The following is a 47414-nucleotide window of genomic DNA, read 5'->3' as shown; positions in this document are numbered from 1 at the left end:
TCGGGCCTCAGCGCAGCCGAAGTGCTCGCCATCAACAACGCTCTCAAGAGCGGCGACAGCAACAGCGAAAAGCAGGCCTTCATCCGCGCTTTCCTGAACTGATCGCCCCTTGGGCAACCACGACAACAACCGTCAACAGAAAGGATACTGACATGAAAACCCTGATCGCATCCGCCCTCGTCGCAACCGCAGCCCTGACCGGTGCCGCGAACGCCATGACCGCCCCCCAGTTGGACAGCGAAGCCAAGTACGTCCTGCCCGGCGCCGATTTCTCGGGCCTCAGCGCAGCCGAAGTGCTCGCCATCAACAACGCTCTCAAGAGCGGCGACAGCAACAGCGAAAAGCAGGCTCTCATCCGCGCTTTCCTGAACTGATGCGCAAGGATGCCCGGCTCTGCCAAGCGCCTCACTCCCGGGCGACTGGCAGAGCCGCTCCACGCGAAAAAGCCGCCCGGACCCCGGGCGGCTTTTAAATTTTGCGGGTTCTGCTTGATCGCGAGTGCCGCCCCACACAAGGACAACACGCAAGGAAAAAGGGCGCCCCGGTCGGGGCGCCCTTCCAATGCTTTCAGCCGAGTGGCGGCGGGCGCCTTACTCGATGATCTTGGAGACGACGCCCGAACCGACGGTGCGGCCGCCTTCGCGGATGGCGAAGCGCAGGCCGTCTTCCATCGCGATCGGCGCGATCAGCTCGACGTTGAACTTCAGGTTGTCGCCCGGCATCACCATCTCGGTGCCCTCGGGCAGTTCAACCGTGCCGGTCACGTCGGTGGTGCGGAAGTAGAACTGCGGACGGTAGTTCTTGAAGAACGGCGTGTGACGGCCGCCTTCTTCCTTGGTCAGGATGTAGACCTCGCACTCGAACTTGGTGTGCGGCTTGACCGAGCCCGGCTTGCAGAGAACCTGGCCACGCTCGACGCCGTCACGGTCGACACCGCGCAGCAGCGCGCCGATGTTGTCGCCGGCTTCGCCGCGGTCCAGCAGCTTGCGGAACATCTCGACACCGGTGCAGGTCGTCTTCGAGGTGTCGCGGATGCCCACGATCTCGATTTCGTCACCGACGTTGATCACGCCACGCTCGACACGGCCGGTCACAACGGTACCGCGGCCCGAGATCGAGAACACGTCTTCGATCGGCATCAGGAAGGGCTGGTCGACGGCACGCTCCGGCTGCGGGATGTACTCGTCCACGGCGGCCATCAGTTCCTTGATCTTCTCTTCGCCGATTTCCGGGTCACGGCCTTCGAGAGCGGCCAGCGCCGAACCGGCGATGATCGGAACGTCGTCGCCCGGGAAGTCGTACTCGGACAGCAGTTCGCGGACTTCCATTTCCACGAGCTCCAGCAGCTCCTCGTCGTCCACCTGGTCGACCTTGTTCAGGAACACGACCATCGCCGGGATGCCGACCTGGCGGCCCAGCAGGATGTGCTCGCGCGTCTGCGGCATCGGGCCGTCAGCGGCGTTCACCACCAGGATCGCGCCGTCCATCTGCGCGGCACCGGTGATCATGTTCTTGACGTAGTCGGCGTGGCCGGGGCAGTCGACGTGCGCGTAGTGGCGGGCGTCGGTCTCGTATTCCACGTGCGCCGTCGAGATGGTGATCCCGCGGGCCTTCTCTTCGGGCGCGCCGTCGATCTGGTCGTAGGCCTTGAAGTCACCAAAGTACTTGGTGATCGCCGCCGTCAGCGTCGTCTTGCCGTGGTCAACGTGACCAATGGTGCCGATGTTGCAGTGCGGCTTGCCGCGTTCAAACTTTTCCTTTGCCATCTCTCAGACGCCTCACGTTAGAGGGGGCCGCCGACGCGCCCCGAGTTTCATCGCGCGCCGTTTATTGAGTCGGGCAGCGAAAATCAAGCACCTAGTGGGCCCTGGCCCGTGTCGGGCCAAGGCCGGGACCTGTCTCAGCAGGCCCCCTGCACGCGCTTTGCATTGGCGGGCGGCGTATAGTCCTCGGTGAACCAGTCGTCGCTCTCCTGCATCTCGCGCAGCCATTTCTCCATGTCCAGCGCGGCGGCTTCGGCCAGCTTCTGCATCTGCTCTTCACGGGTCAGCTGCAGGCGCGATTCGAAGACCTGGATGACCATGATGTCATGCGCCTTGTTGTTCATCTTGACGCAGTTGCCATCGTCAAAGACCGTCACCGCGACATGCAGGGCCGATTTGCCCGGCACCACCGGCGGCGGCAGCGAATAGGCGATGACCTTGATGCCGAGGTGATAAAGACGCTCGCCCTCGAACCGGGTAAAGCGCTGTTGCATCGCACCGTCCACGGTTTCGATCCATTCCTCCGGCGTCGCGTCGCGCGACACCAAGAGCTTGGCCGGCTCGGGTTTTTCGGTCACGACGGCAACATAGCCCAGCGAGAAATCCCCCAAAGGCTCTGTCGGGCCGGCGAGGTCCTTCGTGGCATCCGTGCAGGCGGCCAACCCCAGGGCCAGCAGCAATACGGCAGCGATCCGGATCATAGACATCCCTCCTTGTCGGCGCTTGCGATAACGCGCCACCCGTCTGCGTGCAATCGGACGGGGGTTTTGTCGACCCCCACGCGGCCCCTATCTTTGCAACAGCGACCGTGGAGCCACAGATGACCCGATCATCCCCAGCACAGGATCCGGACCGCCTGCCCGTCCGTGTCCCGCTTGTCACCCGCCCGCTGGGCCTGTGGGACAGCCTGCGGGCCACGCGCGAAAACGTGCTGTCGATCATCCCCGAGGTGGCGCTGCAACGCCGCATCGTTTCCGGCAGAACCGGTCGGCGCTGGCACATGGTGATGGATCCCGGGGCGATCCGACGGGTCCTTTTGGAGAACCTCGACACCTACCCCAAGTCCCTGGTGACAAAGAACCTTCTGCGTCCGGCCGTCGGCGACTCCCTGTTCATCGCCGAGGGCGCGCACTGGCGGTGGCAGCGGCGCACGGCCGCCCCCGCCTTTTCGCATCGCAACGTGCTCAACCTTGCCCCCGTGATGACCCGCGCCGCGGAGCGGTCCGTCGCAAGGATCGCGGGGGCCGGGCCGCGTGCCGTCGAGATGATGCAGGAAATGGTCACCACCACGTTTGACGTGATTTCGGATGTCACGTTTTCGTCAGGCGAAGGCTTTCAGCGCGATGCCGTCCATCAGGCCATCGACGCCTATATCTCAGAGGCTGGCAAGGTCTCGCTTTTCGACGTTCTGGGCTTTCCCGACTGGGTGCCGCGTCCGGGCCGCCTGCGGGCCGGCGGCGTGACCGAGATGCGCGATGTGGCCGACCGCGCCATCCAGCGCCGTATCGACGAAGGCCCGGGCGACGTGCCGGACCTGCTCGACCTGCTGCTCGCGGGTGAAGATCCGGAGAGCGGGCGCAAGATGAGCCTGCCAGAGCTGCGCGACAACCTGCTGACCTTCATCGTGGCCGGGCACGAAACAACAGCCCTGGCGCTTTCCTGGGCGCTCTACCTCATGGCTTTCGACCAGGAAGCGCAGGATCGCGCCCGGGCCGAGGCGCAGGCCGTGCTGTCGGATGGCCTGGCCCGGGGCGAGGATGTCCCGCGGCTGACCTTTACCCGGCAGGTGGTGGACGAGGCGTTGCGGCTATACCCGCCCGGCGGGCTGGTGTCGCGCACGGCACTGGCAGAGGACAGGCTGTGCGGCACGCGCATCCTGCCGGGCGACACGGTGATGCTGCCGATCTACGCGCTGCACCGGCACGACGCACTGTGGGAGGATCCGCAGGCCTTTCGGCCGGACCGTTGGGCCGGGGACAGGCCGGACCGCTATGCCTATCTGCCTTTCGGAGACGGCCCGCGCATCTGCATCGGGGCCAGTTTCGCCCTGCAGGAGGCCGTGATCATCCTGTCGACCCTGCTGGCCAATTTCCGGTTCACACCCGTGAAGGGGCGCGATCCGAAACCCGTGATGATCCTGACCCTGAGGCCTGAAGGCGGCGTCTGGCTGGAGGCAGAGCGGGTTCTCTAGACACACGCTCCACCAAGCTCGCAAAGGACACCGGTCTTACGACCGGTTCGCGCCCGGAACCCACAAGACATCCGCCTTGCCGTCGTCATTGGCGATCCGCGACGCAACAAAGAACCAGTCGGACAGGCGGTTGAGGTATTTGACCGCTTCCGGGTTCACCGTCTCCATAGTGGCCAGTTCCACCACGAAACGTTCCGCCCGGCGGGCCACCGTCCGACAATGGTGCAGATGCGCCGCAAGGGCCGTGCCGCCGGGCAGGATGAAGCTCCGCAGCGGCTCCAGCCGTCCGTTCATCCCGTCGATTTCGGTCTCAAGCCGCGTCACCTGGCTCGCGTCCATGCGCAGCGGCGGATATTCCCGCTCGGTGTCCTTTTCCATGTCGGGCGTGCACAGGTCTGCGCCCAGGTCGAACAGGTCGTTCTGGATGCGGCTCAGCTGGCCCTCAAGCTCACCTTCGGCCTGCAGACGTGCCAGCCCGACGACCGAATTCAGCTCGTCCACCGTGCCATAGGCCGTCACCCGCGTGGAAAACTTCGCCACGCGCGCGCCATTGCCCAGCGCGGTTTCCCCGGCATCGCCGGTCTTTGTGTAGATCTTGCTTAGAACAACCATGTCATTTCCCCCGGATCCAGACGAACGCCAGGATCAGAATCACCGCGATGAACTGCGCCGCGATCCGCCAGCGCATCACCTTGTTTGCGTGTTTCCTGTTGAATTCTCCACCCTTGGCAAAGGTCCCGATGCCGAAAAGCAGAATGCCGAGCACCACCAGAACGGCGACACCGACGACGATGAACAATGGATCCTTGGCCATGATATCTCCCGGGTTTTGCGTCTCACATAGCGGACATGTTCGAAAAGGCGACAGGGCGTAGAGTCACCCCTTGGCCACCAGCCAGTCCATCGCCCGGGTCGGCAACAGACGCCGCAAGCCACCCATCAACCAGGTCGCGGTGGTGATGTAGTAGCGCGGGCGCGGGCGCGGGCTTTCCAGAGCGTGGACCAGTTTCGCGGTCACCGCCGATGGCGGCAGTTCAAAGGTATCCGGCCCGCGATCCTCGTACAGGCGTTTCAGCAGCTTCGCTTCGTACTGGGCCCTGCGCGGGCTGGTCTGCCAGTCGATCCAGCGTTCGAAATGCGGGATCGCGTTGACCCGGATCCTTGACGTCACCGGCCCGGTGTTCAGCGTGACGACATGGATCGGCGTGTCGCGCATCTCGATTCTCAGGGTGTCGGTCAGGGCTTCGGTGGCGTGCTTGGTCGCGTTGTAGGCCGACCGCCAGGGCGCCACGACAAGGCCCAGAACCGAACTGTGATTGACGATCCGCCCATGCCCCTGCGCCCGCATGACGGGGATCACCCGCCGCGTCAAGTCGTGCCAGCCAAAGACATTCGCCTCGAAGATCTCGCGCAGCGCCTGGACCGGCAGATCCTCCGAGGCGCCCGGCATGGCATAGGCACCGTTGTTGAACAGCGCATCCAGCGTACCGCCCGTGGCGGCCAGGACCTTATCCAGAGCGGATGCGATGCTGGCGGGGTCAGTGTAGTCCAGCCGCGGACTTTCGAACCCCTCGGCGCGCAGCCTTTCGCAATCCGCCTCTTGCCGGCAGGCGGCAAAGACACGCCAGCCACGCGCCTTCAGCCCGTGCGCCGCGTCGTACCCGATGCCAGAGGAACAGCCGGTGATGAGAATGCTGCGTGTCGTCATGGGCGCGATTTAGGACAGGCCAACGGCAAATGAAAGCGCGTCCGACCAGCGCGCCCCAGCCCGCAACCTAGTCCGCCGCCTCGAGGAAATCGTCGGACATCCAGCCGGTCGCCTCGTCAAGCCCACTCAGCACCCGCAGCCTGACCCAGCCGTCGCCGGTGTCGTCCAGCACCTCGACCTCGTCGCCCTCGAACAGCTGGGTGATCACATCATAGCTGGTCGCCGGTCCATCGCGCAGGTTCACCCGCGTGCCGGTCACGATACGCAGGTCACGCTCGTCCGGCGCCACCACGGGCGCCGCGCCATCGCCCACCCGCGATCCCAGCGGCGCACCATCGCCCAGGCCCGCGATCTGCGGAATCGGGTCTTCCGGCCCAACGGACTCGGGGATCACGCCCGGCCCCAGCGCATCCGCTAGCGAACGCGCGAGTTCATCAGCCGGCTCCGCCGCATCGGGCGCTGGCGGCGGTGTGTTGTCCTTGACGATCGCATCGGCCAGTGCGGCGGCGATCTCGTCCTCTGGGTCGGGACTCGCGGCCTCCGGCGCGGGGGTCACGACCTGCGATGCGGGATCGGCAACCTCCGGCTCGGGCTCGGGCGCGCGGACGGTCTTGGACGGCAGCGGATCGCGCGGCGCAAGCGAGCTGACCCGCGGCTCTGCGGCGGGTTCCGGCGCGGGATCGGGGCGGCGCGCGGTCAGGGAATTGTCCAGCGGGCGTACCTGCGGCGTGCTCGGTCTCACGTCCGCCAGGATGGTAACGCCATGCTCTCCGGGTTCGAAATCGCTGCCCCCCGAGAGCTGCCACCAGGCCACGCCCAACAGCAGAAAGGTCATCAGCATCGTGCCGCGGACAATCATTCCCCAGGTCTCCATTCAGTCACCGCCCCACCGACCGGGCGGCATCGTCCGTTGATAGCCGATTTGACGCGCCCCTCGTAGGGTCTTCGGCGCTGTTTTTTCCCATCCGGCGGCTTGCCGCTGCGATGTGGCGCAGGTATCACCACATCTATGGACGAGGACGCCGATATCCCCAACATGCCCGAACGCGATCAAGCAGAGCCATTGCGGCGCGCCATCGGCGACCGTTACCTGACCTATGCGCTCAGCACGATCATGCACAGGGCGCTGCCCGATGCCCGCGACGGGTTGAAGCCGGTGCACCGGCGTATCCTGTATGCAATGCGCAGGCTGCGGTTGAGTTCCACCGGAGGCTTCCTGAAATCCGCCAAGATCAGCGGCGACACCATGGGGGATTTCCACCCGCACGGCGACGCGGCGATCTATGACGCGATGGCGCGCCTGGCGCAGGATTTCACCATTCGTTACCCGCTGGTCGACGGCCAGGGCAACTTTGGCAACATCGACGGCGACAACCCGGCTGCCTCGCGCTACACCGAGGCGCGCATGACCATCATGGCCGAGGCGCTGCTCGAAGGGCTGGACGAAAACTCCGTCGACTTCCGGCCCAACTACGACGGCCGCCTGATGGAACCCTCGGTCCTGCCGGCCTCCTACCCCAACCTGCTGGCCAATGGCTCTTCGGGCATCGCGGTGGGCATGGCGACCAATATCCCGCCGCACAACATCGTCGAGCTGATCAATGCCTCCCTGCACCTGATCAAGTCTCCGAACGCGGTGGACGACACGCTGCTGCAATATGTCCCCGGCCCCGATTTCCCGACGGGCGGCGTCATCGTGGAACCGCCCGAGAACATCGCAACGGCCTATCGCACCGGCCGCGGCAGCATCCGGCTGCGCGCCCGCTGGCACATCGAGGATCTTGGCCGCGGCACCTGGCAGGTTGTCGTGACGGAAATCCCGTACCAGGTGCAGAAGTCCAAGCTGGTCGAACGCATCGCGGAACTGATCCAGACCAAGAAGGTGCCGATCCTCGCCGACGTGCGCGACGAAAGCGCCGAGGACATCCGCATGATCCTGGAGCCGAAGTCCAAGAACGTGGACCCGGATGTCCTGATGAACATGCTGTTCCGCAACTCGGACCTCGAAATCCGGTTCTCGCTAAACATGAACGTGCTGATCGACGGCGTGACGCCCAAGGTCTGCTCGCTCAAGGAGGTGCTGCGCGCCTTCCTCGACTTCCGGCGCGAGGTGCTGATCCGCCGGTCGAAACACCGGATGGCCAAGATCGACAACCGGCTGGAGGTGCTGGAGGGGCTGATCGTCGCCTTCCTGAACCTCGACCGGGTGATCGACATCATCCGCTACGACGATGACCCCAAGGCCGCCCTGATGTACGAGGACTGGTCCAAGCCGCACCAGGACACCGTCGTCCGCGCCACCGATGAGCGCGACTATGTTTCGCCGCTGGCGGGCATCGACGTCAAATCGCTGGACCTGCGCGAAGACCCCGAGGCCATCGCGCGCGGCGTGCTGGCCGATGACGGTACGGACGGCAAGGTGCCCGCACGTTTCGTTGGCCGGTCCGAGGGGCTGTCGGACGTGCAGGCCGAGGCGATCCTCAACATGCGCCTGCGCAGCTTGCGCCGGCTGGAAGAGCTGGAACTGGTCAAGGAACGCGACGCCCTGATGGAAGAGCGCGCGGGCCTCGAGGATCTTCTGGACAGCGAGGACCTGCAATGGTCCCGCATCGGCGAAGAGCTGAAAGAGGTGAAGAAGAAGTTCGGCAAGGGGCTGGACCGCGGTGCGCGCCTGACCTCGCTGGCCGAGGCGGCAGAGGCCGAGGAGGTCCCGCTGGAGGCGATGATCGAGCGCGAGCCGATCACCGTGGTCTGCTCGCAGATGGGTTGGATCCGTGCGATGACCGGCCATATCGCGCTGGACCGCGAGCTGAAGTTCAAGGACGGCGACGGCCCTCGCTTCATCTTCCACGCGGAAACCACCGACCGCCTGCTGGTCTTTGCCTCGACGGGACGGTTCTACACGGTCTCGGCGGCCAACCTGCCCGGCGGGCGCGGCATGGGGGAACCTCTGCGCCTGATGGTTGATCTGCCGAACGAGGCCGAGATCATCGACATCTTCATACACAAGCCGGGGCGCAAGCTGCTGGTGGCCTCTTCTGCCGGGGACGGGTTCATCGTGCCCGAGGACGAGGTCATCGCCCAGACCCGCAGCGGCAAGCAGGTTCTGAACGTGCGTGCGCCGTCGCGCGCGATGGTCTGCAAACCCGTCGATGGCGATCACGTCGCGGTGGTCGGCGAGAACCGCAAGGTGCTGGTCTTTGCGCTGGAAGAACTGCCCGAGATGGGCCGCGGCAAGGGTGTGCGCCTGCAAAAGTACAAGGACGGCGGGCTGTCGGACGCGCGGACCTTTACCCTGGCCGATGGCCTGAGCTGGCAAGATCCGGCGGGGCGGACCCGGACCGAAACGGCGCTGGAGGAATGGACCGGCAAGCGCGCCGGGACGGGCCGCATGGCGCCGCGCGGCTTTCCGCGGGACAACAAGTTCACCTGACCCGTTTCGCGCGCGAAACATCACGCCTTAACAATAGGTTAACCAGACCGCACCTTTCCAGGTCCGTGGATTCCTGGGTGCAGGAACACCGTAAATGCGTCCTTTGGCCAAGCCTGCTCTGGCGGTACCAGGGCAGGCTCCTTCGCTCGCAAGCACACGCGCCGCAGCGTTCTGACGTCAATCAGCAACAGCGCCCAAAGGGCAGGCATTCCCGACTTTACGCCTCTTTGCACTGGCAGCATCCTAGCGCCATGTTCCGCGCATCCGCTCCTGCGTCCGTTTCCGCCAAAGAAAGACAAGCAAAATGCATACCGATCAAGATTTGATGGACATCCGCTATACCGGCGAAAAAGGCCCATTGTTCGGCCTCGCCCTGAAAACCGGCCTTCTGACCGTCGTCACTCTGGGCATCTACCGGTTCTGGCAAAAAACCCGTATCCGCAAGTACATCTGGTCCTCGGTCGACGCCGGGGGCGACACCTTCGAATACACCGGCACCGGGGTCGAGAAGTTCCTCGGCTTCCTCGTCGCCGTCGTCTTTCTGGCGATCTACGTCGGCATCATCCAGATGGTGCTGTTCTACGCCGGACTGAACATCATGGTCGATCCGGAAACCGCCTCGACACAGGAGGCCATCGCGCAGGTCGCGGCGATCTACATCACCTTCTTCGCGGTGCTGCCCTTTGTCCTGTACGCCATGTACCGCGCCCGCCGCTACAAGATGGCCCGCACTCGCTGGCGCGGCATCCGCTTCGGCATGGAAAAGGGCGCCTGGGGCTACGTCCTGCGCGCCATCGGCTATGGCCTGCTGGCCGCGATCACGCTGGGGATCCTGCTGCCGCTGCAGACCTTCAAGTTGGAAAAATACATGGCCGACCGCAGCTACTACGGCAGCGCGCGGTTCCACCAGGAAGGCAAGTGGAGCGACCTCTACAAGGCCATGACCCATATCCTGATCGCCATCGGCATCATGGTCGTCAGCGGCATCGCCCTGGCCGGCGCCGCCAGCGGCGAGACCGTCGGACTGGCCGTCATGGGCGGGATCGGCATCTTTGTCGGCTACATCTGGTTCTTTTTCGGCTCTGTCCACTACAGCGTGCAAAGCTTTGGCTACCTCAGCCGCAACAAGGTGCTGGGGGACGAGATCCGCTTTGACGCCCAGCCGCGCACCGGCTTTGTGATCAAGACCTACATCCTCGGCGGCCTGCTGCTCAGCCTCCTGGCTTCGGTGGCCTTCGGGATCGTCGGCGCCCTGGCGGCCGGGTTCATCCCGCTGATGCAGGACGGGTCCGGCGTGGCCATCGCGATGTTCGGCGTGGTCATGGCGATCGGCTATATCGTCGCGCTGGTCGTGGTACAGGCGCTGAGCATGATCCTGATCACCCAGCCGATCCTCGGCCACTATGTCGAGACGCTCAAGATCCGGAACGCAGGCGCGCTCAACCGCATCGCCCAGCGCGAGGCCGAAACCGGTGTCGATGCCGAAGGCTTTGCCGATGCGCTGGACGTGGGTGGCGCGATCTGATGCAAAAGACCGAGGCGCAGTTCTTCGATGGCCTCACGGCTGGGCGGCATGATGTTCATGTCGCCCTTTCCGACGACCGGCAGGCCATGATCATCACCGGCGACACCCTGCCCGAACCGCTGCACTGGAACCTGATGGACCTGCGCGCGCTCAGCGATACCGGCCACAAAGCCCGGCTGACCCTGACGCGCCACGCCCATACCGACGACGAGGCGCCGCGCGATCCCGCCCGGCTGATCCTGCTGGACCCAGAGCTGATCGCCTGGATGCACCGCACCCGCCCCGGCCTGTTCCGCGCCGACATGCACAAGGGCACTTGGCGCAAGATCGGCATCTACACCGGCGGGGCGGTGGCGGCCGCCGGCCTGATGCTCTTCGTGATCCTGCCCGCGATGGCCAATACGTTGGCCCAGATCATCCCGATCGAACGCGAGATCGCCTTTGGCAAGGTCGTCGTGCGCCAGATGGAGCGGGTTCTGGGCAGCGGCAGCGGATCGCTGCGTTGCACCGATCCGGCGGGCGTTGCCGCGCTGGACAAGATGATCACGCGGCTGACCGAAACCCGCGAGATGCAGTACCAGATCAGCAGCCAGGTCTTTGACCACGATATGGTCAACGCCTTCGCCGCTCCCGGCGGGCAGGTCGTCGTCCTGCGCGGGCTGCTGGAGACGGCGGAGAGCCCCGAGGAGGTCGCCGGGGTCCTGGCGCATGAGATCGGCCATGTCGAATCGCGGGATGCCACGCGGCACGCCCTGCGCACCGCGGGGTCGGCGGGCCTGCTGACCATGATCATCGGCGACTTCTCCGGCGGCGCGGCCATCGCGCTGGTGGGGGAAAAGCTGATGACCGCCGCCTATACCCGCGAGGCCGAGGCCGCCGCCGATCTCTTTGCGCTGGACATGCTGCAACAGGCGGATGTGAGCGCCGATGGTTTTGCCCGCTTCTTTGACGCGCTGGACGACATGCAGGGCATTGAAATCCCGGCTTACCTGTCGACTCACCCGATCACGTCGGAACGGGCCGACCAGGCGCGCGATTTCGCACGATCACAGAGCGGAACTCGCCCGATCCTCAGCGATGCAGAGTGGCACGCGCTGCAGAACATCTGCCGTTAGGGCATGAAACGGAGCACAAAAGGGTCTTTCGACACTCGAATGCCGGTCTAGCCACCTGAGGGAACGGCAAACCATATCCGGTCGGCCTCGATCCCAGGGAACGACGCTTCGCCTCGAATGTTTCGAACACAAGACCTGACATTGAACCGCCTACGGGCGCGAATCCGTGCCGTATAATGATGCAAACTTGGCCAAAGGTGTCGTAGCGGCACCTTGGCGTGCGCCCGGATTGCAATGGATTCGATTGTATACCGGAAAACGTCCCGTCATTGCGACGCGTATGGGCGCTAACGCGACGATTTTTCGCTGTTTCCCCAAGGCACGGCAGGCTACACAACCCGACGAGGAAGTCTCGCGGGTCCGCCCGCGGCAATGGTAGACCTGAGGAGAGACACGCAGATGAAGGTCCTTGTGCCCGTCAAGCGCGTGATCGACTACAACGTGAAAGTCCGCGTGAAGGCGGATGGCAGCGGTGTCGATCTGGCGAACGTGAAGATGTCGATGAACCCCTTCGACGAGATCGCCGTGGAAGAGGCGATCCGCCTGAAGGAAGCCGGCAAGGTCGACGAGGTCGTCGCCGTCTCGATCGGTGTCAAGCAGAGCCAGGAAACCCTGCGCACCGCGCTGGCCATGGGCGCCGACCGCGCCATCCTGGTCGTGGCCGCCGATGACGTGCACACCGACATCGAGCCGCTGGCCGTTGCCAAGATCCTGGCCGCCATCGTCAAGGAAGAAGAGCCGGGTCTCGTGCTCTGCGGCAAGCAGGCCATCGACAACGACCTGGGCGCCACCGGCCAGATGCTGTCGGCCCTGCTGGGTTGGTCGCAGGCCATGTATGCCAACAAGGTCGACGTCGAGGGCGACCACGCGGTTGTCACCCGAGAGGTCGACGGCGGCCTGCAGACCGTCAAGGTCAAGATGCCGACCATCATCTCGACCGACCTGCGCCTGAACGAACCGCGTTATGCCTCGCTGCCCAACATCATGAAGGCGAAGAAAAAGCCGCTGGATGAGAAGACCGCCGAGGACTACGGCGTCGACGTCAGCCCGCGCCTCGAGATCGTCTCGACCGGTGAACCGGCGGCACGTGCCGCAGGCGAGATCGTTCCGGACGTCGATACGCTTGTCGCCAAGCTGAAAGAAAAGGGGATCGTGTGATGGCCGTTCTGCTGATTGCCGAGATCAACGACGGCGCGCTGGCGATGGACGCCACCGCCAAGACCGTCTCCGCCGCCAAGACCCTGGGCGACGTGACCGTCCTGGCCGCCGGCGCCTCTGCCAAGGCTGCCGCCGACGAAGCCGCGACCATCGAGGGCGTTTCCAAGGTGCTGGTCGCCGAGGATGACCTCTACGGTCACCGCCTGGCAGAGCCGGTTGCCGCGCTGATCGCCTCGCTTGCCGGCGACTACAGCCACGTCGTGGCGCCCGCCACCACCGACGCCAAGAACATCCTGCCCCGCGTCGCAGCGCTCTTGGACGTGATGGTGCTGACCGACGTGACCGAGGTCGTGGACGCCGACACCTTTGTCCGCCCGATCTACGCCGGCAACGCGATGCAGACGGTCAAGTCCAAGGACGCGACCAAGGTCATCACCTTCCGCACCTCGACCTTCGACGCGGCCGCCACCGGCGGTTCGGCAGCTGTTGAGGAAATCGCAGCGGGCGACAACCCCGGCCTGTCCGAATGGGTCGAGGACAAGGTGGCCGAAAGCGACCGCCCCGAGCTGACCTCGGCCGGTGTCGTTGTCTCCGGCGGCCGTGGCGTTGGTTCGCAAGAGGACTTTGCCATCATCGAAAAGCTGGCGGACAAGCTGAACGCCGCTGTCGGCGCCTCGCGCGCCGCGGTCGACTCGGGCTTCGCGCCGAACGATTGGCAGGTGGGTCAGACCGGCAAGGTCGTCGCTCCGGACCTTTACGTTGCAGTCGGCATCTCGGGTGCGATCCAGCACCTTGCCGGCATGAAGGACTCGAAGGTCATCGTCGCCATCAACAAGGACGAAGAGGCCCCGATCTTCCAGGTGGCGGACTACGGTCTTGTCGCCGACCTCTTCGAGGCCGTCCCGGCCCTGACCGAAAAGCTGTAAGCAGGCGTTGGGTGCAAGGCACCCCCCGCAACATACATCAAGGCCCGCCGGACAGGCGGGCCTTGTTCATGTCAACGCCGAACCATTGCGCCCAGCACCGGGGTCAGCGCCTCACCGACTTCGTGGTGGGCAAGCGGGCCCATCAGTTCGGCCGCGGCGCAGGCCTCGAAGTCGCCAAAGACCATGCCGCGCGTACCTTCGGTGAGGGCCGCGCCCGAAGCCACGACCTCGACAACCTCGTTGACCCTGGGGCGCAGCGTCTCGATCATTTCGCGGTTCACGAACAGCGGATCGCCATCCAGCCGCCCGGGCAGTTCACAGGGCACGGGATGGTCCGCGAACCACAGCAGCACCGTATCCCCGTGCAGATGCGCAAGCAGTTGCTTCATGCGTGACGTCCAGGCCATCCGCAGTTCTTCCTGAACCTCGGCAAACCGGTCGCTGGAGACATCAGCAAGCCGCCCCAGCATGTGCCGGACAAAATGAAACTCCGTAAAATCGATCTCGGGATAGAGCACCTGAAGCTTTTCCGAGGCACGCAGGAAACGATCATTGCGGCGCGGATGCACGGTATAGAATCGGTTCGACAGGTTCTGCGCCCCCATCACCTGCACCACCTTGACGGCGGCCCCGGCCGCTAGGTCCAGCACGCCGGGATCGTTCAGGTACAGGTCCACGCCGGCGTTGATCACGCCGAAATTCGCGCAGGCCAGCCTGATCCGCTGTTCCAGCAGCGCCGGAAAGGGTTGCTCGATGAACCGACCGTATGTTTCCGTTCCCCCGAGGAACGCAAAGTAAAGCCCGTCGAGTTGCCGTCGCGGCCCGCGGAACAGCACGCGTGACGTGCCGTAGCGGCACGGATAGTATTCCAGGGTCGCATGGCCCCCGCCATGTACAGACATTTTCCCACCTCATTTTTCACCCAAAGGCGAGAATCGGGCAAAGCCCTTGCCATTTTGCTAATGTGACAATGCGAGACGAATCCGACACTCTTGCAGCCCCGCCAAAGCCGGTTCATGGTGGCCGCGGCAAAAGGGGATCGGGACATGGAAATCAAGTCTATCGGGGTCGTTGGCGCGGGGCAGATGGGAAACGGAATTGCCCATGTCATGGCGCTGGCAGGCTACGAGGTACGTCTCAACGACATCAGCCAGGAGGCACTGGACAAGGCCGTTGCCACCATCGGCAAGAACCTCGACCGCCAGGTCACCCGCGAGAAGATCTCTTCCGAGGAACGCGACCGGACAATGGCGCGCATCCGCACCACGCTGCACCTGCCCGAAATCGCCCAGACCGACCTGGTGATCGAGGCCGCGACCGAGCGCGAAGAGGTCAAGGACAAGATCTTTGCCGCGCTGCTGCCACACCTGAAGCCCGAGACGATCCTGACCTCGAACACCTCATCCATCTCGATCACGCGACTGGCCAGCCGGACCGACCGCCCCGAGAAGTTCCTGGGGTTCCATTTCATGAACCCGGTGCCGGTGATGAAGCTGGTCGAGCTGATCCGGGGCATCGCCACCGACCACGAAACCTATGAGAGCTGCCTCGCGGTGGTCGAGAAGCTCGACAAGACCGCCGCCAGCGCCGAGGATTTTCCCGCCTTCATCGTCAACCGCATCCTGATCCCGATGATCAACGAGGCCTGCTATACGCTGTACGAAGGCGTTGGCAACGTCCGCTCGATCGACATGGCGATGAAACTGGGCGCCAACCACCCGATGGGTCCGCTGGAACTGGCCGACTTCATCGGGTTGGACACCTGCCTTGCGATCATGAACGTGCTGCACGACGGGCTCGCCGATACCAAGTACCGCCCCTGCCCGCTGCTGACCAAATACGTCGAGGCCGGCTGGCTGGGCCGCAAGACCGGGCGCGGTTTCTACGATTATCGCGGTGATGAACCGGTTCCGACGCGCTGATCCCGACCGCCCTGTGCCCCGGGATGCGTGCAGAGGCACCTGAACGGGCACGGGCCGGCCACGGCGGCAGACTGTAACCTCAGCCTTCGCGCAGGGCCAGCGTCTGCTCGCGCAGCCAGGCGACGAACTCGCGCTGGCCGCCCGCAAAGGCCTTGACCTGTTCGGGAGTTATCGGCTCACCGACGACCGGCTTTTGCGGCCGCTTGCAGGCGTGCACGACCTCGTGGATCAAGAGCCCCTGGCGGATCGTAGCGGACAGCTTGTTGGCGATCTGGTAGGCACGGCTGTTCTGGCCCGGAAAGAAGATCGGCACCACGGTTGCACCGGATCTCTGGATCATCTTGGCGGTAAAGGGGTTCCAGCCCGCCTCTTGCGCCGTGCCGAACCAGGTATCGGACGACGCCACGACGCCGGAAGGAAACAGGACGATCACGCCCCCGGACTTGAGGTGATCCATCGCCCTTGCCCGCATTTCCAGGCTCTGCTCGCGCGCGTCTTCCTCATGCGGGAAGGGCACCGGGATCATGAAGGGTTCCACCTCCTTGACGCCGGTCAGAAGCGAACGTGTCAGGATCTTGTAGTCTGTGCGCACACGGCCAATGAGGTCCGCCAGCACCATCCCGTCGACCAGCCCGTGCGGGTGGTTGGCCACGATGATCACCGGGCCATCCTTGGGGATGCGGGCAATCTGTTCGGCCGGCGTCATCAGGTCGATGCCCATGATGCCCAGGGCCTGGCTCCAGAAGGCCTGCCCCTCGACCGGGCCCATGCGTTCGAACCGCCGCACCATGCGCAGCAGGGGGATCTTGCCGGTCAGCCATTCCAGCGTCCGGATCGTGTTGGCCTTCCACGGGTTGCTGAACGTGTTGGCGTAACTGACCTGACGCTTGTCATAGGGTGCAGGATTCCTGGACACGCTCCGCCCCCTCAGGGATGTCGATTGGGTGCTTTCGACCATGCGCCTGCTACAGTCCCGTTTTGCACGTCAGCGCCGGGCACCGGCGCTAACAGTCTTCCCCGAAACGGTCGGCCACCAAGGCCTCGACCGCATCGGCCAGCGCCTCGGCATCCGGCCCCGAGGTTTGGACTTCAATAGTGCTTCCTTTCGCGGCTGCCAACATCAAAAGCCCCATAATACTGTCTCCGCTGGCGGACATCCCGTCGCGGCTGACCTCGGCCATTGCGTCAAAGCCTTCGACCACCTCGACCAGTTTGGCAGAGGCGCGGGCATGCAGCCCCTTCTCGTTGATGATCTTCAGCGCGCGTTGAACGGAGTTGGTCATGGGAACCCGGCTTTCTCGTGGCAGATCAAGGCATTCAAGTTGGATCCGCCGGAATGTTCTGACTGTCAATGTACTTCCGCCCGGCCTCCAGGGCCTGGCGTACCGCTTCTGGAACGGTCAGGTTACGGCTTTTGGTCAGCTTGATCAGCATCGGCAGATTCGCGCCGTACAGAATACGGCGGTTTTCGGGGCGGCAGGCGTTCAGCGACAGGTTGGAAGGAGAGCCGCCGAACATGTCGGTGACGATCACCACCCCGCCGCCGCTATCGACCGCATCGGCCGCGGCACAGATCTCGTTCTGCTTGTCGGCGCGGTTGGCATCCGCCTCGATGGAAATCGCCTGCATCGCCGGCTGCGTGCCAACCACATGCTCGACCGCCGCGAGATACTCGCGGGCCAGTCCGCCATGCGCGACGATCACGATACCGATCACCCGGACACCTTTCCAACCAAGCCTACGCCGCGTTCGGAAACGGGCGTGCCGCCGCGACGTTCCAGTTCGCGGTGCCTAATTGACACCCGCCAGCCTTCCTGCGCAAGAGCGGCCGCGACGTTTTCCGTGACGGCAACCGACCGGTGCTGGCCACCGGTACAGCCAAAGCCGATGGCGAAATGGGCCTTGCCCTCGGCCACCACCGCCGGCAGCATCAACAGGACCAGGCCGGTCAACCGGTCCAGGAAATCCTCATAACGGGGATCTCCTGCCACGAAGGACGCCACCTGCGGGTCCAGCCCGGTAAAGGCGCGCAAGTCAGGTTCCCAATGGGGATTGCGCAGGAACCGGCAATCGAACACGACATCCAGTCCCTGTGGCAGCCCGCGCTTGTAGGAAAAGCTCTGCACCGAGACGGCGGTGCCCTGCCCCGTCACCTCGCCAAACCAGCCTTCCAATTCGGCCCGCAGGTCGTGCACGGAAAGTTCCGATGTGTCGATCAGGATATCGGCGCGCGACCGCACATCGGTCAGCAGGGCCTTTTCGCGCACCACCCCGTCCACCGGCATCTCGTCCGGGGCCATCGGGTGACGGCGTCGGGTTTCGGAATAACGCCGCACCAGCACCTCGTCGGTGCAATCGACATACAACAGGTCGACGGGGGCGCGCATCTGGTCCGTCAGGATCTCGTAGAGCTGCAACAAGCCCTCGGCACTGAAATCGCGGTTGCGCACGTCGATGCCCAGCGCAAGTGGCCGGGCCGGGGGCGTGTCGTGATCGACCAACCGCGGCACCAGGCTGAGCGGGATGTTGTCGATGCTCTCGAAACCCAGGTCCTCGAGCACATTGATCGCGCTCGACCGCCCGGCGCCCGAGGGGCCGGTGACAAAGACGATGCGCGCGCTGCCAGTTTCCTTGTGGTCCATCTCTACTCTCGCCGTCCCGACTTGAGATAGTGAACGAGTCCTGCGGGGAAATATTCAGACGCGGAATTGTGAAGCAATGGCACATCCACCCCCAGCAGCCGGGTGGACCTGTTAGGCGGCAAGCGATGCCTTTCGGCCACATCCATGTCCAGAATGGCGGCCAGTGGAATGTCGGTGACATGGGCTGCGTGCAATAGACCGAGGGCGCGCGCCTCGATCATGCCTGCCAGCGCGGCGGGGACCGTCAGGATCAGCTGCGTGTCTTTCCGCGTGACGATCGTGCGATCATCGGCGATCAGCTGCGCACCGCGCGCCATCATTTCCAGCGCCAGGCCCGATTTGCCGCTGCCCGAGGCGCCGCGGATCAACAGCCCGCGGCCACCCACGGCAACCGAGGTGGCATGCAGGACCTTCCGCATGGGATGAAATCAAACCGGCAGGCCGACGACGAAGCGTGCGCCCAGCGGCTCCGAGGTTACATCGGCCTCGGTCGGGCGGATGTTCTCGGCCCAGATGACGCCGCCATGCGCCTCGATGATCTGCTTGGATATGGCAAGACCGAGGCCCGAGTTGTTGCCGAAATCCTGTTGCGGGCGCGATGTGTAGAAGCGCTTGAAGATCTTTTGCAGCGATTCCTCGGGGATGCCCGGGCCGGTGTCCTCGACCACCACCAATACGCGATTGTCGCGACGCCGCGCCCAGACACGGATCGCGTCGCCATCCTCGCAAAAGGAGATCGCGTTTGTGATCAGATTGACGAAGACCTGTGCCAGGCGTGGCTCCAACCCCGTGATCGTGACCGGCTTTTTCGGCAGGTCGGTGATGAACTCGATGCCCTTCTTGCGCGCGTCCTCGCCCAGGAACTCGGTCAGATTTCCCAGCATCTCCAGCAGGTTGAATTCCTGCTCTTCTTCCTTGACCAGTTCGCTGTCCAGCCGCGAGGCGTTGGAAATGTCGCTGACCAGCCGGTCCAGCCGGCGCACGTCATGTTCGATCACGTCCAGCAGCTTGGCCCGGTGATCCTCTTTCTTGACCATGCGCAGGCTGCCCACGGCAGAGCGCAACGAGGCCAGCGGGTTCTTGATCTCATGCGCCACGTCGGCGGCAAATTGTTCGTTCTGGTCGATCCGGTCGTAAAGCGCACCAACCATGCCCCGCAGCGCGCCCGACAGGCGTCCGATCTCGTCCGGGCGGGCGGTCAGGTCGGGGATGCGGATACGGCCCGGGGTACGCGCCTTGCGATTGCGGTCGCGCCCGATCTCTGCCGCGTCGGCGAGGTCGGAAATCGGGTTGGAAATGGTCGAGGCCAGCACCAGGCTGAGACCGATCGAGACCAGAGTGGCGATCACGAACATCTGCAGCACGCGCTCCCGCTCGGCGCTGACGGCGGCGTCGATCTCGGTCGCAGGCGACACCAGCGCAATCGTCCCGACCAGCGCGTCGCCCTGCCGGATCGGGGTCAGCGCAAAGAAGACGGTGGCGCCGTCGGGACCACCAGCTTCGACACGGGTCAGGGCCGGATCGCCGGATTCGATGGCCCGGCGCAGCCGATCCTCCAGGTCGAGGTCGGGCTCGGTCTCGAAATAGCTGAACAGGCCCGCTACACCGTCCCAGATGGTGTTCAGGAAATCGGAAATCAGCGTCGGCTTGTCCCCTTCGACCGGGGGGATGATCGGCGGCACGCGTCCCCGTGTCTCGCCGACAAGGAAACTGGCGCTGTCAAAGACCAAGAGGCGCGCGCCGTCTCGCAGGTCGATGCCCTCGACCGTGCGGGCCACGTCAATGCCGTCGCCGGAGCCAAGACTGACGGGCGCGCCGCGCGGCAATTGTGCCTCGAACACGTCTGCAACCAGTTCGACCTCGGCCTGAAGCGCGTTGACGCGCTGCACCGCCAGCGTGTCACGGGAGGAATTCAACCAGAGGATTCCCGCGACCAACACGTTGAGCGCGATCAGGTTGAAGGTGATGATCTTGCGCGTCAGTGGCGAACGGTTGAGCGTGAACAGCCCGCGCCGCGCGCGGCTGTCGCGCAGTTCCTTTTCGACCGTGCTGTCGGGTGCGACCCAGTCGTCGCCCAACACGACATCCGCATCACGCCGTCCGCCTTGGCGGTCTTTCTGCACCGGGAGATGTTCGGCCAGGGCCATCCCTTACTCTTCGTTGTAGCGGTATCCGATACCGTAAAGCGTTTCGATGGCCGAAAAATCGGAGTCGACCGTGCGCATCTTCTTGCGCAGGCGCTTGATGTGGCTGTCGATCGTGCGGTCGTCGACATAGACCTGATCGTCATAGGCGACGTCCATCAGCTGATCCCGCGACTTCACGAAACCGGGGCGCTGCGCGAGGGCCTGCAACAGAAGGAATTCCGTCACGGTCAGCGATACGTCCTGTCCTTTCCAGCTGACGGCGTGGCGCAGCGGGTCCATCGTCAGGCTGCCGCGGGTCATCAGCTTGGTCTCTTCGGTGTCGCCCACGACATCGCCGGCCACCGCCTCCTGGCGGCGCAGCAGTGCGCGGATGCGCTCGACCAACAGGCGCTGGCTGAAAGGCTTTTTCACATAGTCGTCGGCGCCCATGCGCAGGCCCAGAACCTCGTCGATCTCGTCGTCCTTGGAGGTCAGGAAGATCACGGGCATCTTGGATTTCTGGCGTACCCGTTGCAGCAGGTCCATGCCGTCCATGCGCGGCATCTTGATGTCGAACACGGCCATGTCTGGCATCTTTTTGTTGAAGGCATCAAGCGCCGCCTGGCCATCGTTGTAGGTTTCGACCTCGAACCCTTCTGCCTCAAGAGTCATCGACACAGACATCAGGATATTCCTGTCGTCGTCCACAAGGGCGATCTTAGACATTTTGCTGACCTTATACTGCTCTGGTTGCCTGTTTTTTTCCGCACTATCGGCGATTTTCCGCTTTACAGCAACGATTAACTGCGAATCGGGCATGCCGCCTGACTCCATCGGACGCGAATTTGGCAAAGGAATGGCTAAAATGCCTCACCGGCTTGCGTCGCATTTAAGTCAGATCCGCAGTCGCCCGCGGTGGTATCGCTAAACCCGCGATTGGTAGCGCAAACTGCGCTTTTGCGTCCTGTTCATGTCGAAAAGCGGCATGTTAAGACATCCTGCATCGGCGCAGTATGTCGTCGCATGCAACTATACTTTGATCAGCGCGATCCACAGGAGCAAGGCAAATGACATTTGGACGGGTGAACCCTCAGTTCCGGCTTGAAGACCAGGGCATCGAAGGGCTCGGAAATGTCTATTACAACCTCATGGAGCCAGCGCTGATCGAAGCGGCGCTCAAACGGGGGGAAGGCACACTTGGCAAGGGCGGGTCCTTCCTCGTGACCACCGGCAAGTACACGGGCCGTTCGCCCAAGGACAAGTTCGTCGTCCGCACCCCATCGGTCGAGGACAGCATCTGGTGGGAGAACAACCAGCCGATGGCGGCCGAGGCCTTTGACCGGCTGCACGCCGACATGCTGGAACACATGAAGGGCGGCGACTACTACGTGCAGGACCTGGTCGGCGGCGCCGATCCCGCCAATGCCATCGACGTGCGCGTCATCTCGGAACTGGCTTGGCACAACCTCTTCATCCGCCACATGCTGCGCCGCCCCGACCGCGAGGATCTGGACAGCTTCACTGCGGACTTCACCATCATCAACTGCCCAACCTTCAAGGCCGCCCCGGAAAGGCATGGCTGCATCACGGAAACGGTGATCGCGCTGAACTTCGACAAGAAGCTGATCCTGATCGGCAACACTGAATACGCCGGCGAGAACAAGAAATCGGTCTTCACGCTGCTGAACTACATCCTGCCCGGCAAGGGCATCATGGCGATGCATTGTTCGGCCAACCACGCGCCCGGCAACCCGGTCGACACAGCCGTCTTCTTTGGCCTGTCGGGCACCGGCAAGACCACACTTTCGGCCGACCCCGAGCGCGTCCTGATCGGCGACGACGAACACGGCTGGTCGGACCGCGGCACCTTCAACTTCGAAGGCGGCTGCTATGCCAAGACCATCAACCTCTCCCCCGAGGCAGAGCCGGAAATCTACGCCACGACAGAGATGTTCGGCACCGTGATCGAGAACATGGTCTACGACGAGGAGACCTTCGAGCTCGACTTCGAGGATGACAGCCTGACCGCGAACATGCGTTGCGCCTACCCGCTGCACTATATCTCGAACGCGTCGAAGACGGCACTGGGCGGCCACCCCAAGAACATCATCATGCTGACCTGCGACGCTTTCGGTGTCCTGCCACCGATCGCGCGGCTGACCCCGGCGCAGGCGATGTACCACTTCCTCTCGGGCTTCACCTCCAAGGTTGCCGGGACCGAGCGTGGCGTGACCGAGCCGGAACCGACCTTCTCGACCTGCTTCGGCGCGCCGTTCATGCCGCGCCGCCCCGAAGCCTACGGGAACCTGCTGCGCGACAAGATCGCCAAGCATGGCGCGACCTGCTGGCTGGTGAACACCGGCTGGACCGGCGGCGCCTATGGCACCGGCTCGCGCATGCCGATCAAGGCCACCCGCGCACTGCTGCACGCCGCCCTGGAAGGCAAGCTGAACAACGCCACCTTCCGCAAGGACCCGAACTTCGGCTTCGAAGTCCCGGTCTCGGTCGAGGGCGTGCCGGAACTGCTTCTGGACCCGCGCAAGACCTGGGATGACAAGGAAGCCTATGACGCGCAGGCGGAAAAGCTGGTGCAGATGTTCGCGGACAATTTCGAACAGTATGTCCCCTACATCGACGACGACGTAAAAGCCGTCGCCATCGGCTGATCCGGTCAGGCCGGACAAGAAAGCCCCCCGGTTCTGCCGGGGGGCTTTTTCGTTGGAACATCCACAAACCGTTTCGCACGGGCCCCGTTTCACAAGAGACCGCGCCGTCGCGCTACACGTAGGCGCCGGCGGAGTAGGTCAGCTCGTAGCTGTGGCTGTATAGTTCGAACACGATGCCGAACGGGTCTTCGACATATACCATCCGATAGGGTTTGGTTCCCGGAAAGTATTCGCGCACCGGCATACGCTGGCGCCCGCCGGCCTCGACGATGCGTTGCGCCAGTCCCTCGACGTCCGGATCCTGTACCGCGAAATGAAAGGTGCCGTGGCGCTTGTGTTCGAGCTTGTCCTCGGGTGCGTAATTGCCGGGGAATTCGAATATCTCGATGCCGATGCCATCGGCGGTCGACAGGTGCGCAATCCTGAGCGAGCCCCATCCGGGGCCGAACACGTCCGTGCACATGTTGCCAATAGCACTGTCGTCCTCGACGGCCTCGGACGGCCCCATCACGACGTAGAAGCCAAGCACTTCGGAGTAGAAGCGCACGGCGGCATCGAGGTCAGGTACGGACAGTCCGATATGGGAAAACGTGCGGGGGGTGGGGGTCATTTCTTGTCTCCTTCAGCGATATGTTGACGCTGATATGGACCCCAGGAGCACTTTCTGGAAATTATCATTTTGCATGAATACAAAAACGTGATGTTATCAATCATGCTCAACGCGACCTGGCTCGAGACTTTTACCACGCTGTGCGAAACCGGGCACTTCACCCGGGCGGCCGAGCGCCTGAACATGACCCAGCCGGGCGTCAGCCAGCACCTCAGAAAACTCGAGCGACAGATGAATCAGCCGCTCATCAGCCGGCAGGGAAAGAGCTTTACTCTCACGCCGGCGGGTGAGGCGGTTTTTGCGCTCGGCCTTTCACGTCGCGCCGAGGAGAAACGCCTGCGCGATGCGATTGCGACCGACGATCGGGACACGGGCCCGATTCACGTCGCTTGCTCGGGCAGTTTCGCGATGCTGCTGTACCCGATCCTGTTGCCTTGGATGCGCGCCGCGCCGGGTCTGAGCGTCCACCTCGAGGCGGCGCCACAGGCGGGCATCATTGCGGGACTGCTCGACGGACGCATTGACCTTGGCATATTGGGCGCAGACCCCGACCACGCGCGGATGGAAGCGCAACATCTCGGACGTGAAGAGCTGTGTCTGGTCCTGCCTGCGGATGCTGCGGGCAAGCCAGTGACATTTGCCGATCTGGAGGCCCGTGGATTCATCGCGCATCCTGACGGCTTCGGATATGCCGATGACTTGCTGAAGCCGAATTTCCCTGACGACTACCCCGGCGCAGACCGGTTGAGCGTGCGCGGTTCGATCAACCAGATTGGCCAGATCCCCGCACCCGTGGCCAGGGGAATCGGCTACACGCTTCTGCCCCGAAGCGGCGTCGTGGCCTTCGCCGGCAAGGCAAGCCTGTCTGTTGCGCAGCTCCCGAAACGCCGTTGGCATGAACTCTGGCTGGTCTCCCGGCGCGGTCGCCCCCTGTCGGCCCGGGCCCGCCATGCACGGAGCCTGATCGAGGACGCCGCCGCAACGCTCCGATGAGCGCGTGTTCGCCCGCAGCGCTGAAGGACGCGCACGAAACCCGGACACCGTTCCTTTTCAAGGGGCAAACCGGGTAGGCAAATCCTGCCCCTGTGCCTACCCTCAGCCCGTGCTAGACTGTGGTTTCAGTTCCCGGGAGATGACGACATGCACGCCAAACCGCTTGCCCCCCTGATTGCCGCCGCTCTGATCGGGGCGCCTGCCCTGGCCGATGTCGGGGCCTTCGTCGAACCACCCCTGACGCTCGAAGCCTTCGGCGTCATTTGCGAGGTCGAATTGCAGGGGACGCGGCCGGCGCCGGACACGCTTTCGGGCCTTCTGAACCTTGTCGACCAGGATCGTCCCATCGATGTCGAGACGGTGCAGGTGCCCGCCGAGATGGGCCTCAGCTTTGGTATCCGCTCCAGCCTGACCGCCGGTGCCTCTGTCCCGGAGGTGACGATCGTCGTCACCCATCCGCCGATGGGTCCGAAGGGGCGCACCGTCGAACGTTGGGTGACACCGATGAATTTCGGGGATGTCTCGCTGAACCTCTTTACCTTTGAACGGGAATACGAACTGGTCGAAGGGTTGTGGATGTTCCAGGTGGAACGGGACGGCAAGGTGCTACTCCAACAACCCTTCGAAGTGACCGCCCCGGGCACGATACCTGCGGTTCAACAGGCCTGTTTCGCTGCCGAAGCCATCTCTTGACCCCGGAAAGGGGCGCGCGGGGTCTGCACGTCGCGCCCCGGATCCTCAGGCCGCCCGCAACCCGAGGATCTCGCGCGCCTGCTGCCAGGTGGCCACCGGGCGCTCGTATTTCTCGCACAGGTCCACGGCCCGCTTGACCAGCGCCGCGTTTGACGGCGCGAGGGTTTCCTTGTCCCAGCGCACGTTGTCCTCCAGCCCGGTACGCGTGTGCCCACCGGTCGCGATGGACCATTCGTTGACCTCGACCTGGTGCCGCCCGATCCCGGCCGCACACCATTCCGCTTGCGGGGCCAGCCGCTTGACCGTTTCGATGTAGTAATCGAACACGTTCCTGTCGCAGGGCATCGCGTTCTTCACCCCCATGACGAACTGAACATACAGCTTGCCGGGAATGCGCCCGTCGCGGTTCATCTCGGCCGCCTTGAAAATGTGGCTGAGGTCAAATGCCTCGATCTCGGGCTTGATCTCGTAGGTGCGCATCTCGGCGGCCAGCCAGTCCACCAGATCCGGCGGGTTCTCGTAGACGCGGGTCGGAAAATTGTTCGATCCGACCGACAGAGAGGCCATGTCGGGCCGCAACGGCAACATCCCTCCGCGTGTCTTACCCGCGCCGGATCGACCGCCGGTCGACAACTGGATGATCATGCCGGGGCAGTGCTTTTTCAGCCCCTCGACCAGCCGCGCAAAGCGGTCCGGGTCCGAAGTCGGTGACTCGTCCTCCATCCGTACATGGGCGTGGCAGATGCTGGCCCCCGCCTCGAAGGCGGCTTGCGTGCTTTCGACCTGTTCCTCGATCGAGATCGGCACCGCCGGATTGTCCTTCTTGCGCGGGACAGAGCCGGTGATGGCCACACAGATGATACAGGGTTTGGTCATGACGGGCGCTCCCCTCGCTGGCGTCGTGTCGGGTGACGGCAGGATAGTGGCTGTTTTGGACAGGAAAAAGCCGGGGCGGTGACGAAACCGACCCGGCCCCGGGTATCATTTCATACGTCGAAGAAGACGGTTTCGTCCTGGCCTTGCAGCTGGATGTCGAAGCGATAAACGGCCTTGCCGTCCTTCTCGGTACGCTTCGCCAGCAGCGTGGCGCGGCGGCGTTCCCATTCGATGATGTTCATCACCGGGTCCACGGCGTTGGCCTCTGCTTCGTCCTCGAAATAGATCCGGGTGTTGAGGCCAAGGTTGATGCCGCGCGCCACCACCCACAGGTTGATGTGCGGCGCCTGAGTGCTGCCGTTGCGGCCCGGTGTCTTGCCCGGCTTCACCGTGTCAAAACCCCACTCTCCGGTGTCGAAGTCGGTGATGACCCTGCCCCAGCCGCGAAAGCCCTCCTCGACCTCTCCACCGCCCTCGGGATGGGCATAGATGCCCTTGGAATTGGCCTGCCAGGCCTCCAGCAGCACGTCCTTGATCGGCGAGCCGGTGCCGTCGATCACAAGGCCTTCAACCCTGATGCGCTCTCCCTCGGCATTCGGCCCGGCGATGTCCCAGCCCAGTTCGCGTTCGTAGATGTCAAAGCCGGCAGCCCCCGGCGCCAGCCCGATGTGGACGTAGGGACCGGCGGTCTGCGAAGGTGTTTCCTTGAGGTAATTCAGCTTCTGGACCATTGTCATTCTCCTTGCGCATCTTCCGGGCGGAAAACCGGTTCCCACTTTTCCTGAAGATGCATCAATTCCCCTCCAGACGGTTTTCGAACAACGTCGAGCGGCGCCCCCGCAGGACGATGTCGAACTTGTAGGCGATGGTATCCAGCGGAATGGTCGAATTCATGTCCAGCGCCGCCACCAGGCTGTCGATTGCTTCCTGGTTGGGGATGCTCCTGACGATGGGACAGAGCGGGATCAGCGGGTCGCCCTCGAAGTAGATCTGCGAAATCAACCGCTGCACAAAGCCCCAGCCGAAGACCGAGACGTGGATATGCGCCGGGCGCCAGCTGTTGACGTAGTTGCGCCAGGGATAGGCGCCGGGTTTCACGGTACGAAAAAAATAATAGCCGTTCTCGTCCGTCAGGGTCCGTCCGCAGCCCCCGAAATTCGGGTCGATGGGCGCAAGATAAGTGTCCTTCTTGTGGCGATAGCGCCCGCCCGCGTTGGCCTGCCAGATCTCCACCAGCGTGTTGGGCACGGGCCGGGCGTTCTCGTCCAGCACCCGGCCATGCAGGATGATCCGTTCGCCAATCGCGCTTTCGCCGGCCTTGGCATAGTTGTGGATCAGGTCGCGGTCCATCGGGTCGATGTCGTTGTGACCGAAGACCGGACCGGTGATCTCACCGACCGAGTTCTGCAGGCTGATGAGCGAATATTGCGGCGACCGAGCGACGCTGGTCTTGTAGTCCTTGACGTAGGCGGGCGGGTGCCAGTCCCGGTCCCGCTGGTAGAATTCACCTTGATCGGGCATGTCGGTCTCTCCTCACTTGTCCCCGGACTGCGCGTTTGCCTGCCCTGTGTCAGGGCCCTCCATCTCGGCATATGTCTGCTTGGCCAGTTTCAGCGCGTGGTTGGCGCGCGGCACGCCGGCATAGATCGCGACATGCTGAAAGGCCTCCAGAACATCCGCCTTGCTGGCCCCCGTGCGGGTGGTGGCGCGGATGTGCATGGGGATCTCGTCGAAATTGCCCAGCGCCGCCAGCAGCGCGAGCGTCAGCATGGAACGCTCGCGGTCACTGATCCCGTCCGAGGCCCAGACCGTGCCCCATGCGCCTTCGGTGATGAGGGTCTGGAACGCCTCGTCAAAGGGTGTCTTGACCGCCTCGGCGCGGTCGACATGGGCATCCCCAAGCACATGGCGACGCACCTTCATGCCGGTGTCGTATCGGTTGGTCATGCGGTTCCCCCTTCGGGCCTGTTCCGGGTTCGCGTCGAAACCCGGGCCATCAATAGGGCAGCCCGATGTAGTTCTGCGCCAGCACCGACTGCGCCTCGCGATTGGAGCGCAGGAACTCGATATCGGCAAGCTGGATCTTCAGATCGAATTCGTTCTGGTCGGGGAACCTGTGCAGCAGAGTGGTCATCCACCAGCTGAACCGCTCCGCCTTCCAGATCCGCGCCAGCGCCTTTTCCGAGTAAGTGTCGATGCCCTCGCTGTCGCCGGTCTGATAGTATTGCACCAGCCCGTTGTAGAGGTAGTTGATGTCGCTGGCCGCGGTGTTCAGCCCCTTGGCACCGGTCGGCGGCACGATATGGGCGGCATCCCCACACAGGAACAATCGCCCCCAGCGCATCGGTTCGGTCACGAAGGACCTCAGCGGGGCGATGCTCTTTTCGATCGACGGGCCAGTGACGAGGCGTTCTGCCGCCTCTGTCGGAATGCGCCGCTTGAGCTCTTCCCAGAAGGCCGCGTCTGTCCAGTCCTCGGGACTGTCCGACAGCGAACACTGGATGTAGTAGCGGCTGAGGTTGGCATTGCGCTGCGAACAGAGCGCAAAACCGCGTTCGGAACTGGCATAGATCAGCTCGTCATGCACCGGCGGCGTTTCGGACAGGATGCCCAACCAGCCGAAGGGGTAGAGCTTTTCGTATTCCTTGCGGACGCTCAAGGGCATGGTCTGACGGCTGACCCCGTGGAACCCGTCGCAACCCGCCACGAAATCGCAGTCGATGCGGGCCTCGGTGCCGTCGACCTCGTAGGTGACGTAGGGCGCATCACTGTCGGCGTCGTTGATCTGCACGTTCTCGACGTTGAAAATGATCTTGCCATCCGCCTTTTCGCGCGCCTCGTACAGATCGCGCGTCACCTCGGTCTGGCCGTAGACAACCACATGGCTGCCGGTCAGCTCGGTGAAATCGATGCGGAACTCCTCGTCGCCGTAGGAGATCACCGTGCCGTCGTGGACGATGCACTCTTGGTCCATCCGTTCGCCGACGCCCGCCTCGCGCATCAGGTCGACCATCCCGGTTTCAAGGATGCCCGCGCGAATGCGCCCCAGGACATAGTCCTTGGTCTTGCGTTCAAGAACGACGCTGTCGATGCCCTTCTTGTGCAGCAATTGGCTGAGCAGCAGGCCCGACGGGCCGCCGCCAATGATGCAGACTTGAGTACGCATGATGTCCTCCCATTTGCGGCAAGACTAGAATGAACCCAAGGGCTATGTAAAATGACGCTTTCGGGCGAATACTTGTCAAAAAGGGAAAGTCACTTGCTGGACCGACGGATCAAACTGCGCCACCTCGAAACGGTCACCGCCATAGCCCGCCAAGGCAGCCTCAAGGGCGCCTGTGCAGAACTGAACCTGACCCAGCCCGCCCTGTCGAAAACCCTGAAGGAACTCGAAGAAATCCTGGGCGCCCCGCTGATGACGCGCGACCGCGGTGGCGTGCGATTGACCCCCGAGGGCGAGGTGTTCCTGGAATTCGCGGGGCAGAGCCTTGCCGCGCTGCACCGCGGGGTCACCGGCGTGGCCGAACTGCGCGAAGGCGGGGCGGAGGTTCTGCGCGTGGGGGCCCTGCCCTCGGTCGCAGTGCGCCTGATGCCGCGCGTCGTGGCCCGGTTCCGAGAGCTGTCGCCCGGCACGCGGCTGGTGCTGCGCGACGGGGCACACGGGGCGCTGACGCGCGACCTGCAATCCGGCGCACTCGATCTGGTGATCGGGCGCATGGGGGCGCCGGACAGCATGGCGGGGGTCAGTTTCACGCAGCTTTATCACGAGGGCGTCGTCTGTGTCGTGCGCAGCCAGCACCCCCTGCTGACCCGTCCCGCGCTGGCGCCCCAGGACCTGGTGGACTGGCCCGTGCTCTACCCGCCCGAAGGCGCCGCGATCCGCCCACTGGTGGACCGCTGGTGCCTGGCGCAGGGGCTGGGCCCCTTTCGTGACAGGATCGACTGTGTCTCCGGCGCCTTCGGGCGGCGGTTCCTTCGGCAGTCCGACATGCTCTGGTTCATTTCCGAAGGAGTCGTGGCACCGGAGATCGACGATGGCGCCTTGGCCGCCCTGCCCCTCGACCTGGGGTTGACCGCCGGCCCCGTTGGCCTGATGACGCGCCCCGACAGCGCCGCTTCTCGCTCGCGCCAACTGTTCGAACGCGCGCTCAGACACGAAGCAGAGGCTTTACCCACAAGTTGACGCCGAATCGAACTCGTCCACAACTTAATGCGATGTTTACCAAAATATCGCTTTACACACCCCTCTTTAGGCAGGCACCATATCTGGTAAGGGCGCGGGGATAGCCCGCAGACCCTTGAGCAGGCAGCAAGCGCTGGGGGTGTATCACCAAGTACGGCGCTATAATCAAAGGGGTGTCCTTATGGCCCTGTCCGAGCAGTATCTCAACGACGAATTGCATCCGATCGACCTTGTCGAGCATATCGCCGAGTTCAACGATTGGGATTTCGACCGCATCGCGGACGACCAGATCGCGATGGCGGTAGAAGGTCAGTGGCGCACCTACTCGATCACCCTCGCGTGGTCTGCCTTCGACGAAACCCTTCGAATGATCTGCACCTTCGAGATGGAGCCGCCAGAGTCCCGCTTGCCGGAGCTCTATGAAGGGCTGAACCTGATCAACGATCAGTGCTGGGCCGGCGCCTTCAGCTACTGGCCCGAGAACAAGCTGATGGTCTACAAGTACGGGCTGGTCCTCGCCGGTGGCAATGTCGCCAGCGCCGAGCAGATCGACACGATGATCGGCGCCGCCGTCATGAGCTCGGAGCGCTATTACCCGGCCTTCCAACTGATGGTCTGGACTGACAAGAGCGCAAAAGAATCCATGCAGGTTGCCATTGCCGAAGCCTACGGGCGGGCCTGAGGACCGGATATTCTCTGGCTCTCGCAAAAAGACAAAACACAGGGGCGGCGCAATTGCGGCGCCCTTTTCCGTTTCGCCCGGGATTTCCCTTGAGTGGAATCAGGGGGGCGGCAATTCTGCCCACACAAGAAAATCCCAGGGAGGACTATCCATGAAAACCCGCCTTTCGGCGCTGGCACTTCTATTAGCCGGCGCCAGCCCGGCCTTGGCCCAGCAGGACGCCGAGTCCTGTGCCGCCCTGCGCGAGACCGTCCTGAGCGCCGCCCATGTCCAGACTGCCCGCGTGGTCGAGGCAGAGGGCCTGCCCGCCTATTGCGAAGTGCGCGCCACCGCCCTGCCCGCAATCAACATCGAGGTGCGCCTGCCGCTGGACGGCTGGAACGGCAAGTTCTACCAGGCCGGCTGCGGCGGGTTCTGCGGCATCCTTGGCCGCGCCGATGCCGGCGGCAGCTGGATCAACGCCATGCGCCCGGGGCTGGAGCGCGGCTATGCCACGGCCACGTCGGATAGCGGGCACCACGGGCTGTCTGTCGTCGATGCGGGCTGGGCGCACAACAATCCCCATGCAGAACGCGACTGGGGCTGGCGGTCCATCGGAGAGACCAACCGCGTGGCGCAGGCACTGATCGGGGCATTCTATGGCAGCGACTCGGAACAGGCGATCTTTCAGGGCTGTTCCACCGGCGGGCGCATGGCCCATGTTGCCGCCCAGCGTTACCCGGACATGTTCGACGGCATTATCTCGGGCGCACCCGCGATGGATTACACCGGGCTTGTGGCAACCAAGATGGCCTTCCTGGTGCAGGCCAATACGGCCCCCGATGGTAGCCAGATCCTTGGCCCCGACGAGGCCAAGTTGATCGGCGACGCGGTCTATGAACAGTGTGACGAGGTGGACGGGGCCGAGGATGGTTTCATCGCCGACCCGCGCGCCTGCGAGGTGGACTACAGCGGGTTGGGCCTGACCAACCAGCAAATGGACACGCTGACGAAATGGCGCGAAGGGCCCCGCAATGCCGCCGGAGAGCAGCTCTATCCGGGCGGCATCCCGGAAGGGTCAGAGCCCTTCTGGTGGCTCTGGCTGACCGGCAACGGAAAGGGCGGCGGCAAGCTGGTGCCGGCCTTCGTCACCAACTTCGGACGTTACATGGCCTTTGCCACGGATCCCGGCCCGGAATGGTCGCCGCTGGACTTCGACATGGAGGCCGACCCGGCGCGACTGACGACCATGGCGGAGGTCTATAACGGCGACAGTCCGGACCTGTCCGCCTTCCGCGAGGCAGGGGGCAAGATGATCGTCTGGCACGGCTGGGCGGACAGTATCGTGACGCCCTACAAGACCGTGGACTGGTACGAAAAGGCCGCCGAGGTTGCAGGCGGCGAGGACGTGCTGAAGGAAAACGTCGCGCTCTTCATGCTGCCCGGCGTCGATCACTGTGGCATCCTGCCCGGCCCGGACGGCATCAACGCCGCCGGCCTAGACCCGATGACCCCGCTTGAGGCCTGGCTGAACGAGGGCACCGTCCCCGCCTCGATCATGGCCGAGTGATCTTGTCCCTCTCTTCCGGCGGGCCTAGGGTCCGCCGGGACACGAGACATGGGGGACGTGATGCAGGATACAGACCTCGCCCGGCGCGGGCTTGCACTCTTGGGATGCGGCAAGATGGGATCGGCGATGCTGGCCGGGTGGCTGGCGCGCGGATTGCCGGCGGACAGCGTGCGGGTACAGGATCCGCACCCCTCGGACTGGCTGCAGGCGCAGGGCGTGCATATTAACAAAGGTTTCGGCGACAGTCCCGCCGTCGTGCTGATCGCGGTCAAACCGCAGATGATGGGCGAGGCGCTGCCCGCTCTGCAAACCCTGCCCAAGGGCGACACGCTGTTCGTGTCGGTCGCCGCAGGTACGCCAATCACCACCTACGAGGCGCACCTTGGCGATGTGCCCATCATACGCGCCATGCCCAATACGCCCGCTGCTGTAGGCAAGGGGATCACCGCGATTATCGGCAATGCACGGACCACGGATGCCCACCTGAAAACTGCCGAAGACCTGCTGTCGGCAGTGGGTGAGGTTGTCCGGCTGGAGAGCGAAGGCCAGATGGATGCCGTCACCGGCGTCAGTGGCTCTGGCCCCGCCTATGTTTTTCACATGATCGAATGCCTCGCCAAGGCGGGCGAGGCCGAAGGGCTGGCGCCCGAACTTGCGATGGCCCTTGCGCGGGCCACCGTGGCGGGTGCAGGTGCCTTGGCGCAGGAAACCGGTGAAGACCCCGCACAGCTACGCCGCAACGTGACGTCTCCGAATGGCACCACCCAAGCCGGGCTAGAGGTGCTGATGAACGAAGACAGGGGCTTGCCGCCGCTCATGCGCGCCACCGTGGCAGCGGCTGCGCGCCGGTCGAAGGAGCTGGCCAATGGCTGAGATCACATTCGACGATTTCCTGAAGGTCGACATTCGCCTTGGCACGGTGATCCGCGCGGAACCCTTTCCCGAGGCCCGCAAACCGGCGATCAAGCTCTGGATCGATTTTGGCCCCGAGATCGGGGAAAAGAAAAGTTCGGCCCAGATCACTGTACATTACGACCCCGAACACCTTGTCGGCAAACAGGTCATGGCAGTGGTCAACTTTCCACCGCGCCAGATCGGGCCGATGCGGTCAGAGGTGCTTGTACTGGGCGTATCCGGCCAGGATGGCGCCATCGTGCTGATCGGCCCGGATCAGGCGGCGCCGAACGGGTCGCGGATGCACTAAAGCTCGGGTCCGTTGGGGTCGGGCAGGATGCCTTCGGGTTCACGCCGGTGAAACAGCGGGTCGTTGTCCTTGATGTGTTTGGAAACCATCCGTGCCGAAGGCCATGCGGTCACAAGTCCGATCCCGGCGGCAACGGTAATCGCCGTCCAGCTGTACCAGTTGAAGGCGAAGAAAACCACAAGCAGCGCCCCGGCGATGCCGCTGCCACTCATGAGGGTGAGGTAAAGCGCAAGTCGGTCCATTTCGGTCCTCCTTTCGCTACGGTAACGCGCGCCTGCCCCGACGGGTTCCCTTGACCTCGCCCGTCGCTTGCGGTCCTGTCGAGGGCAGGAGGACGCGCCCATGACACAGCCAGCGATCACCGGCCACGGTGTCTTTACCCCGGATCAAAGCATTTCCAACGACGAGCTTGTCACGGCCTTCAACGCATATGTCGACCGATGGAACGCCGATCACGCGGGCCGTATCGCCGCCGGTGAGGTCAAGCCGCTGACCCATTCCAGTTCGGACTTCATCCTTTCCGCCTCTGGCATCGAAAGCCGCTACGTCCTGGACAAGGAGGGGGTTCTGGACCCCGACCGCATGTGCCCCCGCCTGCCCGCCCGGCCGGACGAGTCCCCCGGCATCATGGCCGAAATGGCGGTGGACGCCTGCACCAAGGCGCTGGAGATGGCGGGCCGAAACGGGGCAGAGATCGACCTGGTGATCTGCGCCGCCTCGAACCACGAACGCGCCTACCCGGCAATTGCCATCGAGATCCAGCAACTGTTGGGCTGTGGCGGCTTTGCCTTCGACATGAACGTGGCCTGTTCCTCGGCCACTTTCGGCATCCAGGCCGCTGCGGACATGATCCGCGCGGGCAGCGCGCGCCGCGCTCTGGTGGTGAACCCCGAGATCTGCTCCGGCCACCTCGAATGGCGCGACAGGGACTGCCATTTCATCTTTGGCGACGTCTGCACGGCGGTATTGATCGAACCTGCGGAAGAGGCCAAGGGCAATCACTGGCTGATCCATTCCACCCGCTGTGCCACGCAGTTTTCCAACAACATCCGCAACAACGCGGGCTTTCTGCGCCGCGCGCATGACCAGATGGAGGACCGGCGCGACATGCAGTTCATGCAGAACGGGCGCAAGGTCTTCAAGGAGGTGCTGCCGCTGGTGTCCTCGCACATCCTGAGCCACCTCTCCGATCACGGCTGGCAGGCGGATGACCTGCGGCGGCTCTGGCTGCACCAGGCGAACAAGACGATGAATGATTTCATCGGGAAAAAGGTGCTGGGCCGCGAACCGGAAACGGGCGAACAGCCCAACATCCTACAGGACTACGCCAACACCTCTTCTGCCGGGTCGATCATCGCCTTTTCCAAGCACTCGAACGACATGGCCAAGGGCGATCGCGGCGTGATCTGTTCATTCGGCGCTGGCTATTCGGTGGGGTCCGTGCTGGTCGAACGGGCCTGATTGGCCTCTTCGGCCTCCAGCGCCTTCTCCAGGGTCTCGGCCTCCTCCTCGCCGCCGGCAAGGGCCGCAGTCTCGGGCGTCAGAACACGCGCCGGGGCCGACACCTGGAAGGCGCCCTTGTCCTCTTCCGCCACGGCGGCCCGCTGGACGATGCGCAGCGCGGTGTAGAGGATCATCAGGACGTGCGCCACGACGGTGGTCAGGAACAGCCCCGAGGCGCCCGCCGCCGACATGGCGACACCGGCGATCAGCGGCCCGGCGATGTTGCCCAGCCCGTAGACCATCAACAGCCCGCCCGAGACCTGGATCGAGGTGCCCTCGGGCGCGTGGTCATTCGCATGGGCCACGATGATCGGGTACATGGCAAAGATCGCCGCGCCAAAGACCGACACTAGGATCAGGTTCATCATCTGGTCCTGCGGCGACAGCAGGATGAAACCAAAATCTGCCGCCACCGCCAGCACGGCCACCACCAGCAGGACCTTGCGCCGGTCCATCCTGTCCGAGGCAAAGCCGATCGGCACCTGCGAGAGAGCCCCCGCCAACACCGGGAGCGATGCGAAGAGGGCAATCGCCCCCAGCGTCAGCCCCACCCTGTCGGCATAGACCGCCGAGAGCGTCCCGAAAGAGCCGTTTGAAATGCCGACGAGGAACACCGCCACCACCGCCACGGGAGAGTTCCGCCACAAGAGGGGCAGGTTCAACCGCACCGAGGTCAGCGGCGCAGGGGACACTGACGTCGACAGCGCCGTGGGGACCAGCGCAAGAATGTAGACGATGGCCGCCACGGCAAAGAACAGGAACCCACCAGCATCGCCGGTCGCGATGGCCAGTTGGCCGGCGGTCGTCGCGCCAAGGTTCACCATCGTGTAGACGCCAAAGATCGTCCCCCGCGACTGCGGCGAGGCCCGGTCCGACAGCCAGCTTTCCACGATCATCGCCGCCCCGGCAAAGCAGAACCCCGACACCGCGCGCACCGGGATCCAGAATTCGGGCGTGACCAGCAGTGCCTGCAACAGGATGGCGATGGCGGCAAAGGCGCACATGACGCCGAAGGCGCGGATATGCCCCACGGAGCCGACGATGCGCGGCACATAGAAACAGCCCCCCACATAACCCACCGCCCAGCCGGTGCCCAGAAGGCCCAGCTCGGTGGCTCCGAACCCTTCGGCGGCGCCCCGTACCGGCAGGATCAGACCGTGCATCCCGCCCGCAAAGAGCAACAGGCCGGAACCGAACAAAAGGGCACTGACGGGAAGCAGCTGACGGATCATGGCCGCAGGTTAGTCGATCAGGGGGAGGCTTCAAGTTCCAAGGCGGCGAGACAGGCTCCCTGATCCCGGACGAGGCGCCGCGCCCCGCGGCCTTTCCAACCGAGCCCGGCGGTGCCTGGGAATTGTCACTGTCCATAGGGCTTCCCATGCGCCGTCAGCCCTGCCGGCGCAAGCCCTTGAAGCGCAACAAGTTTATCCCGGCGCCATGAATGGACCCGAAATTTTCCGGGGCATGCGCGAAAGCATGCCCCGGTTGGCGCGCCGTGGCATCGCTGGCGGGCTTCCGTTCTAGCCCGCCTCTCCCGCCATCGCCGCACGCCAGTGCCTGCGGCACAGGCTGACGTAGGTCTCGTTGCCACCGATCTGCACCTGGGCACCGTCGCGCAACACCTCACCGCCCGGGCCCTGGCGGATCACCATCGTCGCCTTGCGGCCGCAATGGCAGATCGTGCGCACCTCTCGCATGACATCCGCCAGCGCCAGCAGCGCCGCCGAGCCGGGAAAGAGCTCGCCACGGAAGTCCACCCGCAGGCCATAGGCCATGATCGGCACGCCCAGATCATCCACGACACGCGCAAGCTGCCAGACCTGGTCGCGCTTCAGGAACTGTGCCTCGTCAATGAAGATGCAGGCCACCGGCCCCTTGTCCAGCCGCGCTGAAATCCTTGCAAAAAGATCCGTGTCTGGCCCGAAGGTGTCCGCCGGACGCGCCAAGCCAATCCGCGAGCCGATCTGACCCGCGCCCGCGCGATTATCCACCGCAGCGGTCAGCAGGTAGGTTTCCATCCCGCGTTCGTTGTAGTTGTGCGCCGCCTGCAACAGCAATGTCGACTTGCCGGCATTCATCGTCGAATAGTGAAAGTGCAGCTTGGCCATGCCGGGGGTCATGCCCCAGCCCTGCGGGCATGGCAAGCGTGGCCCGGCCGCCATTCACCCTTGCGAACACAAACCTTACGTAAGGTCAATCAGTCATGTTGCCTTGACGCCCGAGCCGTTTGCGCATGACATGACAGGACGGGGACAATAATCGAACTGGATATTGGACTGGCCCCGGATCATATGCCGGGGCGAAGGAGACAAATGTCAGTAGTCGGAAGGTACCTGAAGAAACACATCGAGGCCCTGGTAAAGGACGTCGGTATAGAGGCAGCGTGCCAGCTGACCGGCAAATCCAAGGCGACCCTCGGCCGCTACTATTCAGACTATCCCGAACATGCCGACAGGTACATGCCGGTGGATGCGGTCGCCGCGCTTGAAGAGGCCGCCTCTTACCCTCATGTCACCGCCGCACTGGCCGAGCTCAAGGGCATCCAGCTGCAATTCGATGAAAGCCGTCGCAATGCCAAGTCCTCGGGCGGGGTCAATTCCGACGTGATCGCCCTGTCGCAGCGGTTCGCCATGCTGATGGCCGAATACAACCAGTCGATCGAGGACGGGGTGATCTCTGCCAACGAGGCCAAGCGCCTGCTCAAGGAGACCGTGGCGCTGCAGAAGGTGCTGATCGACATGAAGCTGCACCTCGAAGACGAATCCGCCTGAGGGCCATGACCGAGGCTGGTCCGGGGACTCCCCAGCCCAGCCACGCCCCTCCTTGCGGATGTGTCAGACCAGGCGCCCCCAAAGGTCGTATTCCCCAGTCTCGTCCACCTCGACGGTGACGATCTGCCCGGGCCGCAGGTGCGCGGCGCCTTCGTCAATGAACAGGTTTCCGTCGATTTCAGGCGCGTCGGCCTTGGTCCGGCAGGTGGCGATGCCGTCCTCGTCCACCTCGTCGACGATCACCTCCTGCCGCGTGCCGAGTTTCGCCGCCAGCTTCGCCTCGGAAATCGCCTGCGCCTTTTCCATGAACCGCGCCCAGCGTTCGGCCTTGACCTCTTCGGGGACGTGATCGGGCAAGGCGTTGGCCCGGGCGCCCGCGACATTCTCGTACTGGAAGCAACCAACACGATCCAGTTGCGCCTCGTCCATCCACTCCAGCAGGGTCTGGAATTCCTCCTCGGTCTCACCGGGGTAGCCGACGATAAAGGTCGAGCGCAGCGTGATTTCCGGGCAGATCTCGCGCCAGGCGGCGATCTCGTCCAGCGTCCGGGTTGCGGCGGCGGGTCGCGCCATCCGGCGCAACGTGTCCGGGTGGGCGTGCTGGAAGGGAATGTCGAGGTAAGGCAGCACCTTGCCCTCGGCCATGAGCGGGATCAGCTCACGCACATAGGGGTAGGGATAGACGTAATGCATCCGCACCCAGGCGCCGAGCGATCCCAGGTCGCGCGCAAGATCCAAGAGCGGAAACTTCGTCTCTCGGTTCTTCCAGTCGGTGCCATAGGCCGATGTGTCCTGGCTGATGACCAGCAGTTCCTGAACCCCGGCCTCGACCAGTTTTTCCGCCTCGCGCAGCACCGCGCGGTGCGGCCGGCTGACCAGTTTGCCGCGCATGTCGGGGATCACGCAGAACTTGCAGGCGTGATTGCAGCCTTCGGAGATCTTGAGATAGCTGAAATGGCGCGGCGTCAGGCTGACGCCCGATGCAGGCAGCAGGTCGACGAAAGGATCGGGATCGGGCGGCACGGCGGCATGGACCGCGTCCAGCACCTGTTCGTACTGATGCGGCCCGGTGACGGCCAGCACCTTGGGATGCGCGCCGGTGATATACTCGGGCTCTGCCCCAAGGCAGCCGGTGACGATCACACGGCCATTTTCGTTCAGCGCTTCTCCGATCGCGTCCAGGCTTTCGGCCTTGGCGCTGTCGAGGAAACCACAGGTGTTGACGATCACCGCATCGGCACCTGAATAATCAGGAGAGATTCCATAGCCCTCGGCCCTGAGCCGGGTCAGGATGCGTTCGCTGTCGACCAGGGCCTTGGGACAGCCAAGGCTGACCATGCCGATGGTGGGCTGGCCGGGACGGGCGGTTTCGGTCACGCGGGCCCGGGCAAGATCGGGGCGCAGGTCAGGAGGATTCTGGGTCATGGCGCGTCATAGCGCGCGCAAGCCAACTGGGAAAGGCGGCAGATGATGGATTGGCGACAGCTTGAACAGCAGGAAAGCGCCGACAGGCGGTCAAGGGTCGAGATGCAGACCGATGCGGCCGGACATTTCCGATACGTTCTTTCGGGCCGGACCGATGCCACGACCAAAGACCAGGGCACCCCAGGCAACGGGGGCTGGACCGTCTTGAAAATCTCGGGGATCTACGGCTGGAAGACCCCCTGTCGCAACGACGCCGCGCGAGCCTTGCGGCTGCGCGGCGCGGGAAGCTGAATCAGTTGGGGGGACAGACCCCCGCAACGGTCACCGACGACGGTCGCGACGTGCGCTCATCGGTTGGAAGGCGACGCCCACATGGGCCTCGCAATAGGGTTTGCCTTGCTGGACGGGCAGACCGCAGAACCAGAAATCCTCGGTTGCGGGGTCGCCGACGGGCCATTTGCAGGTCCGTTCGGTCAGTTCCATCAGGGTCAATTTCTTGGCCTTCTTTTCGATCTCGCTCACCTTTGCCAGGGCTTCGGGGCTGATTTCATTGGTCGAGGGCTGCGGCGGCAGCGGCTGACCGGCCGGGATGATCTGTTTGCGCGCCGGACTGACCGCCGGGGTCGTGGCGACGGGCTGCGGCTTGGCCTCGGGTGCGGGCTCCGGCTTGTTTGCCGGCGCGGGCTTGGGCTGTGGCTTGGCCTTGGCGGCAGCAGGCTGCGCCTTAGGTTCAGGCTTGGCCTCTGCGGTGGCAGCAGGAGCCGCGCCCGCGCGGTTCGACAGGCCCAGCCGGTGCACCTTGCCGATCACCGCATTGCGCGTCACCCCGCCCAGTTCCTTGGCGATCTGGCTGGCCGACTGGCCTTCCGACCACATCTTCTTGAGCAGTTCAACGCGTTCATCGGTCCACGACATCGGGTTCCCCCAGCGAAAAAAGCGGCCACGTGCAAGGGGCCGCCGAGAGATTGAGTGACGCACCTATACTAATCATAACGGCCCGAGTTACAAGGCGCCGAGCAGAATTGGAGGCACCATGAGCGACACACAGACATTCGCCCCCGGCGACCGCCGTTTCGGCCGGGTGAACTGGCTGGGATTCTGGACCCTGTGCAAGCGCGAGATCCTGCGGTTCACCAATGTCTGGACACAGACCCTGTTGGCGCCGCTGGTCACGGCGGGCCTGTTCCTGATGATCTTCACCATCGCCATCGGCCCGCAACGCGGCGATGTCATGGGCGTGGCCTTCACCACCTTCATCGCGCCGGGTATCCTGATGATGACGGTGATCCAGAACGCGTTTGCAAATACCTCCAGCTCGTTGATGGTGTCCAAGGTGCAGGGCAATATCGTCGATACACTGATGCCCCCCCTTTCGGCAGGCGAAGTGGTTCTGGGGTATGTCATCGGCGGCACCGCGCGGGGACTGTTCGTGGCGGTTGCGCTGCTGGCGATGTTCTGGGCCGTGCTGGACATCGTGCCACAGGCGCCGCTGGTGACCCTGGCATTCGTCACTCTGGGCGCGGCCTTCCTGTCGGCGCTGGGACTGATCGCCGGGATTTTCTCGCAGAAGTTCGACCAGATGGCAGCGATCACCAATTTCATCATCACGCCTCTGGCCTTTCTGTCGGGCACTTTCTACTCGGTCGAGGCGCTGCCCAAGGGCCTGTACCAGGTCACGCATCTGAACCCGGTCTTCTACCTGATCGACGGCGCACGCTGGGGCGTGATCGGCGTTTCGGACACGGCCCCCGCCTTGGGGTTTACCATCGCGCTGGCCGCGACTCTTGTCGCCTGCCTGGCCGCGTGGATTCTGTTCCGCCGGGGGACGCGCCTGAAGTCCTGAAGAAGGGCGGGATTTGCGGACTTGCCAACGCTCCTGTCACGTCAGACACTTTTCGGGTGATTATTGACTGTGACGAGGGCCGGGGGCCGCTTCGGCCTCCGGTGCTTGAGGAGGCTGATGCATTGACCAGGAACTCCCTTTACCTTGCGCTGCTCTTTTTGATTGGCCTGAGCGACCCGCTGGCCGCCCAATCCGTCGAGCTCAAGGGCTTTCGATTGGCCCCGGAGCCCGACGAGCGCGCCCGCGACATGAGCGATTGTCTTGCCGGTATCGCGGAAAAATGCGGCCCACGCGTGCAGTTGACCCGGCGCAGCATCGATCCCGGCAGCGTCCCCGGCACCAAGCCCGTCGCCACCAACGGGCTGAAACCCCGCCTGTTGATCAAGGACCGGACAGAGGACCGGCCCGGTGCCACCAAGCCCGGCCCGCTGATCAGCGTCGATGTCGAAATCTTCTTTGACTACAACAGCGCGACACCTGCCGCGACCTCGCTGCCGGATATCCAGACGCTGGCCACGGCGATCACGGACGAACGATTCGCCAGCAAGCGGTTTGTCATTCTTGGTCATACCGATGCCCGCGGTTCTGACAGCTACAACCTCGACCTGTCCGAGCGCCGCGCCGAAAGCGTCCGACAAAGGCTGCAAAGCCTCTCGGGCCTCTCCGCCGATCGCTTCATCTCTGCCGGTCGCGGCGAGACCGACCTGAAGGATCCGGCCCGCCCCGAGAGCGAGGTGAATCGTCGGGTTCAGATCATCCTGCTGGACAGCTGAGGACATTTCATGACGCGTTTTCCCGTGACCGTTCTGGCCGCCGCGCTGGCCATGTTCCTGCCCGCAGCTTCGGCCCAGGCCGCAACCTATGGCCTGCGCTCAGACCTCAGCTGCGAGGCCCGCGTCGAGGTCACCGACCGCCTTGCAGGGGAAACGCGCGTCAGCCTTTCGGACGACAGTCTGGACGTGGGCGAGCGCCTGTCCATCGATTGGGCGCGGCCCGGCTTTCCGGAACGTGAGCCTATTTTCCTGATGGTCTCTTTCGACCGGCCGGTGCGCCTGTCCGGCGACGGCATGTATGCCCTGCTGCCGGGGGCCAAGGCACCTTTCGACATTTCGTGGAACCGTGATCGGACCCGCGCGGTCATTCCCTACTACGGGCGAGGCATGGCCAAGTCCGGGCAGATCGTGGTCGAACCGTTGCAATCCGGGCCGCTACAGGTGGACTGGGCGGTGCTGGGCCACAGCGGCTGCGACGAACATGTCAGAACGCCCGGCCAAGGCAGCGCCACTGTTGCGATCGCCACAGCCAGCCGCCCCACGATCGTGGTCCGCGACAGGGTTACAGGGGCCGCCCCTTCCAGCATCCTGGTCAACCGTGACGGCACACGTCACCTGCAGGTGTTCGACGGGCGTTTTCGCCTGACCGATGCCGCCACCGGCGCCGAGATCATGGAACTGGTCGGCACGCCGCATTTCTCGCCCGCCGGACGCTATGTCGTTCTGCCGGGCGGGGACGAGGCCGGGATATACGACGCGGTGGACGGCAAGCGCGTGGTCGATGCCCAGGACGGCTTCACGGTCAACTCCGACTGGAGCGCGCTGATCTGGTCCCATGACGACAGCTTTGCGCTGCAGATCCTGTCGGGCTACGGCTTTTCCCAGTTCCACAATTTTGCCGCGGGGCGGACTGTTCAGGCCACGACGAACGGGTGCCGTATCTGCGGCGGGAACAAGAACCGCTACCTGCTGGAGTTGGAAAACAACGCCTTTGTCGCCGAAGGCTACAACGAAATGGCGGTGTTTCGGCTGAGCGACGGGAACGAGATCTATCGTTTTCGACCGGAGATCGCCGGCGGTGCTCGCGTCGAACCCGCGCATCGCAACGCCGCGCTGCAAGAGATTGGGCGCCAACAGGCGGTTGTGGAACCTGCAATCGGGATCGGGCTGCAATATTCCACCGAGTTGGCCATCACCCGGGCATTTTCGACGCAGTTTTCCCAGTCCTATGCATCCAATGAAAACCAGGCCATCTCGGACGCGTTGATGCCCTATCTGGTTCCTCCACGGAAACTCGAATCGTTCGCCAGCGATGGCGCTGCGTCACCCGCGCTGTCCAGTGGCGCGCTGGCCTGGCGGTCGCTGGGTGTGGATGCCACCGGCTCCGCCGACCGGATGCACAAGAGGCTGCGGGAATTTGGTATACCGATCATTGCGGGCCAGGTTGTCGATCGGATCGATGTCGACGAAAGACTGCCCAAGTTTGACTTCCAGAAAAATTACGCCAGCCAAGCGGAACGGATCGCGGCGCAGGATCGACATGATGCGGAAGTGACCAAAGCCTATCGGCAAATCTGGGCCGAAATCGCCACGGCAACCGGTGTCGATGCCAGCCGCTTTGGCCGGCGTATGGGCGTGTCCTCCTGCAGTGCCGGTCAGGATGCCCTGCTGGGCGAGTTTCACACCCTTTGGCATTGGTCCTCGGGTGGGGCGGAGCACCGGCTGACAACCTTCCAATGCCATGAAGGGTCCGCGATGTTTGCCTATCCGACGACCTATCTGTTTTCGTCGAACCTGGCCGGGGGCGTTTCCCAGTTCGAACAGCCCTGGGGAACCGAGTTCGGCCTCGACCTGCGTAACGACGGTACGAACACGGCAACCATCTGCCCCTACGCCATCGACGCCTGCTCCTTCCGCCTGAAGGTGTTCGAGGATCTGGCGATCCTGCATTCGCAAGACGCGCTTGGCTATGCTGTGGTCGACCTGCGGACAGGCAAGGTAATCGCCAAGCAATTCGATCTGCCTCGCGGTGATCTGTTTGACAACGTGATGATCACCGAAGACGGTCGCCACCTTGTCACCGTTCAGGAGGACGGCAGCTTTTTCGTCAATCGCCTGTCGGATTCGCGAACGGTTCTCTCCGGCCTCTACGCGGATGACGAAGTGATTGTCTGGACCGATGACGGCCATTACGACGCGACTTCCGAAGGTGCCTATTTCGTTGCCTACACCTTTCCCGGCCATTTCGGTGAATATACCGCCCAGCAGTTCGAAGGCTTCCTAAAAGTCCCGGGACTTGCGCAAAGGGTTCTTGCCGGCCTGCCCGCGCCGGATCCGGTCCGCATCACACCCCCGCCGGTACTGCGGGCCTCGGTCACGGTCAGCGGAAACACGGCGCGACTGGATGCGCGGGCCCAGGCCTCCGTTCCGCTCAAGTCGTTGAGCCTCTTTCAAGACGGTTTGCGGACACATGTCCTGCCAGCAAATGGCCAGGACCATGGTTGGAACGACGACATTGAACTGCTTCCCGGTACGCGCTGGATCAGTCTTGTCGCAACAGACGAAAACGATGTGGCCAGCGTGCCGTACAGCGTCGAAGTCGATGCGCCCGAGGCACAGCGCCAACTGCATATCCTGTCGATCGGGATCAACGACTATGGGGATCCTGCGCTGGACCTGACAGCTGCGGTGCCCGATGCGCGTCTGGTTGCATCAGCCTTGGCAGCGCGCGAAGGACATAGGGTGGGAATCGCCTCCGACACCCTCCTTTTGGACGGAGAGGCTACGGCAAACCGCATACTGTCGGAACTTTCGGCTATTGTAGACAAGGCCCGGCCCGGTGACACCTTGGCGCTCTACTTTGCCGGGCACGGTCTTGACCTGGATGGGGGGTATTACCTCGGCGCATCCGGGGCGAGCCTCGAAAACATCGCAGGAACCGCCCTGCCCTTTTCTGCGATCTCGTCGCTATTGGATGGGACGGAGCTGCGCATCGCTTTGTTCATTGATGCCTGCCACAGCGGACGCGCCGGCGAAGGCCTCTTCTCGACCAACGATCAGGTCGTCGGCGGGGCGATCAATCAGATCCCCTCCGGTCTGGTTGTTCTCGCTGCGGCGAAAGGGCGTGAATTTTCACTAGAAGATCCGGAAACGGCGCAAGGCTTTTTTGCCCAGGCTCTTGCCGAGGTGATCGAAGAACAGGCTTTTGATCGTAACGGAAATAGCCTCGTCGAACTCAGCGAATTGTTCCGTGGGACAAAGAGCCTGGTGTCATCACGCGTCCGCGACGCGCAAGAGGGCGTGCCGCCTGAAGACCGCCTGACTCAGACCCCATGGATGGCCCGCAACCTGATGGTCGGGGACTTCGTTTTGTTCTGAAGGTGTACGAGCGCCGGAGTCATGTCTTTTATGCTCTGCCTCTTGGTAACTGGACCGCTTGAAGCTGGAGTTTTCGGCTAAGCTTTCCTGGCTGGGAGAGGAGCGGAAACGCATGAAAGCATCGAAGTTCACGGAGTCGCAGAAGGCGTTCATCCTGAAGCAGGGCGAGCAAGGCACGCCGGTTGCGGAGATCTGCCGCAGTTCAAGCGTATAGAAATCGATCCAGTGGATCGATTTTAGCGCGGAACGGGATCAGCCAGGCGACATATTTCAACTGGAAGAAAAGGTACGGCGGCCTGCTGCCGGACGAGATGCGCCGGCTGAAGGCTCTGGAAGATGAGAACACGCGGCTGAAGAAGATCGTCGCGGACCTAACGCTTGACCGCGAGATGTTGCAGGACGTGATCCGGCGAAAGCTCTGAAGCCTGGCCGTTTGCGCGAACTCGTCACCGGGATGTGCGTCGACTGGGGCGTGTCGATCCGGAAGGCCTGTGGGGCCATCTGCTTCGACACGTCCAGCTACCACTACAAGTCCCGGCGCACGGATCAGGCTGCTGTCGAGATGCGGATCAAGGAGATTTGCGAGACACGCGTTCGGTATGGCTACCGGCGCGTCCACGTTCTGCTGCGGCGGGAGGGCTGGACCATCAACATCAAGAAGACACGCAGGATTTACAATGAGTTGGGTCTGCAGTTGCGGAACAAGAGTCCGAAGCGGCGCGTGAAAGCCAAGCTGCGCGAGGATCGCGAAGAAGCTATTGGGCCGAACGACGTCTGGGCTATGGACTTCGTTCACGACCAACTCGCCATGGGAAAGAAATTGAGGATCCTGACCGTGGTCGACACGCATTCGCGGTGTCAATCGGCACGCAATCTTAACCCCCTATAGGCGTCCAAAAATGACCCCCTTGGAGTGCTCCGGTAGCTGGCCCGATGCGGTGTAGCCCCCATACAGCGCAGCCGTATCGGGCCAGCGGGTTCTCGGTCATTCACGGGTCTTGAAGCGCCAACTCTCGTTGCCGGTTTCGACGATGTCACAATGATGGGTCAGCCGGTCGAGCAGCGCAGTGGTCATCTTGGCGTCGCCAAAGACCGAAGGCCATTCGCCGAAGTCGAGATTGGTCGTCACGATGATCGAGGTGCGCTCGTAGAGGCGGCTGATGAGATGGAACAGCAGCTGGCCGCCAGTCTGAGCGAAGGGAAGATAGCCGAGTTCGTCGAGGATCAAGAAGTCGAGGCGGCACAGCAGGTCTGCGGTGCGCCCCTGTCGATCGGCACGGGCTTCGGCATCGAGCTTGTTTACCAGGTCTACGACATTGAAGAAGCGCCCCCGCTTGCCGCGCCGGATGCAGGCCCGGGCGATGCTGACGGCAAGGTGGGATTTGCCGGTCCCTGTGCCGCCGATCAGCACGACATTGCGTTGATGCTCAAGGAACTCGCCGGAGGCCAGATCGCGCACCAGCGTTTCGTTGACAGGCGTGTCCTCGAAGCTGAACTCGTCGACCTCTTTCGCCAGCGGCAGCTTGGCGATCGTCATCTGGTATTTGATCGACCGGGCCTGCTTCTCGCTGATCTCGGCGTTCAGAAGATCCCCGACGATCTGCTGCGGTTCGTGCTGCCGCTTCACCGCAGCGGTGAGGATCTCATCGTAGGCGGCCTTCATGCCGTAGAGCTTCAGCTGGCTCATCGCGTCCAGCACCTGTGATCTTTCCATGGTTGGGTCTCCTGAGGCTGTCATAGCGTTTGCAATCGGCCA

Annotated in this window: 48 protein-coding genes and 1 pseudogene; 23 read left to right on the top strand and 26 right to left on the bottom strand. The window is 63.7% G+C overall.

Annotation, left to right across the window (positions count from 1 at the left end):
• Positions 1-152: 152 nt before the first annotated feature.
• On the top strand, positions 153-374 hold the full coding sequence (locus RBB42_RS22150) for a hypothetical protein (protein ID WP_305971657.1): 222 nt from the start codon (positions 153-155) through the stop codon (positions 372-374).
• A gap of 216 nt (positions 375-590) precedes the next feature.
• Here the strand turns inward: RBB42_RS22150 and tuf are convergent, their stop codons facing one another.
• Together tuf and RBB42_RS22140 are read right to left on the bottom strand one after the other, a co-directional pair.
• Positions 591-1766 (bottom strand): elongation factor Tu, encoded by a 1176-nt coding sequence (gene tuf / locus RBB42_RS22145; protein ID WP_305971658.1) that lies wholly within the window; start codon positions 1764-1766, stop codon positions 591-593.
• A 134-nt stretch (positions 1767-1900) separates the two neighbouring features.
• Positions 1901-2464: a hypothetical protein gene (locus RBB42_RS22140; RefSeq protein ID WP_305971659.1), complete on the bottom strand. Its 564-nt coding sequence runs from the start codon at positions 2462-2464 to the stop codon at positions 1901-1903.
• 119 nt (positions 2465-2583) lie between these two features.
• On the opposite strand from RBB42_RS22140, the gene RBB42_RS22135 reads away from it, so the two are divergent.
• Positions 2584-3954, top strand: a complete 1371-nt coding sequence (locus RBB42_RS22135; RefSeq protein WP_305971660.1) for a cytochrome P450 — start codon at positions 2584-2586, stop codon at positions 3952-3954.
• A 36-nt stretch (positions 3955-3990) separates the two neighbouring features.
• Here RBB42_RS22135 and RBB42_RS22130 read toward each other — a convergent pair whose 3' ends face one another.
• From RBB42_RS22130 to RBB42_RS22115, 4 genes are all read right to left on the bottom strand, one after another.
• Positions 3991-4566, bottom strand: a complete 576-nt coding sequence (locus RBB42_RS22130) for a cob(I)yrinic acid a,c-diamide adenosyltransferase (RefSeq protein WP_305971661.1) — start codon at positions 4564-4566, stop codon at positions 3991-3993.
• Position 4567: 1 nt separating this feature from the next.
• On the bottom strand, positions 4568-4768 hold the full coding sequence (locus RBB42_RS22125) for a twin transmembrane helix small protein (protein ID WP_043137474.1): 201 nt from the start codon (positions 4766-4768) through the stop codon (positions 4568-4570).
• Between the two features lie 63 nt (positions 4769-4831).
• Positions 4832-5662, bottom strand: a complete 831-nt coding sequence (locus RBB42_RS22120) for an SDR family NAD(P)-dependent oxidoreductase (RefSeq protein ID WP_305971662.1) — start codon at positions 5660-5662, stop codon at positions 4832-4834.
• A 67-nt stretch (positions 5663-5729) separates the two neighbouring features.
• The gene (locus RBB42_RS22115; RefSeq protein WP_305971663.1) at positions 5730-6521 is read right to left on the bottom strand and encodes an SH3 domain-containing protein; all 792 of its coding nucleotides are present in this window, start codon (positions 6519-6521) and stop codon (positions 5730-5732) included.
• Positions 6522-6671: 150 nt separating this feature from the next.
• On the opposite strand from RBB42_RS22115, the gene RBB42_RS22110 reads away from it, so the two are divergent.
• The 5 genes from RBB42_RS22110 to RBB42_RS22090 all read left to right on the top strand — a co-directional run bounded on the left by RBB42_RS22110 (position 6672) and on the right by RBB42_RS22090 (position 13819).
• Entirely contained in the window at positions 6672-9095 is a 2424-nt protein-coding gene (locus RBB42_RS22110) for a DNA topoisomerase IV subunit A (RefSeq protein WP_306043830.1), read from the top strand.
• 304 nt (positions 9096-9399) lie between these two features.
• Entirely contained in the window at positions 9400-10620 is a 1221-nt protein-coding gene (locus RBB42_RS22105) for a YjgN family protein (RefSeq protein WP_305971665.1), read from the top strand.
• On the top strand, positions 10620-11735 hold the full coding sequence (locus RBB42_RS22100; protein ID WP_305971666.1) for a M48 family metallopeptidase: 1116 nt from the start codon (positions 10620-10622) through the stop codon (positions 11733-11735). The genes RBB42_RS22105 and RBB42_RS22100 overlap by 1 nt, the downstream gene beginning before the upstream one ends.
• A gap of 399 nt (positions 11736-12134) precedes the next feature.
• Positions 12135-12893 (top strand): electron transfer flavoprotein subunit beta/FixA family protein, encoded by a 759-nt coding sequence (locus RBB42_RS22095; protein WP_305971667.1) that lies wholly within the window; start codon positions 12135-12137, stop codon positions 12891-12893.
• Complete coding sequence (locus RBB42_RS22090; protein WP_305971668.1) at positions 12893-13819, top strand: electron transfer flavoprotein subunit alpha/FixB family protein; 927 nt, start codon at positions 12893-12895, stop codon at positions 13817-13819. Before RBB42_RS22095 ends, RBB42_RS22090 begins: the two co-directional genes overlap by 1 nt.
• A gap of 71 nt (positions 13820-13890) precedes the next feature.
• On the opposite strand, the gene RBB42_RS22085 is transcribed toward RBB42_RS22090, so the two are convergent.
• On the bottom strand, positions 13891-14721 hold the full coding sequence (locus tag RBB42_RS22085) for a DUF6473 family protein (RefSeq protein ID WP_305971669.1): 831 nt from the start codon (positions 14719-14721) through the stop codon (positions 13891-13893).
• A gap of 144 nt (positions 14722-14865) precedes the next feature.
• On the opposite strand from RBB42_RS22085, the gene RBB42_RS22080 reads away from it, so the two are divergent.
• Positions 14866-15741 carry a 3-hydroxybutyryl-CoA dehydrogenase gene (locus tag RBB42_RS22080; RefSeq protein ID WP_305971670.1) on the top strand — a complete coding sequence of 292 codons (876 nt, stop codon included), beginning with the start codon at positions 14866-14868 and terminating at the stop codon, positions 15739-15741.
• Positions 15742-15820: 79 nt separating this feature from the next.
• On the opposite strand, the gene RBB42_RS22075 is transcribed toward RBB42_RS22080, so the two are convergent.
• From RBB42_RS22075 to RBB42_RS22045, 7 genes are read right to left on the bottom strand one after another with little or no spacing between them, the layout of a single operon-like run.
• Positions 15821-16699, bottom strand: a complete 879-nt coding sequence (locus RBB42_RS22075; RefSeq protein ID WP_305971671.1) for a lysophospholipid acyltransferase family protein — start codon at positions 16697-16699, stop codon at positions 15821-15823.
• A gap of 46 nt (positions 16700-16745) precedes the next feature.
• On the bottom strand, positions 16746-17024 hold the full coding sequence (locus RBB42_RS22070) for an HPr family phosphocarrier protein (RefSeq protein ID WP_305971672.1): 279 nt from the start codon (positions 17022-17024) through the stop codon (positions 16746-16748).
• 34 nt (positions 17025-17058) lie between these two features.
• Complete coding sequence (locus RBB42_RS22065) at positions 17059-17457, bottom strand: PTS sugar transporter subunit IIA (RefSeq protein WP_305971673.1); 399 nt, start codon at positions 17455-17457, stop codon at positions 17059-17061.
• Entirely contained in the window at positions 17454-18383 is a 930-nt protein-coding gene (gene rapZ, locus RBB42_RS22060) for an RNase adapter RapZ (RefSeq protein ID WP_305971674.1), read from the bottom strand. The genes RBB42_RS22065 and rapZ overlap by 4 nt, the downstream gene beginning before the upstream one ends.
• 2 nt (positions 18384-18385) lie before the next feature.
• A complete protein-coding gene (locus tag RBB42_RS22055; protein WP_305971675.1) occupies positions 18386-18802 on the bottom strand; it encodes an HPr kinase/phosphorylase in 417 nt (138 codons plus the stop codon).
• A 9-nt stretch (positions 18803-18811) separates the two neighbouring features.
• Positions 18812-20530 carry a sensor histidine kinase gene (locus RBB42_RS22050; protein ID WP_305971676.1) on the bottom strand — a complete coding sequence of 573 codons (1719 nt, stop codon included), beginning with the start codon at positions 20528-20530 and terminating at the stop codon, positions 18812-18814.
• A 3-nt stretch (positions 20531-20533) separates the two neighbouring features.
• Positions 20534-21235 carry a response regulator transcription factor gene (locus RBB42_RS22045; protein ID WP_305971677.1) on the bottom strand — a complete coding sequence of 234 codons (702 nt, stop codon included), beginning with the start codon at positions 21233-21235 and terminating at the stop codon, positions 20534-20536.
• A 341-nt stretch (positions 21236-21576) separates the two neighbouring features.
• On the opposite strand from RBB42_RS22045, the gene RBB42_RS22040 reads away from it, so the two are divergent.
• Complete coding sequence (locus RBB42_RS22040) at positions 21577-23175, top strand: phosphoenolpyruvate carboxykinase (protein ID WP_305971678.1); 1599 nt, start codon at positions 21577-21579, stop codon at positions 23173-23175.
• A gap of 112 nt (positions 23176-23287) precedes the next feature.
• On the opposite strand, the gene RBB42_RS22035 is transcribed toward RBB42_RS22040, so the two are convergent.
• On the bottom strand, positions 23288-23785 hold the full coding sequence (locus RBB42_RS22035) for a lactoylglutathione lyase family protein (protein WP_305971679.1): 498 nt from the start codon (positions 23783-23785) through the stop codon (positions 23288-23290).
• 102 nt (positions 23786-23887) lie between these two features.
• On the opposite strand from RBB42_RS22035, the gene RBB42_RS22030 reads away from it, so the two are divergent.
• Positions 23888-24778 (top strand): LysR family transcriptional regulator, encoded by an 891-nt coding sequence (locus RBB42_RS22030; RefSeq protein ID WP_305971680.1) that lies wholly within the window; start codon positions 23888-23890, stop codon positions 24776-24778.
• Between the two features lie 147 nt (positions 24779-24925).
• Entirely contained in the window at positions 24926-25471 is a 546-nt protein-coding gene (locus RBB42_RS22025; RefSeq protein ID WP_305971681.1) for a DUF3859 domain-containing protein, read from the top strand.
• Positions 25472-25516: 45 nt separating this feature from the next.
• On the opposite strand, the gene RBB42_RS22020 is transcribed toward RBB42_RS22025, so the two are convergent.
• The 5 genes from RBB42_RS22020 to pobA form a co-directional block, all read right to left on the bottom strand.
• Positions 25517-26347 carry a 3-oxoadipate:acetyl-CoA acetyltransferase gene (locus tag RBB42_RS22020; protein WP_305971682.1) on the bottom strand — a complete coding sequence of 277 codons (831 nt, stop codon included), beginning with the start codon at positions 26345-26347 and terminating at the stop codon, positions 25517-25519.
• Between the two features lie 110 nt (positions 26348-26457).
• Positions 26458-27078 (bottom strand): protocatechuate 3,4-dioxygenase subunit alpha, encoded by a 621-nt coding sequence (gene pcaG, locus RBB42_RS22015; RefSeq protein WP_305971683.1) that lies wholly within the window; start codon positions 27076-27078, stop codon positions 26458-26460.
• Positions 27079-27139: 61 nt separating this feature from the next.
• Positions 27140-27868: a protocatechuate 3,4-dioxygenase subunit beta gene (gene pcaH, locus RBB42_RS22010; protein ID WP_305971684.1), complete on the bottom strand. Its 729-nt coding sequence runs from the start codon at positions 27866-27868 to the stop codon at positions 27140-27142.
• Between the two features lie 12 nt (positions 27869-27880).
• Positions 27881-28294: a 4-carboxymuconolactone decarboxylase gene (gene pcaC / locus RBB42_RS22005; protein ID WP_305971685.1), complete on the bottom strand. Its 414-nt coding sequence runs from the start codon at positions 28292-28294 to the stop codon at positions 27881-27883.
• 49 nt (positions 28295-28343) lie between these two features.
• The gene (gene pobA, locus RBB42_RS22000) at positions 28344-29513 is read right to left on the bottom strand and encodes a 4-hydroxybenzoate 3-monooxygenase (protein ID WP_306043829.1); all 1170 of its coding nucleotides are present in this window, start codon (positions 29511-29513) and stop codon (positions 28344-28346) included.
• Positions 29514-29606: 93 nt separating this feature from the next.
• Here pobA and pcaQ point away from each other — a divergent pair, with 93 nt between their 5' ends.
• The 5 genes from pcaQ to RBB42_RS21975 all read left to right on the top strand — a co-directional run bounded on the left by pcaQ (position 29607) and on the right by RBB42_RS21975 (position 33965).
• Positions 29607-30530 (top strand): pca operon transcription factor PcaQ, encoded by a 924-nt coding sequence (pcaQ, locus tag RBB42_RS21995; protein WP_305971687.1) that lies wholly within the window; start codon positions 29607-29609, stop codon positions 30528-30530.
• Positions 30531-30711: 181 nt separating this feature from the next.
• Complete coding sequence (locus RBB42_RS21990; RefSeq protein WP_305971688.1) at positions 30712-31212, top strand: type III secretion system chaperone family protein; 501 nt, start codon at positions 30712-30714, stop codon at positions 31210-31212.
• A 151-nt stretch (positions 31213-31363) separates the two neighbouring features.
• Positions 31364-32761: a tannase/feruloyl esterase family alpha/beta hydrolase gene (locus RBB42_RS21985; RefSeq protein ID WP_305971689.1), complete on the top strand. Its 1398-nt coding sequence runs from the start codon at positions 31364-31366 to the stop codon at positions 32759-32761.
• Positions 32762-32821: 60 nt separating this feature from the next.
• Positions 32822-33634, top strand: coding sequence for a pyrroline-5-carboxylate reductase (gene proC, locus RBB42_RS21980; protein ID WP_305971690.1), 813 nt, complete (start codon positions 32822-32824; stop codon positions 33632-33634).
• The gene (locus tag RBB42_RS21975) at positions 33627-33965 is read left to right on the top strand and encodes a tRNA-binding protein (protein WP_305971691.1); all 339 of its coding nucleotides are present in this window, start codon (positions 33627-33629) and stop codon (positions 33963-33965) included. The genes proC and RBB42_RS21975 overlap by 8 nt, the downstream gene beginning before the upstream one ends.
• Here RBB42_RS21975 and RBB42_RS21970 read toward each other — a convergent pair.
• Positions 33962-34207, bottom strand: a complete 246-nt coding sequence (locus RBB42_RS21970) for a hypothetical protein (protein ID WP_305971692.1) — start codon at positions 34205-34207, stop codon at positions 33962-33964. The genes RBB42_RS21975 and RBB42_RS21970 overlap by 4 nt on opposite strands.
• 100 nt (positions 34208-34307) lie before the next feature.
• Between RBB42_RS21970 and RBB42_RS21965 the strand changes: the two genes are divergently transcribed.
• Positions 34308-35426 carry a beta-ketoacyl-ACP synthase III gene (locus RBB42_RS21965; protein ID WP_305971693.1) on the top strand — a complete coding sequence of 373 codons (1119 nt, stop codon included), beginning with the start codon at positions 34308-34310 and terminating at the stop codon, positions 35424-35426.
• Here the strand turns inward: RBB42_RS21965 and RBB42_RS21960 are convergent.
• On the bottom strand, positions 35390-36700 hold the full coding sequence (locus tag RBB42_RS21960; RefSeq protein ID WP_305971694.1) for an MFS transporter: 1311 nt from the start codon (positions 36698-36700) through the stop codon (positions 35390-35392). The genes RBB42_RS21965 and RBB42_RS21960 overlap by 37 nt on opposite strands.
• Positions 36701-36988: 288 nt before the next feature.
• Complete coding sequence (locus RBB42_RS21955) at positions 36989-37576, bottom strand: thymidine kinase (protein ID WP_305971695.1); 588 nt, start codon at positions 37574-37576, stop codon at positions 36989-36991.
• Between the two features lie 204 nt (positions 37577-37780).
• Between RBB42_RS21955 and RBB42_RS21950 the strand changes: the two genes are divergently transcribed.
• A complete protein-coding gene (locus RBB42_RS21950; protein ID WP_305971696.1) occupies positions 37781-38239 on the top strand; it encodes a hypothetical protein in 459 nt (152 codons plus the stop codon).
• Positions 38240-38302: 63 nt separating this feature from the next.
• On the opposite strand, the gene rimO is transcribed toward RBB42_RS21950, so the two are convergent.
• On the bottom strand, positions 38303-39664 hold the full coding sequence (gene rimO, locus RBB42_RS21945) for a 30S ribosomal protein S12 methylthiotransferase RimO (RefSeq protein ID WP_305971697.1): 1362 nt from the start codon (positions 39662-39664) through the stop codon (positions 38303-38305).
• A 42-nt stretch (positions 39665-39706) separates the two neighbouring features.
• Here rimO and RBB42_RS21940 point away from each other — a divergent pair, with 42 nt between their 5' ends.
• Entirely contained in the window at positions 39707-39955 is a 249-nt protein-coding gene (locus RBB42_RS21940) for a hypothetical protein (RefSeq protein WP_305971698.1), read from the top strand.
• Between the two features lie 30 nt (positions 39956-39985).
• Here the strand turns inward: RBB42_RS21940 and RBB42_RS21935 are convergent, their stop codons facing one another.
• A complete protein-coding gene (locus RBB42_RS21935) occupies positions 39986-40579 on the bottom strand; it encodes a GcrA family cell cycle regulator (protein WP_305971699.1) in 594 nt (197 codons plus the stop codon).
• A 118-nt stretch (positions 40580-40697) separates the two neighbouring features.
• Between RBB42_RS21935 and RBB42_RS21930 the strand changes: the two genes are divergently transcribed.
• From RBB42_RS21930 to RBB42_RS21915, 4 genes and pseudogenes are all read left to right on the top strand, one after another.
• Positions 40698-41507: an ABC transporter permease gene (locus tag RBB42_RS21930; RefSeq protein ID WP_305971700.1), complete on the top strand. Its 810-nt coding sequence runs from the start codon at positions 40698-40700 to the stop codon at positions 41505-41507.
• A 122-nt stretch (positions 41508-41629) separates the two neighbouring features.
• The gene (locus RBB42_RS21925) at positions 41630-42280 is read left to right on the top strand and encodes an OmpA family protein (protein ID WP_305971701.1); all 651 of its coding nucleotides are present in this window, start codon (positions 41630-41632) and stop codon (positions 42278-42280) included.
• A gap of 9 nt (positions 42281-42289) precedes the next feature.
• Positions 42290-45658, top strand: a complete 3369-nt coding sequence (locus tag RBB42_RS21920) for a caspase family protein (protein WP_305971702.1) — start codon at positions 42290-42292, stop codon at positions 45656-45658.
• Between the two features lie 112 nt (positions 45659-45770).
• Positions 45771-46514: pseudogene (locus RBB42_RS21915) on the top strand (transposase); the annotation flags it as partial.
• A 129-nt stretch (positions 46515-46643) separates the two neighbouring features.
• Here RBB42_RS21915 and istB read toward each other — a convergent pair.
• On the bottom strand, positions 46644-47345 hold the full coding sequence (gene istB, locus RBB42_RS21910; protein WP_306043831.1) for an IS21-like element ISPkr1 family helper ATPase IstB: 702 nt from the start codon (positions 47343-47345) through the stop codon (positions 46644-46646).
• Between the last annotated feature and the right edge of the window lie 69 nt (positions 47346-47414).

It is taken from the genome of Mameliella sp. MMSF_3455 (assembly GCF_030733205.1).
In the GTDB taxonomy this organism is placed as follows: domain Bacteria; phylum Pseudomonadota; class Alphaproteobacteria; order Rhodobacterales; family Rhodobacteraceae; genus Antarctobacter.
The sequence above is the reverse complement of the archived record's forward strand: the minus strand, read 5'-3'. Positions and strand labels throughout refer to the sequence as shown.

Excerpts from the sequence above, each read along its gene's own strand:
- RBB42_RS22150 (WP_305971657.1), top strand. The coding sequence starts at position 153 with ATGAAAACCCTGATCGCATCCGCCCTCGTCGCAACCGCAGCCCTGACC.
- tuf (WP_305971658.1), bottom strand. The coding sequence starts at position 1,766 with ATGGCAAAGGAAAAGTTTGAACGCGGCAAGCCGCACTGCAACATCGGC.
- RBB42_RS22140 (WP_305971659.1), bottom strand. The coding sequence starts at position 2,464 with ATGATCCGGATCGCTGCCGTATTGCTGCTGGCCCTGGGGTTGGCCGCC.
- RBB42_RS22135 (WP_305971660.1), top strand. The coding sequence starts at position 2,584 with ATGACCCGATCATCCCCAGCACAGGATCCGGACCGCCTGCCCGTCCGT.
- RBB42_RS22130 (WP_305971661.1), bottom strand. The coding sequence starts at position 4,566 with ATGGTTGTTCTAAGCAAGATCTACACAAAGACCGGCGATGCCGGGGAA.
- RBB42_RS22125 (WP_043137474.1), bottom strand. The coding sequence starts at position 4,768 with ATGGCCAAGGATCCATTGTTCATCGTCGTCGGTGTCGCCGTTCTGGTG.
- RBB42_RS22120 (WP_305971662.1), bottom strand. The coding sequence starts at position 5,662 with ATGACGACACGCAGCATTCTCATCACCGGCTGTTCCTCTGGCATCGGG.
- RBB42_RS22115 (WP_305971663.1), bottom strand. The coding sequence starts at position 6,521 with ATGATTGTCCGCGGCACGATGCTGATGACCTTTCTGCTGTTGGGCGTG.
- RBB42_RS22110 (WP_306043830.1), top strand. The coding sequence starts at position 6,672 with ATGGACGAGGACGCCGATATCCCCAACATGCCCGAACGCGATCAAGCA.
- RBB42_RS22105 (WP_305971665.1), top strand. The coding sequence starts at position 9,400 with ATGCATACCGATCAAGATTTGATGGACATCCGCTATACCGGCGAAAAA.
- RBB42_RS22100 (WP_305971666.1), top strand. The coding sequence starts at position 10,620 with ATGCAAAAGACCGAGGCGCAGTTCTTCGATGGCCTCACGGCTGGGCGG.
- RBB42_RS22095 (WP_305971667.1), top strand. The coding sequence starts at position 12,135 with ATGAAGGTCCTTGTGCCCGTCAAGCGCGTGATCGACTACAACGTGAAA.
- RBB42_RS22090 (WP_305971668.1), top strand. The coding sequence starts at position 12,893 with ATGGCCGTTCTGCTGATTGCCGAGATCAACGACGGCGCGCTGGCGATG.
- RBB42_RS22085 (WP_305971669.1), bottom strand. The coding sequence starts at position 14,721 with ATGTCTGTACATGGCGGGGGCCATGCGACCCTGGAATACTATCCGTGC.
- RBB42_RS22080 (WP_305971670.1), top strand. The coding sequence starts at position 14,866 with ATGGAAATCAAGTCTATCGGGGTCGTTGGCGCGGGGCAGATGGGAAAC.
- RBB42_RS22075 (WP_305971671.1), bottom strand. The coding sequence starts at position 16,699 with ATGGTCGAAAGCACCCAATCGACATCCCTGAGGGGGCGGAGCGTGTCC.
- RBB42_RS22070 (WP_305971672.1), bottom strand. The coding sequence starts at position 17,024 with ATGACCAACTCCGTTCAACGCGCGCTGAAGATCATCAACGAGAAGGGG.
- rapZ (WP_305971674.1), bottom strand. The coding sequence starts at position 18,383 with ATGGACCACAAGGAAACTGGCAGCGCGCGCATCGTCTTTGTCACCGGC.
- RBB42_RS22055 (WP_305971675.1), bottom strand. The coding sequence starts at position 18,802 with ATGCGGAAGGTCCTGCATGCCACCTCGGTTGCCGTGGGTGGCCGCGGG.
- RBB42_RS22050 (WP_305971676.1), bottom strand. The coding sequence starts at position 20,530 with ATGGCCCTGGCCGAACATCTCCCGGTGCAGAAAGACCGCCAAGGCGGA.
- RBB42_RS22045 (WP_305971677.1), bottom strand. The coding sequence starts at position 21,235 with ATGTCTAAGATCGCCCTTGTGGACGACGACAGGAATATCCTGATGTCT.
- RBB42_RS22040 (WP_305971678.1), top strand. The coding sequence starts at position 21,577 with ATGACATTTGGACGGGTGAACCCTCAGTTCCGGCTTGAAGACCAGGGC.
- RBB42_RS22035 (WP_305971679.1), bottom strand. The coding sequence starts at position 23,785 with ATGACCCCCACCCCCCGCACGTTTTCCCATATCGGACTGTCCGTACCT.
- RBB42_RS22030 (WP_305971680.1), top strand. The coding sequence starts at position 23,888 with ATGCTCAACGCGACCTGGCTCGAGACTTTTACCACGCTGTGCGAAACC.
- RBB42_RS22025 (WP_305971681.1), top strand. The coding sequence starts at position 24,926 with ATGCACGCCAAACCGCTTGCCCCCCTGATTGCCGCCGCTCTGATCGGG.
- RBB42_RS22020 (WP_305971682.1), bottom strand. The coding sequence starts at position 26,347 with ATGACCAAACCCTGTATCATCTGTGTGGCCATCACCGGCTCTGTCCCG.
- pcaG (WP_305971683.1), bottom strand. The coding sequence starts at position 27,078 with ATGGTCCAGAAGCTGAATTACCTCAAGGAAACACCTTCGCAGACCGCC.
- pcaH (WP_305971684.1), bottom strand. The coding sequence starts at position 27,868 with ATGCCCGATCAAGGTGAATTCTACCAGCGGGACCGGGACTGGCACCCG.
- pcaC (WP_305971685.1), bottom strand. The coding sequence starts at position 28,294 with ATGACCAACCGATACGACACCGGCATGAAGGTGCGTCGCCATGTGCTT.
- pobA (WP_306043829.1), bottom strand. The coding sequence starts at position 29,513 with ATGCGTACTCAAGTCTGCATCATTGGCGGCGGCCCGTCGGGCCTGCTG.
- RBB42_RS21990 (WP_305971688.1), top strand. The coding sequence starts at position 30,712 with ATGGCCCTGTCCGAGCAGTATCTCAACGACGAATTGCATCCGATCGAC.
- RBB42_RS21985 (WP_305971689.1), top strand. The coding sequence starts at position 31,364 with ATGAAAACCCGCCTTTCGGCGCTGGCACTTCTATTAGCCGGCGCCAGC.
- proC (WP_305971690.1), top strand. The coding sequence starts at position 32,822 with ATGCAGGATACAGACCTCGCCCGGCGCGGGCTTGCACTCTTGGGATGC.
- RBB42_RS21975 (WP_305971691.1), top strand. The coding sequence starts at position 33,627 with ATGGCTGAGATCACATTCGACGATTTCCTGAAGGTCGACATTCGCCTT.
- RBB42_RS21970 (WP_305971692.1), bottom strand. The coding sequence starts at position 34,207 with ATGGACCGACTTGCGCTTTACCTCACCCTCATGAGTGGCAGCGGCATC.
- RBB42_RS21965 (WP_305971693.1), top strand. The coding sequence starts at position 34,308 with ATGACACAGCCAGCGATCACCGGCCACGGTGTCTTTACCCCGGATCAA.
- RBB42_RS21960 (WP_305971694.1), bottom strand. The coding sequence starts at position 36,700 with ATGATCCGTCAGCTGCTTCCCGTCAGTGCCCTTTTGTTCGGTTCCGGC.
- RBB42_RS21955 (WP_305971695.1), bottom strand. The coding sequence starts at position 37,576 with ATGGCCAAGCTGCACTTTCACTATTCGACGATGAATGCCGGCAAGTCG.
- RBB42_RS21950 (WP_305971696.1), top strand. The coding sequence starts at position 37,781 with ATGTCAGTAGTCGGAAGGTACCTGAAGAAACACATCGAGGCCCTGGTA.
- rimO (WP_305971697.1), bottom strand. The coding sequence starts at position 39,664 with ATGACCCAGAATCCTCCTGACCTGCGCCCCGATCTTGCCCGGGCCCGC.
- RBB42_RS21940 (WP_305971698.1), top strand. The coding sequence starts at position 39,707 with ATGATGGATTGGCGACAGCTTGAACAGCAGGAAAGCGCCGACAGGCGG.
- RBB42_RS21935 (WP_305971699.1), bottom strand. The coding sequence starts at position 40,579 with ATGTCGTGGACCGATGAACGCGTTGAACTGCTCAAGAAGATGTGGTCG.
- RBB42_RS21930 (WP_305971700.1), top strand. The coding sequence starts at position 40,698 with ATGAGCGACACACAGACATTCGCCCCCGGCGACCGCCGTTTCGGCCGG.
- RBB42_RS21920 (WP_305971702.1), top strand. The coding sequence starts at position 42,290 with ATGACGCGTTTTCCCGTGACCGTTCTGGCCGCCGCGCTGGCCATGTTC.
- istB (WP_306043831.1), bottom strand. The coding sequence starts at position 47,345 with ATGAGCCAGCTGAAGCTCTACGGCATGAAGGCCGCCTACGATGAGATC.